Raw genomic sequence first — 41,105 nt, 5'->3', positions numbered from 1 at the left:
CCTGGCTCGAGTACTACAACACTCGACGCCGCCACAGCGCACTCGGAGGGCTCCCACCGGTCAGCCGCCTGGCACCAACCTGATGGCCGGGTACACCTAGAGCCGTAGGCTGCCCGGCATGAACTGCGTCTTCTGCGCGATCGTGGCGCGCACCGCCGAGGCCAGCATCGTCCACGAGGACGAGCACACCATCGCGTTCATGGACATCAGGCCGTTCACGCCGGGGCACCTGCTGGTGGTGCCCCGGCGTCACGCGTCCGGGCTGGCGCAGCTGGACCCCGAGGACGGTCGACGGGTGTTCGCGGTCGGCCAGCGACTGGCAGCCGTGTTGCGCGGCAACGGCACCGACGCCGCCGGCCTGCCAGCCGACGGCCCGCGTGCCGACGGGGTGAACCTCTTCCTCGCCGACGGAGCCGTCGCCGGCCAAGAGGTGTTCCACGTGCACCTGCACGTCATCCCGCGCACGTCCGGCGACGGTTTCGGGCTCCGCGGCCGCCCCACCACGCCGCGTCGACCGGATCTGGACTACCTGGCCGGGGCGATCCGCCGCCGGCTCGCCGAGGGCTAGCTCGGCTTCTTCCGGTCGGTGTGGCCGAGGTCGCGATCGGGCGCCACCACGTCGCGCACCAGCTGCTTGAGCGCCGCGATGTCCGGGAACCCGCCGTCGCGGGCCCGATCCCACAGCAGCTCGTCGCCGACCGTGATCCGGAAGACGCCTCCAGTGCCGGGGATCAGCGCGACCTCGCCGAGGTCGGTTGCGAAGCTGGTGAGCAGCTCCTGCGCCATCCAGGAGGCGCGCAGCAGCCACTGGCATTGGGTGCAGTAGGTGATGGTCACGCGTGGGGACTCCATCCGCCCAGCCTGCCAAATCGGCGCCCGGCACGCGCGCGGGCGGCACCCGATAGGGTTGCGCACGTGCGCCCCTCACTCTCCGACTATGCCCACCTGGCCGGCGGCAAGGTCCGCGACCTCTACACGATCGACGACGAGCACCTGCTGCTGGTCGCGAGCGACCGGATCTCGGCCTATGACCACGTGCTGAGCACCCCGATCCCCGACAAGGGGCGCGTGCTCACCGCGATGAGCGTGTTCTTCTTCGAGGAGCTCGGCGGGGTGAACCACCTGGCCGGCGCGCCCGACGACGAGCGGATCCCGGCCGAGGTGCTCGGCCGCGCCCTGGTGGTGCGCAAGCTGAACATGGTGCCGGTCGAGTGCGTGGCCCGCGGCTACCTCACCGGGTCCGGGCTGGCCGACTACCAGCGCACCGGCGCCGTCTGCGGCGTCGAACTGCCCGACGGCCTGGTCGAGGCCAGCAAGCTGCCCGACCCGATCTTCACCCCGGCCACCAAGGCCGCCCTCGGCGAGCACGACGAGAACGTCGACTTCGCGACCGTGGTGGGGCAGCTCGGTCAGGAGCTGGCGTTCAAGCTCCGCGAGGACACCCTCGACATCTACTTCCGGGCGGCCAGCTTCGCCGCGGACCGGGGCATCATCCTGGCCGACACCAAGTTCGAGTTCGGCCTCGACGCGGACGGCAACCTGGTGCTCGCCGACGAGGTGCTCACCCCGGACTCGTCCCGCTACTGGCCCGTCGACGGCTACGAGCCGGGCCGGGTGCAGCCGAGCTTCGACAAGCAGTTCGTCCGCAACTGGCTCACCGGCCCGGAGTCCGGCTGGGATCGGGCGAGCGACACGCCCCCTCCGCCGCTGCCGCAGGAGATCGTCGACGCCACCCGGTCCCGGTACATCGAGGCGTACGAGCGGATCTCCGGGCTGTCCTTCGACGACTGGGTCTGACCGACCCGGCGCGCCGTCGCGTCGCGCCGTCCACCGCATAGGGTGGGCGGCATGACTTCGTCCGCCACCCCGGTCACCAGCCCGATCGAAGCCCCGGTCGCCAAGAAGGTTCCGCTCGAGCGCACGCACCACGGCGACACCTTCGTCGACAACTACGAGTGGCTGCGCGAGAAGGACGATCCGGAGGTCCGCGCGTACCTGGAGGCGGAGAACGCCTACACCGAGCAGCAGACCGAGCACCTGGCGCCGCTGCGGGAGACGATCTTCCAGGAGATCAAGGCCCGCACCCAGGAGACCGACCTGTCGGTGCCGTCCCGGATGGGTCAGTGGTGGTACTACTCGCGCAGCTTCGAGGGCAAGCAGTACGGCGTGCAGTGCCGGTGCCCGATCTCCGGCCCGGACGACTGGACCCCGCCGGTGCTGTCCGCCGACACCGAGATCGAGGGCGAGCAGGTGCTGCTCGACAGCAACCTGCTCGCCGAGGGGCACGACTTCTTCTCGCTCGGTGCGTTCTCCGTCACCCTCGACGGCGACCTGCTGGCGTACTCCGTGGACACCGCCGGCGACGAGCGGTACGCGATGCGGTTCAAGGACCTGCGCACCGGCGAACTGCTCGCCGACGAGATCCCCGGCACCGCGCCCGGCGCGACCTGGTCCGTGGACAACGAGCACGTCTTCTACATGACGGTGGACGACGCCTGGCGCCCCGACACGGTGTGGCGGCACAAGCTGGGCACCGCGCAGTCCGACGATGTGCAGGTCTTCCACGAGCCGGACGAGCGCTTCTGGGTCGGCTTCGGGTCCACCCGCAGCGAGAAGTACCTGATGATCTGGATCGGGTCGAAGATCACCTCGGAGATCCTCTGCCTCGAATCGGACAACCCCGAGGGCGAGTTCCGGGTGGTGCTGCCGCGCGTGGACGGCGTCGAGTACAGCGTCGAGCACGCGGTCGTCGCGGGCGAGGACCGCTTCCTGATCCTGCACAACGGCGACGTCGACGGGGTCAAGGCCGACAATTTCACCCTGGTCGACGCCCCGGTCGCCGACCCCACCGACCAGCGCACCCTGCTCGCGCCCCGCGACGACGTGCGCATCGAGGACGCCGAGGCGTTCGCCGGCCACCTGGTGCTGAGCTACCGGCGCGAGGCGCTGACCCGGCTCGCGGTGTGGCCGTTGACCGCCGACGGCTACGGCGACCTGCACGAGCTCGAGTTCGACGAGGAGCTGTACTCGGTCGGCGCCGGGTCCAACCCGGAGTGGACGGGGCCGCTGCTGCGGCTGGGTTTCACCTCGTTCATCACCCCGAACCGGGTCTACGACTACGACGTGGCCACCGGCGAGCTGCTGCTGCGCAAGTCGCAGCCGGTGCTCGGCGGCTACGAGCCCGACGACTATGAGCAGCACCGGGATTGGGCCACGGCGGCGGACGGCACCCGCATCCCGATCTCGATCGTGCAGCGCAAGGGGGTGACGGCGCCCGCGCCGCTGCTGCTGTACGGCTACGGCTCCTACGAGTCCAGCATGGACCCGGGCTTCTCGGTGGCGCGGCTCTCGCTGCTCGATCGCGGCGTCGTGTTCGTCGTCGCGCACGTGCGCGGCGGCGGCGAGATGGGCAGGCACTGGTATGACAACGGCAAGATGCTGACGAAGAAGAACACCTTCACCGACTTCGTCGACTGCGCACGGCATCTCGTCGACGCAGGCCGCACCACGTCCGCGCAGCTGGTCGCGGACGGCGGCAGCGCCGGCGGGCTGCTGATGGGCGCGGTCGCGAACCTGGCGCCGGAACTGTTCGCGGGCATCCTGGCGAACGTGCCGTTCGTGGACCCGCTCACCTCGATCCTCGACCCCTCGCTGCCGCTGACGGTGATCGAATGGGACGAGTGGGGAAACCCGTTGGCGGACAAGACCGTCTACGACTACATGCGGTCCTACAGCCCCTACGAGAACGTCGAGGCCAAGGACTACCCGGCGATCCTCGCGATCACCAGCATCAACGACACCCGGGTGCTGTACGTCGAGCCGGCCAAGTGGGTTGCCGCGCTGCGGGCGACGAAGACCGGCGACGCGCCGCTGCTGCTCAAGACCGAGATGAGCGCCGGGCACGGCGGCGTCAGCGGCCGCTATGAGAAGTGGAAAGAGGTCGCGTTCGAGTACGCCTGGGTGCTCAGCACCTCCGGCGCCTGTGAGTGATTTGTACCCCGACCGGGGTTAATTGCGCTCACCGGCGGCGACGCCGCTGACCAGGATGTCCGGCATCCGCTCGGCGAGCGACTCGGCCTCCTCGCCTGCCATCAGCAGCCGCAGCACCATGGCGCCGCCGACGATGAACAGCATGGTGGCCTGCGCGTCCAGTCCCGCGGTGTCGCGCACGCCCGGCGCATCGGCGTCGCCCCGGCGGAGGGTGTCGGCGAGCATGCCGACGCCGGGCCCGCCGAAGTCGGTCCACAGCGTCGTCAGCAGGTCCTCGCGATCACCGAACGCGGCCAGCAGGCCGGGCAGCGCGGCCTTGACCTCGGGTCTGCCGAAGAGCTCGAGGGTGTAGGCGCAGGACCGCCGGATCCATTCCGACGGGTCCGCGGCGTCGGCGACCGGCGTCGCGTCGTCCACCCAGCCGAAGATCGCCTCGAAGACCAGGTGCGTCTTGGACGGCCAGCGGCGGTAGAGGGCGGGCTTGCCCACCCCCGCGCGCTCGGCGATCGCCACCATGGTGGTCTGGTCCCAGCCCGCCTCGGCCAGCAGCTCCCTGGCCGCGGCCAGCGCCGCGTCGTCGATCGCCGGGTTCCGCGGTCGACCGCGCCTGCGCTCGCCGTCCGTCTCCGCGGCCTCTTCGCCAGTTTTCATCGTGAATAGCGTAACGCGGTGTTACGTTGCATAAATCGTAACTCGACGTTACGTAATGGCGTGGATCACACCGGAGGAAGCGGGACATGGCGGAGCTGTTGGAGGGCAAGACGGTCGTGGTCTCGGGGGTTGGCAACGGCCTCGGACGCGAGATCGCGCTGGCCGCGCGTCGCGACGGCGCGAACGTCGTGCTCGGCGCGAGGACCGAGGCGAATCTCAAGTCGGTCGCGGACGAGGTCGACCCCACCGGGGAGCGGGTCGCGTACGCGGTCACCGACATCCTCGAGAAGGACGCCTGCGCGGAGCTGATCCGCACGGCCGCCGACCGGTTCGGCGGGGTGGACGCCCTGGTGAACGTGGCCGCCAAGGAGGACGTCTTCGGCGGGTTGGAGGGCGCCGACCTCGGCGCATGGAAGTCGATGCTCGACGCCAACGTGATCGGCACGCTCACGCTGACCCAGGCCGCGCTGCCGGAGCTGAAGAAGCGGGGCGGGTCGGTGGTGTTGATCGGTTCGCAGGCGATGTTCCACCCGCAGCTCCCGCAGTCCGCGTATGCCACCTCGAAGGGAGCGCTGCACGCGGCGATGTGGTCGCTGGCAAAGGAGCTGGGGCCGTACAAGATTCGGGTGAACACCGTCGTCCCGACCTGGATGTGGGGTCCGCCGGTCGAGCTGTACGTCGGGCTCGCGGCCGCCGAGCGCAAGGTCCCCGAGGAGACCATCATCGGCGAGATCACCAAGAGCATGCCGCTCGGCGAGGTGCCAGCCGACGATGACGTGGCCAACTCGGTGGTGTTCTTCGCCTCCGACCGGGCCCGCATGCTGACCGGCCAGACATTGTTCGTCAACGCGGGAGAGTACTTCCGCTGACAGTCGAAAACTGTTGACGTATATCAATCTTCGAGAGGCAGCAGGACATGAAGCACAAGGTCATCGTCTGGGGCACCGGCGTCGTCGGCAAGCTCGTCATCCGTGAGCTGATCGACCACCCGGCGTTCGAGCTGGTCGGGGTCATCGTGCACGACCCCGCCAAGGACGGCGTCGACGTCGGCACCCTGATCGGTGTCGACCCGGTGGGGCTCGCCGCCACAACGGATTTCGAGGCGGCGCTCGCCGTCGAGGCGGACGCCGTCGCCTACTACGGTCCGACCGCCGAGTATGCGGTGCAGAACATCGACAACATGACGGCGGCGCTGCGGTCCGGCAAGCACGTGGTGTCCACCTCGATGACACCGCTGGTGTACCCCAAGATCTGTCCGCAGGAGATGCTCACCGCACTGGAGCAGGCCTGCCAGGAGAGTGGGAAGTCCTGCTTCACCACCGGCATCGACCCCGGCTTCGCCAACGACCTGTTCCCGATGACGCTGATGGGGGTCTGCGGCCGGGTCGACAGCGTGCGGGTGCAGGAGCTGCTGGACTACGCCACCTACGCCGGCGACTACGGCCCGACCATGGGCATCGGCGCGCCGATCGAACAGGCCGCGGTGCTGGAGATCCCGGAGGTGCTGGTCTTCGCCTGGGGCCACACCATCCCGTTGATCGCGGACGCCGTCGGGGTGACGCTCGATCGGATCGACACCGTCTACGAGAAGTGGGCGGCCACCGAACCCATCGAGTACAAGTACGGCGTCATCGAACCGGGCCACTGCGCCGCGGTGCGATTCGAGATCCGGGGCTGGGTCGGCGACGAGGCGAAGATCGTCATCGAGCACGTCAACAGGATCACCAACGACGCCGCCACCCACTGGCCGCGCGCCACCTCGGTGGACAACGACGTGTATCGGGTGATCATCAAGGGCAGCCCGAACATCACCCAGGAGACCGTGTTCCGCGGCGAGCTCGACGACGACCCGATCACCGGCGGCTGCCTGGCCACCGGGATGCGTGCCATCAACGCCATCCCCTTCCTCAGCGACGCCAAGCCCGGGTTGCTGTCCGCGCTCGACCTGCCGTTGATCGCGGGCCGGGGCACCATCCGGTCATGAAGCTGCTGCTGACCGGCGCGTTCGGCAACATCGGCTCGCACGTGCTTGCCGAGTTGCGGGGCCGTGGCCATCAGGTGCGGTGCCTCGCCCTCGGCACCCCCGAGGACCGGCGCCGGGCGCGCGGGTTCGCGGGGGTAGGCGCGGTGTGGGGCGACATCCGGGACGCCGACGTCGTCGCGGCCGCCGTCGACGGCGTCGAGGCGGTGCTGCACCTGGCGGCGATGATCCCGCCCGGCAGCGACGCCGATCCGGAACTGGCCAGGCAGGTCAACGTCGACGGCACGCGCAACGTCGTCGATGCCTGCCTGGCACAGTCGCGGCCGCCGAAGCTGTTGTCCGCCTCCACCTTCGACGTGCACGGGCACACCCTGGATCGGGACCCGCCGCGGCGGGTGGACGACCCGAGGGTCGCCACCGACCCGTACACCGCGCACAAGATCGAGGGCGAGGACATGGTCCGGGAATCCGGCCTGGACTGGTTCATCCCGCGGTTCGCCGACGTGCCGATCCTCGGTCTTCGCAAGGCGGACCCGATTATGTTCGAGATCGGTCTGGACAACCGGATCGAGGTGCTGCACCCCGCCGACGCGGCGGTCGCCGTCGCGAACGCGCTCGACACCCCGCACGTGTGGGGCCGGGTGCTGTTCCTCGGCGGGGGAGCGGGCTGTCAGGTCACCTATCGGGAGTTCCTGACCGAGATGCTGGGCGCGATGGGCCTGGACATGCTGCCCGACGAGGCGTTCAGCGGCAGGGTGTACGCCACCGACTGGGTGGACACGATGGCCAGCCAGCGACTACTGGATTACCAGCGCCGCGTCTTCGACGACATCGTCTCGGACATCGCGGCGACCCTCGGGTGGCGGCGGCACCTGATGCCGCTCGCCCGCCCGTTCGCGCGGCGATCGATGCTGCGGCTGAGCCCCTACGTCGGCCGCGCCCGGGTGCCTGCCGCGCCGGGCTGACGTCGTCGTCCCACCCGGTGGCAGCGAGAAGGCCAGCGCTGCATGCGGTCCCGTACCGTTGGCCTCATGACGAACCCCATGAACATCGAGATCAACACCCTCGGCGGGGCCCCCACCTCGCTCGGCGCCTACGACGGCAACGCGATCCTGCTGGTCAACGTCGCATCGAAGTGTGGACTCACGCCGCAGTACACGGCGCTCGAACAGCTGGCCAAGGACTACGCGGACCGCGGCCTCACCGTGGTCGGCGTGCCGTGCAACCAGTTCATGGGCCAGGAGCCCGGCACCGCCGAGGAGATCGAGACCTTCTGCTCGACCACCTACGGCGTCTCCTTCCCGCTGCTGGAGAAGATCGAGGTCAACGGCGAGGGCAGGCACCCGCTGTACGCCGAGGTCACCCAGGCCGCCGATGCCGAGGGCGCCGCAGGCGACATCCAGTGGAACTTCGAGAAGTTCCTCATCGCCCCGGACGGCACTGTGGCGAACCGCTTCCGTCCGACGACCGTGCCGGACGCGCCCGAGGTGGTCGCGGCCATCGAGGCCGTCTTGCCGAAGTAGCACCGCAGCCGACGAAGGCGGTCACGCACCTCGTGCGTGGCCGCCTTCTCGCGTTCATCCGAACAGTTCGGCCAGCTCGGTGAGGCGCGCGGCCTCGTTGTCCTGGTCGAGGCGCTCCCCGCGGGTGAGCACGCACATTCCGTGCAAGGCGCTCCAGAAGACCTCGGCCCTGGTCCCGGCGTCGCCGGTCGATCCGCCTCCGAGCGCCGACGCCAGCACCTCGAATCCCGCCCGCAGTTCCGGCGGAGTCGATTCGTGTGCGAACCGAACCCCCAGCCGCATCGAGAACATGGCCTCGTACGTCGCGGGATTGTCCGACGCAAATGTCAGGTAGGCGCGGATGAATGCCGTCAGCCGTTCCGCATCGTCGACGCCCTCGAGCGCTCGGCCCATGGCCTCGGTGAAGTCCCGGAATCCCGTCAGCGCGACCGCGCTGACGATGCTGTCCCTGCCCTCCGGGAAGTGCCCGTAGAGCACCGGAGGGCTGTACTCGATCTCATCGGCCAGGCGCCGGGTGGTCACGGCCGGCCACCCCTCGTTCTCGGCGATGCTCCGAGCGCATTCGACGATCTTGCGCTCGCGATCCTGCCGCTCCCTCTCCTTGCGTTCCCGGACTCCCATGCCAAAACTCTATCACCGATAGACTTCCATTCATCAGTAAGCTAACGTCGGTAGAAATTCTACAAACGAAAGGCTCTGCAATGTTGACCTGGATCGGACTCGTCATCAGCTGGATCGGTGCGCTCGGAATCATTGCGATCGGTGTGGCCTATCTCGGCAAGAACGCGAAGAACGCGGCGGGCTTCGGGCTGCCCACCAGCCCGGCGCCGGAGGCGCGCGGCTGGTGGCAGGTCAAGGGCGTCCGCGACATCGCCTCGGGCCTGCTGGTGATTGTTTTCTCCTTCGTCGCGCGTGACCAGCTGGCACTCCTGATGCTGCTGCTCGCCGTCGTCCCGCTCGGCGACATGTGGGTTGTGCTGTCGAACCGCGGCGACCGCAAGACTGCGTACGGAATCCACGGGGTCACCGCGGTCGCGATGATCGCCGCCGCCGCGTTGCTGGCCGTATGAGCGGCCAAGGACGGGCGGTCTCGCCAGATGCTCACGTCGACGTCAGTGGCCGTACACCTTCGGGTGCAATCCTGGGCACATGGCCGGACAGCTGATCGTGTCGCTCTCGGGGATCCGGGCCGAGACCCGGGATCTCGCCGCCGACCTCGCGCGGGAACTGGACGGGCGCGGGGTGCCGCTCTCGCTGCTCGTCGCGCCGCGCCTGAAGGACAAGTATCGGCTGGTTCGCGACGAGGGCACCCAGGAATGGCTGCGCGAGCGGCAGGCGGGCGGTGACGCCGTCGTGCTGCACGGCTACGACCAGGCCGCCACGAAGAAGCGTCGCGCCGAGTTCGCTGCACTGCCCGAACACGAGGCAACGCTGCGGCTGCTCGCGGCCGACCGGGTGATGGAGCAGACGGGGCTGCGCACGCGCGCGTTCGCCGCGCCGCGGTGGCTGGCCTCGCCCGGTGCCGTGGCCGCGCTGCCCCGCACCGGGTTCCGGCTGCTCGCCGGGATCGCGGGCGTGCACGACCTCGACACGGGCGCGGTGGCGCGGTCCAGGGTCCTCGGCATCGGCGAGGGTTTCCGCGCCGAACCGTGGTGGTGCCGTGCGCTGGTGCTCGGCGCCGGGCGCACCGCCCGTCGCGGCGGGGTGGTGCGGCTCGCGATCTCCGCCAAGCAATTCGCGTCGCCCGGCCCTCGGCAGGCGCTCCTCGACGCCGTCGACCTGTCGCTGCATCACGGTGCGCGGCCCGACGCCTACCGCTGGCAGCCGGGGGCGCCGGGGGTTCGGGTCGCCTGACCGGTCAGCTGGTCAGGCCGTCGAGGTGGTCGGCGACCAGTCGCCGCGCCGAGTCCGGGGTGTCCGTCTCGCCGAGCAGAGCATGCATCGCCGCCCCGTCGATGATCGCGTGCAGGCGGATAGCCTCGGCCTCGACGTCGCGGGACGGCGCCAGCAGGCCCGCTCGCAGTAGGCCGGTCAGTACGGCCAGGCATCCGGCGCGCAGGTCGCGCTGGGCGGCGAGGGCGATCTCCCGCAGTCGCGGATGCGCGGGCGCCTCCGCGACGAGCGCGAGGCTGACCTCCATCTCGCAGCGCCGTTGGTCGTCGAGGGGGAGGAACTCGTCCAGCATTGCCAGCGCCCGCTCGCGTGGGTCCTCGACGGCGGCGTGCGCGAGGACGCGGGCCCGGGCCCGGTCGTGCACCAACCGCATTGAGTAGGCGAGCAGGTCGGCCTTGCTGGCGAACACGTGCCGAAGGGACCCGCTCGACAGGCCCGCTTCCGCGGCCACGTCGCGTACCGAGACGGCGCTGACGCCGTCGCGCAGGATCACCCGCCACACTGCCTCGGCGATGTCCTGCTGGCGCCGGTCGTGGTCGATGAGCTTGGGCACGCTCGCATGTTAGCGCAGCCGTGTTAGCATAATTTTGCCAACACGGTTGTGCTAACAAAACTCGAGGGGAGGGCCGGCATGGCCACCACGGTGACCCGATTCGCGGCGCTCGACGTGATGCGCGGCGTGGCCATCCTGGGCACGCTCGCCACTAACATCTGGATCTTCACCAACGTCGAGGGTCTGGTCGGCTACATCAACGGCACCGGCGGCGCCACCGGCGGGTGGGCGCCGGTGCAGGCCGTGCTGCAGCAGCTCGCGCAGGGCAAGTTCCTCGGCCTGCTGACGATCATGTTCGGCATCGGACTCGCGATCCAGCAGCGGTCCGCCCAGCGCCGGGGCCTGCCGTGGCCCGGGAAGTACCCGTGGCGAGCCGGACTGCTCATGGTCGACGGCCTGCTGCACTTCTTCCTCTTCACCGAGTTCGACGTCCTCACCGGGTACGCGGTCACCGGGTTGATCGTGGCGTTCGTCCTCGCCACCGGCATCCGGGCCCAGCGCATCTGGATCGGCTGCGCGGTCGCCGTTCACGCTGCGATGCTCGCGATGATCGTGGTGGCCTTGTGGTCCGCGCCCGCGCCGACGGGCCGGGGGCTCTCGCCGAATCCCTATGCGGATGGCACCTTCTGGGATCTGGTCATGTTCCGCCTCGACAACGTGCTGCTGTTCCGGCTCGAGGTGGTGTTCATCCTGCCGCTGTCGATTGCGCTGTTCCTGGTCGGCGCGCAGCTGTTCGGGGCGCGGATCCTCGACCCCGATCGCGACGCGCTGCGACGGAAGCTGATGGTCGCGGGCCTCGGCGTCGCACTGCCGCTGGACTTCGCCCTCGGGCTGTTCGGCGGCGAGGCGGGACTCGTCCTGGGCCGGTACGGGACCGCGCCGGTGGTTGCGCTCGGCCTGCTCGCCGCGATCGCGCACCACTACGCCGACGGCCGCGAGCCCGGCGCCGCAGGCCGGGCCCTCGCCCCGATCGGCCGGATGGCGCTGAGCTGCTACGTGCTGCAGAACGTCCTGTGCTCGATCGTCTGCTACGGCTGGGGGCTCGGTCTCGCCGCACGACTGACAGGCGCGACCGTCGTCCCTGCGACTGTCGCGCTGTTCGTGGCGGTGTCGGCGACGATGGCTGTGGTCGCCCGGCTGTGGTTGCGCCGGTTCGACCGCGGCCCGCTGGAGGCGCTCACCCACGCCGCCTACCGCGGGCTGGCCCGGGAGACCCGGGTGCCCGTGCCGGCCTGACCGCGCGAACTGTGCGTGATCGATACCCCGGTCGGGGTGAAACTCGCGCACGGGCGCCGAAGGCGCGCCTACACCTCGGCGGCGTCCTCCGCAGGCAGCACCCGGAACTCGGTGCCATCGGGGCCCATCTCGCGGAGCCTGCCGTAGTAGATCCCGGTCGCGGGGTCGTTGATGGTGCCCTGGTGGATCGGTACCGCGACCCGAGGCGCCACCGCCCGCAGGTAGTCGACGGTCTCGGAGATCTTCATCCACGGCGCGACCGCGGGGATCGCCAACACGTCGACCCGCTGCTCGGGCACGAACAGCGAGTCGCCGGGGTGCAGCAGCCGGGCGGGCGCTTCCGCGTCGCCGAGGAGATATCCGGTGTTGTCGATCACCGGGATCTCCGGGTGGATCACCGCGTGCTGACCGCCGACCCCGGTGACCTGAACCTCGCCGACGGCGAACGAGTCGCCCGCGTGCACGGCCTTCCAGGAGCTGCCGAGCAGCGCCGCGGTCTGCGGGTCCGCGTACAGGGCGGCGCCGGGATTCTGATCGATCAGCGCGCCCAATCGCGTCGGGTCAGCGTGGTCGGGATGCTGGTGGGTGATGAGGATGGCGTCCAGACCGGCGATGCCCTCGAAACCGTGCGAGAAGGTGCCGGGGTCGAACAGGATGGTTGCGCCGTCGATCTCGGCGAGCACGCAGGAGTGGCCGAAGTGGGTCAGTCGCATGGGTTCGAGTATGCGCCGGTAAACTGCCTGTTGCCCGGCGGATCATTCCCGGGCGGTACCCGGAGCACCTAGCGAGGAGCAGCACGTGGCCCGTGTCGTTGTCGATGTCATGCCCAAGGCCGAGATTCTCGATCCGCAAGGGCAGGCCATTGTCGGCGCCCTGCCCCGACTCGGGTTCACCGGAGTGTCGGATGTTCGCCAGGGCAAGCGTTTCGAGCTCGAGGTCGACGACAGCGTCGACGACGCCGAGTTGGAGAAGATCGCCGAGTCGCTGCTGTGCAACACGGTGATCGAGGACTGGAAGGTCACCCGAGTCCAGTGAGCGCCCGCATCGGAGTCATCACTTTCCCCGGCACCCTCGACGATGTCGACGCCGCCCGCGCCGTGAACCTGGCAGGCGGCGAGGCGGTCAGCCTCTGGCACGGCGACGCCGACCTCAAGGGTGTCGACGCGGTTGTCGTCCCCGGCGGCTTCTCGTACGGCGACTACCTGCGCTGCGGCGCCATCGCCCGGTTCGCACCGGTGATGGGAGAGGTCGTCAAGGCCGCGGCGGGCGGCATGCCGGTCCTGGGTATCTGCAACGGGTTCCAGGTGCTCTGCGAGGCCGGGCTGCTCCCCGGCGCACTGACGCGCAACGAGGGCTTGCACTTCATCTGCCGTGACCAGTGGCTGAAGGTGGAGTCCACCTCGACCGCGTGGTCGTCGCGCTACGAGTCCGGCGCCGAGATCCTGATCCCGCTCAAGTCCGGCGAGGGTCGCTACCAGGCATCCGAGAAGGTGCTCGACGAGCTCGAGGGCGAGGGCCGCGTGGTGTTCCGCTACTCCGGCGACAACCCGAACGGCTCGCAGCGCTCGATCGCCGGCATCGCCTCGGCCAACGGCCGGATCGTCGGACTGATGCCGCACCCCGAGCACGCCACCGAGTCGCTCACCGGACCGAGCGACGACGGGCTCGGCCTGTTCTACTCGGCGCTCGACGCGGTCCTCACCGCCTGAACGCCACCCGAGCTCTCAGCCGAAAGGGCGGACCGGATCAGCCGGTCCGCCCTTTTGCTACGGTCCGCCCATGATCTCGACGATCGTGTGGGGCAGTGGCGGTATCGCGCGTGACGCGATCCGCGCCGTCGACGCGGATCCGGCGCTCGAACTGACCGCGGTCCTCGCATCCGACCCGGACCAGGTCGGCCGCGACGCCGGAGACTTCGCCGGTCTCGACCGCCCCCTCGGGGTCACCGTCACCGCCGACTCCGGGGCGGTCCTCGCCTGCCGCCCGCGGGCCGTCGTCTACGCCGGGTCGGGGACCACCAGGTCCGTCGATGCGCGTGCCGACGTCCTCGCCGCCCTGCACACCGGGGCGGTCGTGGTCACGCCGCCCATCGCCCCGCTGTACGACCACCGCGGCTCCCGGCCCGAGGTCGGCGCACCCCTTCGGGCCGCGGTCGCGGCCGGTGGCGGTTCCCTGGTCGTGTGCGACGTCGACCCGGACTGGGCGGACCACGTGTTGCCTCTGGTACTCGGCGGCCTGGACGCCGGCGCCACGACGATCCGCTGCCGGGAGATCGTCGACTACTCCGGCTACGACCTGCCCGGATCGGTGCGCTATCTGATGGGGATGGGCGAGCCGCTGAGCTACCTGCCGCCGATGCTCGCGCCGTGCATGCCGACGATGGTCTGGGGAGATCGGGTCCGGTTGCTGGCGCGCGCACTCGGTGTCGAGCTCGACGAGATCCGCGAAACGATGGAACGGGTGCCGCTCGAGGTCACCGTCGAGACCGACCTGATGGGCAAGTTCGAGTCCGGGGGCCAGGGCGCCGTGCGTTTCGAGGTGCAGGGCGTCGTGGACGGCTCGCCGCGCATCGTGATCGAGCACGTGGGCCGCGTGCATCCCGACTGTGCACCCGACTGGCCGACCGCCCCTGCCCCGGAACCGGGACGGCCGGGTGGATCGGCGCACTGGATACTCGTCGAGGGTGCGGCGCGCGTCGAGGCGACCGTCGAACCGGGAACCGAGGACGGCGCGTCGAGCGCGGTCACACGACTGGTCGGTGCCATCGCATGGGTGGCGGGGCAGGAGTCCGGGCTCTACGACGCCCTCGACCTGGCGCGGCGGAGCCGAGTCGGGCCCAACGACTAGGTGCCCGGCCGGTCCGGATCACCCCGATCCTGCGGCGGTGCCGTGTCGAGCGATCGGAGGACATTTTCTGCAGCCCAGTGTGGCCGATCGGCCACGAGAACGTGTTCTATTTCGGTAGCGTCCGGGCCATGATATCCACCGTCGTCTGGGGTACCGGCAACGTGGGCCGTGCCTCCATCCGTGCCGTCGATGCGCATCCGGCACTGAAACTTTCCGCTGTACTCGTGAACAACCCCGACAAGGTCGGCAAGGACGCGGGCGTCCTGTGCGACCTGGACTGCGAACTGGGGGTCGAGGCGACGGGCGACATCGACGCCGTGCTGGCCACCAGCCCCGGCGCCGTCGTGTACGCGGCTTCCGGGGACATCCGGCCCGAGGAAGCCCTCGCCGACATCTGCAAGGCGATCCGCTCCGGCGCGGTCGTCGTCAGCCCCGCGCTGTATCCGCTCTACGACTACCGCAGCGCCCCGCCGGAACTGCGGGACCCGATTCTCGCGGCGATCGCGGAGGGCGGCGGATCGTTCTTCGCGTCCGGCATCGACCCCGGCTGGGGCAACGACGTCCTGCCGATCCTGCTCAGCGGGCTGGCCACCCGGATCGACGCGATCCGCTGCCAGGAGATCTTCGACTACTCCACCTACGACCAGCCCGACTCCGTCCGCTACCTGGTCGGCATGGGCCAGCCGATGGACTACCTGCCGCCGATGATCGCGCCGTCCATCCCGACCATGGTGTGGGGCGGCCAGGTGCGGATGATCGCGCGGGCGCTGGGCGTCGAACTCGACGAGATCCGCGAAACCCTCGACCGGCGAGCCCTCGACACCACCGTCACCACCGCGTCGATGGGCGACTTCGAGGCGGGCACCCAGGGCGCGGTGCGATTCGAGGTGCAGGGCATCGTCGACGGCGAGCCGCTGATCATCATCGAACACGTCACCCGCATCCACCCGACGTGCGCCACGGACTGGCCGATGCCGCCGGACGGCGACGGGGCGCACCGGGTGATCATCGAGGGACGCCCGCACATCGAGGTGTCCGTCGAGGCCACTGACGAGGGTGGCAGCCGATCCGCGGGCGGCAACGCCACCGCGGTCGGACGACTCGTCAGCGCGATCGACTGGCTCGTGGCGGCGGAACCCGGACTCTACGACGCGCTCGACATCCCGCTGCGACCCGCAGTCGGCAAACTCGGAAGGAAATAGATGATCATCGACATTCCGGAGGACAAGGACCCGATCGGATACGTGTGGGGCGAGATGGTCCCCGGCATCGGCATCGCGGCCTCGGCGTTCTCGCTTTCCGTCTACGAGCACTCCACCATCGACCTGCGCGCGTTCGAGGCGGCCCGGCTGCGGATCGCCCAGATCAACGGGTGCATCTTCTGCCAGGACTTCCGGACCGAGCGCGACGGCGAGAAGGTCGAACTCGGCTTCGACGACTCGGTCGTGGAGTGGCGCACCACCGACGCCTTCGACGATCGCACCCGACTGGCCGCCGAGTACGCCGAGCGGTACGCCGTCGACCATCACAACCTCGACGACGAGTTCTGGGCGCGGATGTTCGAGCACTACACCCAGACCGAGGTGGTGGAACTGTCCATGAGCATCGGGGCGTGGCTGGCGTTCGGCCGCCTCAACCACGTGATCGGTCTCGACAGCGTCTGCGTGCTGCCCGGGCACTGACCCGGACCGACTTCGGCAGGATCAGCCCCGGAAAGCGGGGCTGATCCTGCCGAATTCGTCGATGGTGGTTCAGCTCAGCGACTTGACCAGCTTGCTGACGGTCACGGCATCGTTGGTGTCGACCGTGCGATCCGCGTCCAGCAGTGTGAACGTGACGAAACCGGCGTCCAGTTCGGCGAAGTCGGTTCCGGCCTCCGGCGGCGCTGCAGCCCGGGCGGGCTTGATCTCGTAGGTGGTGTCGTCGATCCGGGAGTACCGGATGTCCGCAGCCGACGCCGACGACATCGGCGTGTACTTCATGCCCTTCGGGGCGGTGGCGCCGCCCTCGAGGAGCGGGTAGTTGATGTTGAGGACGGTGCCGGGGCCGGTGCGCGGGATCCCCATGCTGAGGATCTTCACGAGCAGATCCGCGGTCTGCGCGTAGGCGGGCACCACCTCCGGCTTGCGGCTGGTGGCCGTGCTGATCGCGATCGCCGGGATGCCGAAGCTGCCGCTCGCCATCACGGCCGCACCGACAGTGCCCGAGTAGTTGGTGTCGAAGCCGACGTTGGAGCCGACGTTGGTGCCGGACACCACCAGGTCGGGCTTGGCGTCCTTGAACACCTCGTTGATGCCGAACATCGCCGATCCGGCCGGGGTGGATGTCACCGAGTAGACCTTCGGGTCGCCGTTCGGATGGGTGACGGTCAGCTTGCCCTGGAAGTCGATCGCCGCGGACTTACCGCTCTGGTTCACCGCGGGGGCGACCAGCGTCACGTCGTGTCCGGCTGCGGTCAGGGCCTTATAGGTGGCGGTGATGCCCGGGGCTTCCCAGCCGTCGTCGTTGGTCAGCAGGATTCGCAGCGGTGCGCCTGCGGAATCGGCGGGCGGTGCCGTGTGGAGGCTTTCGATCGCGCCGGCACCGGCGGCGACGGCGAGTGCGGTCGTCGTCGCGACGGCGGCGACGATCAGCGGACGGGTGAATCGCACAGGGATGGTTCCCTTCTCGATGACAGTGGGACGCGTGAAGCTATCCGCCAGTGGCCTGCGGCACGTGATCCATGTCACTGAGTGGGATCGGAGGCCAGGGGCTGGACCCTGGCGTCAGCCCGCGGCAGGAGCCGCAGGCAGGTCGTCGAAGAAGTCGGCGCTCGGGGTGAAGAACGCCGATCCGGTCACCGCGGTCGAGAAGTCGAGCAGCCGATCGTAATTGCCGCGCGGGTCGCCGAGAAACATGTTCTCGAGCATTCGTTCGGTGATCGCGGGCGTGCGGCAGTAGCCGATGAAATAGGTGCCCATCTCGCCGTCGCCGACGCGGCCGAACGGCATGTTCGCTCGCAGGATCTCCAGCGACTGGCCGTTCTCGTCCTTGATCGCGTTGAGCGCGACATGCGAGTTCGCGGGCTTGACGTCGTCGGCCATCTCGATGTCCTCGAGCTTGGTCCGACCGATCACGTTCTCCTGCTCGGGAACCGGCAGCGCCTCCCAGTCGGCCATGCTGTGCAGGTACTTCTGCACGTGCACATAGGAGCCGCCCGCGAAGTCCTCGTCCTCGGCTCCGACGGTGACCGCGGCGACGGCCTTCCTGCCGGACGGGTTCTCGGTGCCGTCGACGAAGCCGATCAGGTCGCGGTTCTCGAAGTACTGGAAGCCGTGCACCTCGTCGACGACGGTGGCAGCCCCCGCGAGCCGCTTGGCGATCTGGTGTGCGAGTTCGAAGCAGGCATCCAGGCTCATCGCGCGGATGTGGAAGAGCAGGTCTCCCGGCGTGGACGGCGCCTGGTGCTTGCCGCCGCGCATCGCCGGGAACGGGTGCAGCTGCGCGGGCCGCGGCCCGGTGAACAGCCGGTCCCAGGCGGCCGAGCCGATGCTGACGATCAGCTCGAGTCCCGAGCCGGGAACCCGCAGCCCGACCGCGCGTCGCAGTCCGGCCGCGTCCGCGAGCAGCGCGCGGGTGGCCTGCTCGCCGCCCGCATCAACGGTGGCGACGAGGAAGATCGCGGCGGGGGTCAGCGGGCTCGCGACCGTCTGCGATTCGGGAGCCGTTGTGGGGCGCGGTGATTGGGTCATCGAGGGCTCCGGTCTGCGTCGGTCCTGGCTGTCGATCCTGTGCGCCAAACGGTAGTCGACGGCCCCGAACGTGCGAGTCAGCGCCGGATGTCGGCACCCGGCGGTAGCGTGCGGTCATGACTCTGACGCTGGGCATGATCACCTTCGACAGTGCCGATCCGAGCCCGCTCGCCGCGTGGTGGGCGGAGCAGACCGGTGGCCGGATCGAGCAGGAGAATGACGGCTGGTTCTACGTGGTCGCAGTGCCGGGCGGCGGGCCCAAACTGGCGTTCCAGAAGGTCCCGGACCCGACGCCGGGCAAGAACCGTGTGCACCTGGACCTGGGCGCGCCGGACCTCGACGCGGAGGTCACGCGGCTGGTCGCCGCGGGCGCACGCGAGTACGAGCGGCACGACATGGACGGTTTCCGGTGGGTGACCCTGACCGATCCGGACGGTAATCGTTTCTGCGTCACCGGAGGTGGGCACTGAGCGGGTCACGAGGGTCGGCCATGTCCGGTGTCAGTCATAGGATCGCTGCATGCCTTCGCTGACCGACGCCACCGCATCCGGGCTCTGCTCGTTCGTCGATTCCTCGCCGTCTCCGTTCCACGTGTGCGCCTCGGTCGCCGCGGAGCTGACCGCGGCCGGGTTCGTGGAGCTGCGCGAGACCGACGGCTGGCCCGCCGCGCCCGGCCGGTACTTCCTGGTGCGGGGCGGTTCCCTGGTGGCCTGGAGCACCGAGGCGTCGGGACGGGAGGCCGCGCCGTTCCGGATCGTCGGCGGACACACCGACAGCCCGAACCTGCGGGTCAAGCAGCACCCCGACCTCGAGTCCGCGGGCTGGCAGCTGGTCGGGCTGGAGCCGTACGGCGGCGCCTGGCTGAACTCCTGGCTCGACCGCGACCTCGGTGTCTCCGGCCGGCTCAGCGTTCGCGACGGAAACACCCTGCGCGACACGCTGATCCGGGTGGATCGGCCGATCCTGCGGGTGCCGCAGCTGGCGATTCACCTGTCCGAGGACCGCAAGGGCGTGCAACTCGACCCGCAGCGGCACGTGAACGCGATCTGGGGTGTCGGATCGTCGCCGCGGCGGTTCCTCGACTTCCTCGCCGAGGAGGCTGGCGTCGACCCGGACGCGGTGCTCGGCTGGGAGCTGATGACCCACGACCTGGCTCCGAGCGCCGTGGTGGGGCTGCACGACGAGCTGGTCAGCGCGCCGCGGCTGGACAACCAGGGCACCTGCTACGCGGGCAGCCGGGCGCTGATCGCGGCGGTGGAGGACCCGGCCGAGGCGATTCCGGTGCTGGCCCTGTTCGACCACGAGGAGGTCGGCAGCATGTCCGACCGCGGCGCCTTCTCGGACCTGTTGAACTCGGTGCTCGAGCGGATCGTGCTGGCCCGCGGCGGCGGCCGGGAGGACTTCCTGCGCGCGATGGCCGGCTCCGTGTGCGCGTCCGGGGACATGGCGCACGCCACCCACCCGAACTACCCGGACCGGCACGAGCCCGCGCACCGGATCCAGATCAACGGCGGCCCGGTGCTCAAGGTCAACCAGAACCTGCGTTACGCCACCGACGCGGCCGGTGCGGGAGCCTTCGCGCTGGCCTGCGACCAGGCCGGGGTGCCCTTGCAGCGCTACGTGCACCGCGCGGACCTGCCGTGCGGTTCCACCATCGGCCCGATCACCGCGTCGCGGACGGGGCTGTCCACCGTCGACGTCGGCGCCGCGCAGCTGGGGATGCACTCGGCGCGGGAGCTGATGGGCGCGGCCGACGTGACCTCGTACGCAGACGCGCTGGCCGCCTTCCTGACGCCGGTCGCCTAGGGCATGTCTCCCAATCCCCATTTCGGCGCCCCTGACGTCCAATCGCCGCCCTGCGGCGTTGTCGTCGTCACCGATACAACAGCGGTATCGGCTCCTCCTCCGCGCAAGAGCGGAGCCCGCGGAGCGACTCCTAGGCTTGCCGGACGACGATTGTCTCGTCAGGTGCATCCGAGAGGGATTAGGAGACATGCCCTAGGACTGCTCGGCGAGGGCGTTTGTTGACGATTGATAACAATTGTCACTTCAGGCACTGCAGTAACAGCTCTCTCGTGTTTGGCTGGGCCTCACGCCCGCTGAGCTCCCGTGTGAATCCGAGAGGACCTGTCTGTGCACCCTGTGAATCGGTCTTGGCCTGCGGCGTTGTCCGCTACGGTGGTCGCGATCGCCCTCTCGGCGTCGGCGGTCGCGCCTGCCTCGGCGGCGGGCGGGCCATGCGGGCAGGGTGGATCAGGCAGTTCCGGCAGCGCCACCGGCTCACTCGGCAGCGTCACGGGCTCGATCGGCCAGGCCCTGCCGTGGCTCGTCGGCCCGCCGGACGGCGCCCTGCCGCAGCTGACCGGTCGCACCAAGGCGATCGAGATGGTGACCGGGCCCGGTAGCCCGAATGACACCATCGACCGTTTCAGCGTCTCCGGCACCGACCTCGGCATCATGTGGGACAACGGACTGCCCGGCGCACAGCACAACACGCTGATCGCGTTCGGCGACACGGTGGGCAAGTGCGGCGTCGACGAAGACGACTGGCGCAGCAATGTGCTGTTCCGCAGTTCCGACACCTCACTCGCCAACGGCATGCGGATCGACAGCTCGCCCCTCGACCGGCCGAACCACTCCAAGGAGATCATCGAGGGTTTCAAGATCCCTGGCGAGTACACCACCATCCCCACCGGAGCGGTGTCCTTCGGCGGCACCCAATACGTCCGCTACATGTCGGTGCGATCCTGGGACACCCCGGGCAACTGGACCACCAACTACTCGGCCATCGCCACCTCGACCGACAACGGCGAGACCTGGGTCAACCAGGCCGGCACGGTGCGGGCCAACACCGGGCTCGGCATTCCCGGTATCCCCGCCGTCGCGCCCACCAACAAGGACTGGCAGCAGAGCGCCTACCTGACGGGGCGGGGCGACGGCTACATCTACGAGTACGGGACGCCGTCCGGTCGGTTCGGGGACGCGCTGTTGGCCCGGGTCCGCGGCGAGAAGCTGCTCGACCCGACGGCCTACGAGTACTGGAACGGCACCGGCTGGGTGCCGGATCAGGCGGCGGCCAAGGCCGTCATGCCTGCGCCGGTCAGCGAGCTGTCGGTGCAGTGGAACGACTTCCTCGGCAAGTACGTCGCCATGTACACCGACCTGAGCGGTCTGGTCATCCGGCAGGCCGACAACCCGCAAGGCCCCTGGAGCGGCACTCAGACCATCATCAGCGACGTGCTGCTGCCCTCCGTGTACGGCGGCTTCATGCACCCGTGGGCGAGCGGGCGCTACCTGGAGTCCGTGGTCACCACCTGGGACCGGTACAACGTCATCTACATGCGCACCGACCTGAACGGATTGCAGATGGCGGCCACCGACCAGGTCGACCGGCCGGACCCGGCGACCACGGGAGAGGCGCAGCGGATCGGTACCGAGTTCCCCGAGGATGCTCCGGCGGAGGCACCTGCGGATACACCCGCGGAGAAGTGACGTACCGACAGAGCTGACATGACGCGGCCCGCTCCCGTTTCGACGGGGCGGGCCGCGCTCGTCTCTGCCAGTGCGGCCGGTCCCGGTGCACCCGGTTAGACTTTGCCCAGGCAGCGCGCCGCCAGCGGTGCCGATTCGATTCCTCCAGGGAAGGGACCCGACTCCCCGTGTCTTCAGAGACGAGCACCGTGCAGGTCGACACCGTCACCAAGGCCGCAGCGACCCCGGACGTCGCCCAGCCCTTCAAGGAACTGGGACTCAAGGAAGACGAGTACGCCCGGATCAAGGAGATCCTCGGGCGGCGCCCGACCGACGCCGAGCTCGCGATGTACTCGGTGATGTGGAGCGAGCACTGCTCCTACAAGTCCTCCAAGGTGCACCTGAAGTACTTCGGTGAGACCACCACCGACGAGATGCGCTCCTCGATGCTCGCGGGCATCGGCGAGAACGCGGGCGTCGTCGACATCGGCGACGGCTGGGCGGTCACCTTCAAGGTGGAGTCGCACAACCACCCCTCCTACATCGAGCCCTACCAGGGCGCAGCGACCGGTGTCGGCGGCATCGTCCGCGACATCATGGCGATGGGCGCGCGCCCGATCGCGGTGATGGATCAGCTCCGCTTCGGTGCCGCGGACGCGCCCGACACCCGCCGGGTCGTCGACGGCGTGGTGCGCGGCGTCGGCGGGTACGGCAACTCGCTCGGCCTCCCGAACGTCGGCGGCGAGACCGTCTTCGACGCGTCCTACGCGGGCAACCCGCTGGTGAACGCGCTCTGCGCGGGTGTGATGCGGGTCGAGGACCTGCACCTGGCCTTCGCCTCCGGCGCGGGCAACAAGATCATCCTGTTCGGCGCGCGCACCGGCCTCGACGGCATCGGCGGCGTGTCCGTGCTCGCCTCGGAGACCTTCGACGAGTCCTCCGGCGGCCGCCCCAAGAAGCTGCCCGCCGTGCAGGTCGGCGACCCGTTCACCGAGAAGGTGCTCATCGAGTGCTGCCTCGACCTGTACGCGGCGAAGCTGGTCGTCGGCATCCAGGACCTCGGCGGCGCCGGGCTGTCCTGCGCCACGTCCGAGCTCGCGGCGGCAGGCGACGGCGGCATGCACATCGACCTGGACAAGGTGCCGACCCGCGCGACCGGCATGACCGCCGCGGAGATCCTCTCCAGCGAGTCGCAGGAGCGAATGTGCGCCGTGGTCACCCCCGAGAACGTGGACGCGTTCATGGAGGTCTGCCGCAAGTGGGACGTGCTCGCCACCGTCATCGGTGAGGTCACCGACGGCGACCGCCTGACCATCGACTGGCACGGCGAGAACGTGGTCGACGTGCCGCCGCGCACCGTCGCGCACGAGGGCCCGGTCTACGAGCGTCCCGTGCAGCGGCCCGCCAGCCAGGACGCGCTCGTGGCCGACACCACCGCCGCCCTCAAGCGCCCGACCACTCCGGACGAGCTGAAGACGACGCTGCTGAACATGGTCGCGTCACCGCAGCTGTGCAGCCGCAAGTGGATCACCGAGCAGTACGACCGCTACGTGCGCGGCAACACCGTGCTCGCCGAGCAGGCCGACGCGGGCGTCCTCCGGATCGACGAGCAGACCGGCCGCGGCATCGCGCTGGCCACCGACGCCTCCGGCCGCTACACCGCGCTCGACCCGTACACCGGCGCCCAGCTCGCGCTGGCCGAGGCGTTCCGCAACGTCGCGGTCACCGGCGCCACCCCGAAGGCCGTCAGCAACTGCCTCAACTTCGGTTCGCCGGAGGACCCGGGCGTGATGTGGCAGTTCCAGCAGGCCGTGCGCGGCCTCGCGGACGGCTGCGCCACCCTCGGCATCCCGGTCACCGGCGGCAACGTCAGCTTCTACAACCAGACCGGCGCGACGGCGATCCTGCCCACCCCGGTGGTCGCCGTGCTCGGCGTGATCGACGACGTGCACCGCCGCATCCCGACCGGCCTCGGTCTGGAGCCGGGCGAGACCCTGATCCTGCTCGGCGAGACCCACGACGAGCTGGACGGCTCGATCTGGGCCCAGGTCGAGCACGATCACCTCGGCGGCGTGCCCCCGAAGGTCGACCTGGCACGCGAGCAGCTGCTCGCCGACATCCTGCTGGCAGGCTCGCGCGACGGACTGATCAGCGCCGCGCACGACCTGTCCGAGGGCGGCCTCGCGCAGGCGGTCGTCGAGGCCGCGCTGGCAGGCGAGACCGGCTGCCGGATCCTGCTCCCCGAGGGCGCGGACCCGTTCGTCACGCTCTTCTCCGAGTCGGCCGGACGCGTGCTGGTCGCGGTCCCGCGCACCGAGGAGACCCGTTTCACCGGCATGTGCACCGCGCGCGGGCTGCCGTGGGTGCGGATCGGCGTCGTCGACGAGGGCTCGGATTCGCTCGAGGTCCAGGGCCAGTTCTCGGTGACCATGGCCGAGCTGCGCGAACTGTCGGAGGCGACGCTCCCCGAACTCTTCGGCTGAGTCATTGACCGGGGGGGAGGTCGGGACGACGCAGTCCGGGGCGGAGGTCGGGACGACGCAGTCCGGGGCCGAGGCCGGGACGAAGCAGACCGGGGGAGCGGTCGACGCGACGCACGTGCAGTCGAGCTGGGTCGAGGTTCTGGCCTCTCCGGAGGCGCTGCGGGAACGGCACCCGTTCGTCGGGTGGGCCTGGGGCCTGCTGCGGCTGGACTACACCGGCATCGCGTTCGCGGCACTGTTCTTCTGCTGGTCGCTGACGCCGTCGTTGCTTCCCCGTGACTGGCTCTTCCAGGGCCTGATCGGCGGCATCACCGCGGCCATCGGCTACGGCGTCGGAACCGCCGTCGGGTGGGCGGTCAACCGGTTCCTGCTGTCGAAGCAGGGCTGGTGGCCGCCGCCGGCCAGGGTCCAGTTGGCGGTCAAGATCGCGGTGCCGACCCTCTCGCTCCTGGTGTCGGTCGGCATGCTGATCGCCGCGGCGGCCTGGCAGCGGGAACTCGCCGCGCTGACCGACGCGGAGGGCACGACCACCACCGGCTATCTCCGGACGCTGCTGCTGAGCATGCTGATCGCGGCACTGACGATCTCGCTGTGGCGGGTGCTGCGGGATCTGGTCAGGCTGATCGCCCGCTACCTGAACCGGTGGCTGAAGGTGCCGCGGTCCGCGGCCGCGCCGATCGGGGTGGTCCTGGTCGCGTTCCTGGCCTACACGATGGTGACCGATGTGCTGTTCAATGCGGCATATGCGGTCATGAACTCGGCGTTCAGCCTGCAGAACGACACCACCCGCGACGGAGCCGTGGAACCCACCGGCGCCGAACGGTCCGGCAGCCCCGACTCGTACGCGAGCTGGGAATCGCTCGGCTTCGAGGGCCGCAACTTCGTCTCCCGCGGCATGCACGCCGACGAGCTGGCCGCGGCGAACGGAAGGCCGGCGCTCGAACCGATCCGGGTGTACGCCGGGCTGGCGACCGCGGAGGACACCGACGCCCGGTTGGACGTCATCATCTCCGAACTCGAGCGCACCGGCGCCTTCGAGCGCAGCGTGCTGGTCGTCATCCCGACCACCGGCACCGGCTGGGTCAATCCGACCGCGGCCGAGGCGATCGAGCTCGTGCATGGCGGTGACAGCGCGCTGGTGGCCAGTCAGTACTCCTACCTGCCCAGCTGGATCTCGTTCCTCGCGGACCGGGACAAGGCCGCCGAGGCCGGTCGTGCGCTGATCGGCCGCGTGCACGAGCGCTGGCTGCGCGAACCCGTGGAGACCCGACCCAAGCTGCTGGTCTACGGCGAGAGCCTGGGAACGCAGGCCGGTGAGGCGGCCTTCGAGGGTCTCGGCGACATCCGGGAGACCGTCGACGGGGTGCTGTGGGTGGGGCCGCCGAACTCGAACACCCTGTGGAGTCAGCTCGTCGCGCGGCGGGACCCGGGGAGCCCGCAGGTCGAACCGGTGTACTCCGACGGCCTGGTGGTGCGCTTCGCAAACGATGCCGCCTCGATCGGGAATCCGCCCTCGCCGTGGATGGATCCCCGGGTGCTCTACATCCAGCACCCCTCCGATCCGGTGGTGTGGTGGAGCCCCGACCTGATCTTCAACCGCCCCGACTGGCTGTCGGAAGCGCCCGGCTCGGACCGCCTGCCGAGCATGCGCTGGTTCCCGTTCGTGACGTTCTGGCAGGTCGCGGCCGACCTCGCCAACGCCGCGGGCGTGCCAGACGGTCACGGCCACAACTACGGCACCACCGTGCTCGACGGCTGGGTCGCGGTGGCGCACCCCGACGGCTGGACCGTCGACGACACCGAGCGGGCGCGCGCCGCGATCGAGGCGAAGGCGAAGGCCGGGACCGAGGGGCCGGAGAAGTGACCGCGCGCAAGAAGATCGACCCCGCCGAGCTGCGGGCGGCGCTGCTCGCGGTCCGGGACTGGCTGGCCGACGCGGACGCCCCCGCGCCCAGCAGGACCGAACTGGCGGCCGCCGTCCGGCTGAGCGCGCGGACCCTCGAGAACACCGCGCCGGGGTCCTCGGTGGAGGTGCGGGTGCCGCCGTTCGTGGCGGTGCAGTGCATCGCCGGTCCGCGGCACACCCGCGGCACCCCACCGAACGTCGTCGAGACCGACCCGCGGAGCTGGCTGCTGCTGGTGACCGGGGGACTGACCTTCGACGCTGCGTCGGCGGCGGGCACGCTGACGGCGTCGGGCACCAGGGCGGGCGAGATCGGGCACTGGCTGCCGCTGCTCCGCTTCTGAGAGCGCGCCCCCGGGCGCCCGGATTGTGACCCGCGCGACAACTTGCGGGGCCGCGGCACCTGTGGTTAAGGCACTCGCGCCGAACCCGTAGAATGGCCTTGCCCCCCATCCCACCCCCTAGGGAGCATCCCCGGTGACTCAAGCCGAATTGTCGGTCAACAGCCCGAATCTCTTCGCACCCGCAGACCTGTCGGATCAGGACGAGCAGCCTCCCCGCGAGGAGTGTGGCGTCTTCGGCGTCTGGGCTCCGGGCGAGGATGTGGCGAAGCTCACCTATTACGGCCTCTACGCACTGCAGCATCGCGGTCAGGAGGCGGCAGGCATCGCCGTCGCCGACGGCTCACAGGTGCTGGTGTTCAAGGATCTCGGCCTGGTCAGTCAGGTCTTCGACGAGCAGACCCTCGGCGCGATGCCGGGGCACGTCGCCGTCGGGCACTGTCGATACTCGACCACCGGATCCACCACCTGGGAGAACGCCCAGCCGATCTTCCGTACCACCGCCGCGGGCACCGGCATCGCGCTCGGCCACAACGGCAACCTGGTCAACACCGCTGAGCTGGCGACCAGGGCACGCGAGGCCGGCCTGATCAACGACAAGCGTCCCGGCGGCGCCACCTCGGACTCCGACATCGTCGGCGCCCTGCTCGCGCACGCGGCGGCCGACCGCACCATCGAGCAGGCCGCGATGGAACTGCTGCCGACCCTGCGTGGCGCGTTCTGCCTGACCTTCATGGACGAGCACACCCTGTACGCGGCCCGCGACCCGCACGGCGTCCGCCCGCTGTGCCTCGGCCGGCTCGACCGCGGCTGGGTCGTCGCCAGCGAGACCGCCGCGCTCGACATCGTCGGCGCCTCGTTCGTCCGCGAGATCGAGCCGGGCGAGCTGCTCGCCATCGACGCGGACGGCGTCCGCTCCTCGCGCTTCGCCGCACCCACGCCCAAGGGCTGCGTGTTCGAGTTCGTCTACCTGGCTCGCCCGGACAGCACCATCAGCGGCCGGTCGGTGCACGCCACCCGCGTCGAGATCGGTCGCCGGTTGGCGAAGGAACACCCGATCGACGGCGACCTGGTGATCCCCGTTCCCGAGTCAGGCACCCCCGCCGCGGTCGGTTACGCGCAGGGTTCCGGCATCCCCTACGGCCAGGGCCTGATGAAGAACGCCTATGTCGGCCGCACCTTCATCCAGCCGTCGCAGACCATTCGTCAGCTCGGCATCCGGCTCAAGCTCAACCCACTCAAAGAGGTCATCCGCGGCAAGCGCCTGATCGTCGTGGACGACTCCATCGTCCGCGGCAACACCCAGCGTGCGCTGATCCGGATGCTCCGCGAGGCGGGCGCGTTGGAGATCCACGTGCGGATCGCCTCCCCGCCGGTCAAGTGGCCGTGCTTCTACGGCATCGACTTCGCCTCTCCCGCGGAGCTGATCGCCAACGGGGCGGGGGCCAGCGAGGCCGACGGCGTGACCGGGCACAGCATGGACGAGATGCTCGAGGGCGTCCGCCGCTCGATCGGCGCCGACACCCTCGGCTACGTCTCGATCGAGGGCATGATCGCGGCCACCGAGCAGCCCGCGTCGCGACTGTGCTCGGCCTGCTTCGACGGCAATTACCCGATTGCCCTGCCCACCGAGACCTCGATGGGTAAGAACGTGCTCGAGGGAATGTTGGAGAGCACCGCGGGAGCCGCGGCCAAGCAGGACAACGACAACGCCAGCGCGCTGAGTCGACCGTAGGCGCGTTGCGTCGCACGTAGATCACAATGCGGTGCCCCAAGGTGCCGCCGAGAAGATGGCTGGAGCAGCGAATCCGATGACCGACGACAACGACCGCCCCACCGGCGCCTCCTATGCGGCGGCGGGGGTGGACATCGAGGCAGGCGACAGGGCCGTCGAGCTGTTCGCGCCGCTCGCCAAGAAGGCGAGCCGCCCCGAGGTGATCGGCGGCCTGGGCGGGTTCGCCGGGCTGTTCGCGCTCAAGGGCGGATACAAGGAGCCGCTGCTCGCGGCGTCCACCGACGGCGTCGGCACGAAGATCGCCGTCGCGCAGGCCATGGACAAGCACGACACCCTCGGCCTCGACCTGGTCGCGATGGTCGTCGACGACCTCGTGGTGTGCGGCGCCGAGCCGCTGTTCCTGCAGGACTACATCGCCGTCGGGCGGGTCGTGCCGGAGCGGGTCGCGGAACTGGTCAAGGGCATCGCCGACGGCTGCATCATCGCCGGCTGCGCGCTGCTCGGCGGCGAGACCGCTGAGCACCCCGGACTGATGGCGGACGGCGACTACGACCTCTCCGCAACCGGCGTCGGCGTCGTCGAGGCGGATGCCGTGCTCGGCCCGCAGCGGGTGCGCCCGGGCGACGTGGTGATCGGTATGGGTTCGTCGGGTCTGCACTCGAACGGTTACTCGCTGGCCCGCAAGGTGCTGCTCGAGATCGACCGGATGTCGCTGGGCGGCCACGTCGAGGAGTTCGGCCGGACCCTCGGCGAGGAGCTGCTCGAGCCGACCAAGATCTACGCCAAGGACTGCCTGGCCCTGATCGCCGAGACCGATGTGCGCACCTTCTGCCACGTCACCGGCGGCGGACTGGCGAACAACCTCGCCCGCGTCATGCCGAAGGGACTCGTCGCCGAGCTCGATCGCGGCACCTGGAGCCCGGCGCCGGTGTTCGCGATGATCGCTCAGCGCGGCCGGGTGGAGCGCGCCGAGATGGAGCAGACGTTCAACATGGGCGTCGGCATGGTCGCCATCGTGGCGCCCGAGGACGTCGACCGCGCGCTCGCGGTGCTGACCGCCCGCCACATCGACTGCTGGACGCTCGGCACCGTCGCCAAGGCGTCGGACAAGCAGGACGGATCCGACCTGGTTCGCCTGGTCGGGGATCACCCGCGCTTCTGAGCCCACGGCGGCTCGACAGACACACCGAACGGACCGTTCAGACCCTCAGGGGCTGAACGGTCCGTTCGCTTTTGTGTGGATTAGCTCCGGTGCCGCACATGCGGAAATGAGGGGGAGCCCGGTGGGCTCCCCCTCATTTCGCAGCGTTCAGTCAGCGGCGCCAGTCGTCGGAGTCGTCGTCATCCCATCGGGAGACGCCGTCCTGGTCGGAACGCGGTTCGGAGAGCACCCCGTTCCTGGGAGAGCTGTCCGACAGTTCCTTTTGCAGGCTGTCGAAATTGGTGGACGGCGAGCTGTACTTGAGCTCGCGTGCAACCTTGGTCTGCTTTGCCTTAGCCCGGCCGCGGCCCATGGCCAACCCCCTCGCGCTTCCGCGGGGCGGCCTGGGAATTTTTGGCGGCCCCGTTTGAGTGTGTATTTCTTCCTGACACACACTCTAGCCTGAGAACTCGGCGGGCGCTCCCACCCCTGGCCGCGTTCGGTGTCTGATTTATCTCAAAACGCCCGGAATGGCCCGAATGGTGCCGACCCGGACACCCCCACCCAGTACCGGTGGCGAGGCGAGTTCCGCAAGATCCTCGGTCCAGACGACCCCGAGCCGGTGCAGCAGGGCCGCCGTGAGCGGCAGGCGGGCGCGCTCGCCACCGTCGTCGATCTTGAGTGCGAAAGAGGTGCCGTCGGGCAGCGCGCCTGCGTGCACCCCGTCGGCGCCCACCTTGCAGACCAGCCCCGGCACGGCACTCATCAGCAGGAGGTCGTCGTGCCCGGTGCCCGACATCAGCCACGGATGCTCCCGGACGGCGTCGGCCACCGCGCGCTCCTGGCTGCCGACGTCGGCGGTGACCAGCGCGGCGAATCCGCGCGCGAGGGCGGTCAGGGAGAGCGGCACGATCGGCAACCCGCAGCTGTCGATGCCCAGCTCCAAGTCGGTTTCGCCCGCCAGCTCGGCGATGGTGTCGACGACGGCGAGTTGCACGGGGTGCGCGGGTTCGAGGTAGCTCTCCAGCGGCCAGTCCCTGCTCGCGCAGGCCGCGAGCATCGCCGCGTGCTTGCCGGAGCAGTTCATGAAGATCCGCCGCGGCAGCGCGCCGGAGGCGAGGACCCTGGCCCTTGCGGTCTCGTTCGACGGCAGGTCGGGCGGGCAGCGCAGCTGGTTCTCCGCGAACCCGTTGCGGGTGAGCAGCCGGTGCACCACCGCGACGTGCTCGGGTTCGCCCTCGTGCGACGCGGCGGCGATGGCGAGTTCGCGGCTGTCGGCCGGGGTGAATCCGCTGCGGAGCAGGGCCACGGCCTGCATGAGTTTGTTCGACGAACGGGGGTAGATCGGGGTGTGTACCTCGCCGAGGGCCAGGATCACCTCACCGTCGGGGTCCAGCACGACCACCGAGCCGCGGTGCACGCACTCGCGGAAACCGGAGCGATCCACTTCGACCAGTTCGACGCTCAATACTCCACCTGCACCTTCCGTCCGGCGATCCGTCGGCGTGCCTTGTCTGCGACAGTAGGCGACAGGTCGGGCTGCTGTTCGAGCAACGCGACCAGACTTTCCGGGTCCCGCCCGGTGAACAGGTCGCGGACCGTCACGCCGTGTTCGGGGATGTGCACGCGGTGGATGGCGTCGCCAGCGGCGACCAGGCCACCGCGCACCACCCGCAGGTAGGCGCCGGTGTCGGCGCGTTCGGCGAACCGTTTGACCCAGTGCGGCTCCTGCGACCACACGCCGAAGGTGCCGCACGGGGTCCGCGGGCCGGTCACCTCCAGTTCGGCGGCGAGGTCCCCGTCGCCCAGGCGCCAGCGCTCGCCGATCACCGCGTCGCTCGCGGAGATCCCGCTGACCCGCAGGTTCTCGCCGAACCAGCCGGCGGGCAGCGGGCGCCCCAGCTCCGACTCCCAGCGCTGCGCCTCGTCCTGCTGATACGCGTACACCGCCTTGAACGGGCCGCCGTGGAACTCGGTGTCGCACACGCGGTCGCCGTCGAGGCCTGCCGGTCCGATCCGCACAGGTCCGCCGCATGGGCGCTTGTCGATCGCGGTGCGCGGCACCCGCTTGGTGCCGCTGTCGCGGTCGGCGTGCACCACACAGACGGCCTCCACCCTGCCGGTGGCGGCGCGCTCGGTGCCGCTCACCGGCCGCGCAACCGGTCGACGGCGGCGCGGCCCGCCTGCACGGCGTCGTAGCTGGGCACCGAGTCGGCGTCGATCGACGCGGCCACCGAGCCGGCGAGCAGCGCGGTGTCCGTCGGCACGGTCCGCTTGACCAGGGCCAGCGCGATCGGGCCGAGCTCGTGGTGGTCGACGACGGTTCCCAGGTGCCCGACGGTCCTGCCGTCCGCGGTGACCGGGTCGCCGGGCTCCGGGCGGGTGTCCGCGGAACCGTCGAGGTGCAGCAGCACCAGGTGTCGCGGCGGCTTGCCGAGGTTGTGCACCCGGGCGACGGTCTCCTGGCCGCGGTAACAGCCCTTGTCGAGGTGCACGGCCCCGTGTTCGGCGATGCCACCGATCCAGCGGGCCTCGTGCGGGATGGTGCGCTCGTCGGTGTCCACCCCGATCCGGGGTCGCACCGCGGCCACCCGCAGGGCCTCGAAGGCCCAGCTGCCCGCGGGCGCGGCGCCTGCGGCGGTGAGCGCTTCCCACCAGCGGGCGAGCTGGTCGCGGGGCACGACCAGGTCGAAGGCGTGCTCGCCGGGCCATGGCATCGAGCGGAGGAAGCCGCCGCCCGGCAGCGCGACCGCGCCGTAGACCGGGGGGAGCGAGGCGATCCCGAGCGCCGCAAGGAGTTTCGGCCGCCGCACGTCGGGTCCGAGCAGGCTCAGGACGGCCATGTCGGGCGCAGCGGCCGGCTCGGCCTTCGCCCAGAACACCATCTTCTGCAGGAACGCCAGCAGGCCGGCGCCGTAGGCGGGTTCGGTGTCGATCCAGGTGACCCCGTCCAGATCGGTCAGCACGAAGTGCTGCTCGACGCGGCCGTTCACGTCGAGGCTCAGGTTCTCGGCGGAACCGCCGTCGGGCAGCTGCGCGATGTGCTGGCTGGAGATGGTGTGCAGCCAGGTCAGGCGTTCGGGGCCGCCGATCGAGAGCACGAATCGGTTCGAGCGGTCCACCACGGCTGCGCCGCTCTCGGCGCTGCGCTGCTCGCGCAGCGGGTCGCCGTAGTGCCAGGCCACGCCGGCGTCGAGGGAATCGTCCGGCCCCGCGATGGCACCGGGGGAGGACAGCAGCGGACTGGGAGTGATGCGCAGCGACTCGGACACAGTCCCATAGTAGGAGCGTTCGGCCTCGGCCGGTCGTTCGTCCTAGGGTGGTGCCATGGCCCCGCGCGTACTGGTGACCCTCGACGGCAAGGTGCATGATCCCGACGAGCCGCTGCTCTACGCAGACGACCTGGCGGCCGTGCGCGGTGACGGGGTGTTCGAGACCGTGCTGGTGCGGGGCGGTTCCCCGTGCACCATCGAACTGCACCTGGAACGGCTGAACTCGTCCGCCGCCGCGATGGACCTGCCCGAGCAGGATCTGGACCGCTGGCGCGCCGCGGTGGGCACCGCGCTGGCGGAGTGGGACGCCGATGGGGAGGGGCTGATGCGGCTGGTGCTCAGCCGCGGCCGCGAGATCGGGGGCGGGCCAACCGGTTATCTCACGATCGGCCAGGTCGACGAGCGGGTCTCGGCCGCCCGGCGCGACGGCATCGCGGTGGTCACCCTGCCCCGCGGGTTCTCGGTGGATCTCGCTGCGCTCGCGCCCTGGCAGCTGCTGGGCGCGAAGACGCTGTCCTACGCGACCAACATGGCGGCGCTGCGCCACGCGAACACGCTGGGCGCCGACGACGTGATCTTCACCAGCAGCGAGGGTCTCGTGCTCGAGGGTCCCCGTTCGACCGTCGTCATCGCCCGCGGGCGCACGCTGATCACGCCACCGGTGGACCAGGGGATCCTGCCAGGGACCACCCAGCGGGCGCTGTTCGCGGTCGCGGGGGAGCACGGGTTCCGCACCGAGGTGGCGTCGTTGCGGCCTGCGGATCTCATTCTGGCGGACGGTGTCTGGCTGCTCTCGAGTGTGACTCTCGCCGCACGGGTGCGGATGTTGAACGGTCGGGTGACGGCGGTGCCGGAGATCGCCGCGGAGCTGTCCGCGCTGGTGGACCTGTCCGCGGAGACGGTCGGGGCGTCGCCGGACGCCGCCTGACGGCGGACCGCGTCGGGCGCGGACAACTTGACTCCACTACTACTGTCGGTAGTAGATAAAGGCCTGCGGCAACGGGTCGCAGGCCGTACCTTTTGAAGCGGGACTGAGGCGTCAGCCCACGACTCGGCCCCGGTCAAGCCTGTCCGACGGGCACTGCATGGGAGAAGCCATGGACGCACTGGACGTATCTCGGTGGCAATTCGGAATCACCACCGTCTACCACTTCATTCTCGTCCCGCTGACGATCGGGCTCGCCCCGCTCATCGCGATCATGCAGACGATGTGGGTGATCACCAAGAAGGACCACTGGTACCGGCTCACCAAGTTCTTCGGCAAGTTCTTCCTCATCAACTTCGCGCTCGGCGTCGCCACCGGCATCGTGCAGGAGTTCCAGTTCGGGATGAACTGGAGCGAGTACTCCCGCTTCGTCGGCGACGTGTTCGGCGCACCGCTGGCGCTCGAGGGGCTGGTCGCCTTCTTCCTCGAGTCCACGTTCCTCGGCCTGTGGATCTTCGGCTGGGGTCGGCTGCCGAAACTCGTTCACCTGGCGACGATCTGGCTGGTCGCGATCGGTGTGAACGCGTCCGCCTTCTTCATCATCGCCGCGAACTCCTTCATGCAGCACCCGGTCGGCGCGCGCTACAACGAGGAACGCGGTCGCGCGGAGCTCACCAGCATCTGGGAGTTGCTCACCAACAACACCGCGCTGGCCGCCTTCCCACACGTGGTGGCGGGCGCTCTCCTCACCGCGGGCACCTTCGTCGCGGGCATCGGCGGCTGGTGGATGGTGCGCAGCATGCGCAAGGCCAAGGAGGCCACGGACCCCGCGGTCGCGGCCGCGCACAAGGACACCGGCCGGACGATGTTCCGCCCGGTCACGATCCTCGCGCTCTGGGTGATGGTGGCCTCCGGCGTCGGCCTCGTGATCACCGGTGACATCCAGGCCAAGCTGATGTTCGAGCAGCAGCCGATGAAGATGGCCTCCGCGGAATCGTTGTGCCACACCGAGACCGGCGCCGACTTCTCTGTCCTGACCGTCGGCACCCAGAACAACTGCGAGAACATCACCCAGCTCATCAGCATCCCCGGCCTGACCTCGTTTCTGGCCGACGGCGACTTCAACTCCACCATCATGGGCGTCACCGAACTGCAGGAGCAGTACGAGCAGCAGTTCGGGCCGGGCAACTACAAGCCGAACCTGTTCGTCACCTACTGGACCTTCCGCGCGATGATCGGCTGGGCGGCGGGCTCGGCCCTGCTCGCGGTGGTCGGGCTCTGGATGACCCGCGGCGGACGGGTCCCGGACCAGAAGTGGTTCGGCTGGCTGTCCATCCTGGCCATCCCCACCCCCTTCCTCGGTAACAGCGCCGGGTGGGTGTTCACTGAAATGGGCCGCCAGCCCTGGGTGGTGCACCCGAATCCGACCGGGGTGGACCAGATCCGGTTGACCGTCGACCAGGGCGTGTCCGATCACCCGACCGGCCTGGTGGTCTTCTCGCTGATCGTCTTCACCCTGGTCTACGCCGCACTCGGCGTCGTGTGGTTCATGTTGATCCGGCGGTACGCGATCGCGGGACCGTCGGCGCACGACATGCATCCGCCGGGCGACGAGCAGGAGCCCGAGGAACCGGGCGAGCCCAAACAACTGTCGTTCGCGTACTGAGGCGGGAGGAAGACCATGGGACTTCAGGAATTCTGGTTCGTTCTCATCGCGGTACTCTTCGTCGGCTACTTCGTGCTGGAGGGCTTCGACTTCGGCGTCGGCATGCTGTTCCCGGTGCTCGGGCGAACCGACACCCGGCGACGGGTGATGCTCAACACCATCGGCCCGGTCTGGGACGGGAACGAAGTCTGGCTGATCACCGGCGGCGGCGCGTTGTTCGCGGCCTTCCCGGAGTGGTACGCCACCCTGTTCTCGGGCTTCTACCTCCCGCTGCTGTTGATCCTCGTCGCGTTGATCCTGCGGGTCTGTGCGATCGAATGGCGCGGAAAGATCGATGACCCGACGTGGCGGGCGCGCTGCGACCTCGGCATCATGATCGGATCGTGGGTCCCGGCGGTGCTGTGGGGCGTCGCCTTCGCGAACATCGTGCGGGGCGTCGCGATCGACGAGAACAAGCAGGTGACCTCCGGCTTCTTCGCGCTGCTCAACCCGTACGCACTGCTCGGCGGGGCGACCACCGCGCTGGTGTTCGCGCTGCACGGTGCGGTCTTTCTCGCGCTCAAGACCGCCGACGAGGTTCGTGAGGACTCGGTGAAACTCGCTGCACGACTGTCTGTCCCGACGGTCGTGGTCGCCGGCGCCTTCGTCCTGTGGACCCAGTTGGCCCACGGCAAGGGATGGACCTGGATCCTGGTCGCCGTCGCGGCGGCCGCCCTGCTCGGCGTGGTCGCGCTGACCGCGGTCGAGCGTGAGGGGTGGGCGTTCGTGCTGACCTCCGTCGCCGTGATCGCCACCGTGGCACTGCTGTTCGGCTCCCTGTTCCCGAACGTCATGCCCTCGACGATCTCCGAGGCCTACAACCTCACCATCGACAACGCGTCGTCGAGCCACTACACGCTCAAGGTGATGACGTGGGCAGCGGTGATCATGACGCCGGTGGTGCTGATCTACCAGGGCTGGACGTATTGGGTATTCCGCCAGCGGATCTCGACCAAGCACATCCCGCCCTCGATCGGGCTACCCCTGAAGTCGCGCTAGATGTCGATCGACGCACCGGCCGCGCCCACGGAGCAACCCCGCACGCGCGGCCCGGTGGATCCCAGGCTGTGGCGCTACTCGAGGTCGGCCCGCGGTTACCTGGTGCTCACGGTGGCACTGTCCCTGGTCACCGCGGCGACGGTGATCGCGTCGGCGCTGATGATCGGGACGGTGCTGGCAGGCGTGATCACCGACCCGGCGGCTCGGTCGATTGGCGCCTGGCGAACCGAGCTGGCGGTGCTGGCCGCGGCCATCGCGGTGCGGACCGTATCCACGTGGGCGCATGCACGATTCGCGCATCGTTCGGCGTCGAGGGTGATCGGGGAGCTCCGGGGTGAGGTGCTCGCCGCGGCCGCAGAGCTGCCGCCGCGCGAGCTGGATCCACGTCGCGACGAGCTGGCCACCGTCCTCACCCGCGGGATCGAGGGCCTGCGCGCGTATCTCACCGGCTACCTGCCCGCCCTGCTGCTCGCGGTCACGGTCACCCCGCTCACGCTGCTGGTGATCCTGTTCGCCGACCGCACCTCCGCGGTGATCATCGCGCTGACGCTGCCGCTGGTGCCGATCTTCATGATCCTGATCGGCCTGCTGACCAAGGGCAAGGCGGCCGCCTCGTTGGCGACGATGACCACGCTGTCCGCGCAGCTGCTCGACCTGCTCGCGGGACTGCCAACGCTGCGGGCGCTCGGCCGTGAACGCGGTCCGGCGGCCCGGGTCCGTGACCTCGGCGACGCACACCGGCACACCACCATGTCGGCGCTGCGGATCGCGTTCCTGTCCGCGATGGTGCTCGAACTGCTGGCCACCCTCTGCGTGGCGCTGGTCGCGGTCAGCATCGGCCTGCGGCTGGTGTTCGGGGACATGGAACTGCGCGGGGGCGTGATCGCGCTGATCCTCGCGGCCGAGGTGTACCTGCCGCTGCGGATGGTCGGCGCGCAGTTCCATGCCGCGGAGGACGGAATGGCGGCCGCCGAGAAGGCCTTCGGGGTGCTGGACGGCAGGGAACCGGTGGTGGCGGGGGAGGGTGCGCGCGCCGTGCCCCGCGGCCCGATCGTGTTGCGCGGGGTGGGGATGCGGGCCCGTGGGCACTGGGCGCCCCGCGGACTCGACGCGACGCTGGAGCCCGGCCGGGTCACCGTGCTCACCGGAGCCAACGGATCCGGCAAGTCCACGGCGCTGCACCTGATCCTCGGCCTCGCCGACCCCGACGCGGGTGAGGTGTCGGTCGGCGGGACCCCCGTTCGAGCACTCGATGCCGAGCAGTGGTGGCGTGAGGTGGCGTGGCTTCCGCAGCACCCGGTGCTGATACCAGGCACGCTCCGCGAAAACCTCGAACTCACCGGTCCGGTGAATGCCGATGCGGAGGAGCTCGACAGGGCGTGCACGGCAACGGGATTCGACCTGGTGCTGGCCGAGCTTCCGGACCGCTGGGAGACCCGGGTCGGGGTGGGTGGCCTGGGTCTGTCCCTTGGGCAGCGCCAGCGTCTCGCGCTGACCCGGGTGCTGCTCTCCGAGGCCCGGGTGGTGCTGCTCGACGAGCCGACCGCGCACCTCGACCCCGCGACCGAGGCGACGGTGCTCCGGTCGGTGTGCGGGCTGGCCGCTCGCGGTCGCACCGTGGTGATGGTCGGGCACCGGGACGCGGTGCTGCGGGCGGGCGACGAGGTGGTGCTGGTCGAGGGTGCAGGCGGCGCGGTGGATACCGATGGTGCGGACCGGGACTCGGGGGTGTCGGCATGAGTCGCGATCCGCTGCTGCGCGCCCTCCGGCTGCTGGACCTGCGGCCGGGCCGGATACTGTCCGCCGTCGCGGCGGGCGTGGCGACCCTCGGTAGTGCCCTCGCGCTGGCCGCGATCTCCGCCTGGCTGATCACAAGGGCCTGGCAGATGCCGCCGGTGCTCGATCTCACGGTCGCCGTCGTTTCGGTTCGGGCCCTTGGTATCTCGCGCGGGGTGTTCCGGTACATCGAACGGCTCGCCACCCACGACGCCGCGCTGCGCGGCACCACCGCTGCCCGCGAACGGATCTACCGCAGGCTCTCAACCGGGGACCCGGCCGCGCCTGCCGGGCTGCGCCGCGGCGACCTGCTCGCGCGCACAGGGGCGGACGTCGACACGCTCGGCGACGTGGTGGTCCGGGCGCTCATCCCGATGGCCGTGGCCGCGGTGCTGGCGGTCGCCGCGACCGTCGGGCTCGCGCTGATCTCACCCGCCGCGGCGCTGGTCCTGGCCGTCGCGCTCGCGGTCTCGGGGGTACTCGCCCCGGTGCTGTCCGCCAGGGCCGCGCGGATGGCGGAGGCGGACGGGGCGGTCGCGTCGGCGCGATACAGCGAGACCGCGGTGCTGGCGCTCGACCACGCGGCCGAGCTCCGCGTCGCGGGCCGACTCGAGGAGACGGTCCTGGCGGCGGACGGCTGGGAGTCCGGCGCGATCCGGGCCACCGACCGGGCCGCGGTGCCGTCCGCCTTCGCCGCGGCCGCGACCCCGCTCGCCATCGGGGCGAGTGTGCTGGGATCGCTGCTGATCGGCATCGCGCTGTACGGCCCTGGCGGCGGGACCGCGGGCGGCATGACCCCGATGGCGCTGGCGATCCTGGTGCTGGTCCCGCTTGCCGCGTTCGAGGGCACGGCCGCGCTGCCCGCGGCGGCGGTCGCGCTGACCAGGGCGCGACTGGCGTCGGCGCGCATCATGGACCTGCTCGACCGGGCCGGGGAACCCGCGCCTGCCGGGGGTGTACCCGTCGAGGGGCCGGTGCACCTGCGCACCGAGGGCCTGCGCTGCGGGTGGCCAGGTGGATCGGTGACCGAGCCGTTGGATCTGCACCTGGCGCCGGGCGCGCGGGTGGTGATCGTCGGGCCCAGCGGCGCGGGGAAGACCACGATGCTGATGACCCTGGCCGGTCTGCTCGCACCCGCGGCCGGATCCCTGACGGTGAACGGAAGCCCGATCGCGGCGGTGGACTCCGACTCGCTGCGCCGCGCGGTGGGGTTCTTCGCCGAGGACGCCCACCTGTTCGACACCTCGCTGCTCGAGAACCTGCGGGTCGCCGACGGCGCCCTCGACGAGGCCGGGGCGCGGGCGGTCCTGGAGAAGGTCGGGCTCGCGTCCTGGGTGGCCGGGCTTCGCGGCGGCGTGCACACCTCGCTGGCGTCGGGCGGCCGGTCGGTGTCCGGTGGCCAGCGCAGGCGGCTGCTGCTGGCCAGGGCCATCGCGTCGCCCGCACGGGTGCTGCTGCTGGACGAGCCGACCGAGCACCTCGACGCGGAGGCGGGCGCGGCGCTGCTGCGGGGCCTGCTCGACCGCGGCGCCGGGGTGGTGGATCCCGGACGGACTGTTGTCGTGGTGACCCACCAGTTGCCCGCCGACACGGGAGCCGACCTGCTGATCGCGGTCGGGAGCGAGTCGGCATCCGCGCAGGAAGAGGCGGCGATTTAATCGATTGCGAGGCCCTCGTGGCGGGCGTACCTTCGTCCGTACACGAGGAAGGAGGTGGTCTGAAGTTGAAGAACTACAGGACGCGTGAGGTGGCTGTCAGCTAGCCGCTACCGCTGACGGTGGGGTTCCATCAACCGCGCATGCGGCCGGCGAATCCCAGGCAGCTACCCGGCCCCCGAGCCCCCGGTCGAGTCCGACCGGGACCCGTGCGAGACAAGCGTCCGCGCACGGGTACGGCCCGGGGGCCGCTTTCCGGCGCCAGCCGCTAGCCGATGTAGCGGGCGAGGCGGGCCGAGAGGTGCGGCTTCAGGGGGCCGTCGGCGAGGATGCGTTCCTCGACGTAGGCGAGATCGCCGCCCTCCACGATGCCGTACAGGCGCTTGGCGCCGCCGACCAGTGCGCCCTGCTTGCTGCGGATGACCACATCGGTCGCGAGTTCCCAGCTGGACTGGGTGAGGGCCTGACCGTAGTAGAGCTCGACGACGCCGGAGCTGTGCGTGAGCAGCAGCTCGACGACCTCCTCGTCGACGCTCCCGGGGATGCCGTCACCCGCGACCCGCCAGTACCCGCTCTCGCGCAGGTCCGGTCGGACGTACTCGCCGTCGGTGTCGAGAACCCAGGACTGCGATTCCCAGTGCAGGTAGTTCCCGCCGTCGTGCGACACCACGATCTGCTGGCCGAAGCGGTACTCGCCGTCCTCGGGGTTGTTGGCCTCGCCCTCGCCGCGCCAGACGCCGACCAGCGGGAGCAGTGCGAGCATGCCCGGGTTCAGGTCGGGGCCGAGGCGGAGGTTGGCGGTGTCCTCGGGGATGGGGAGTCCGGGCAGCACCGGCAGGTTGCGCGCACTGGTTTCCTTGGCGCGCTCCTCGGCTGCGGCTACGGCCCTGTCGCCGCTGCCCCGCTGCACGGATGCGACATCAGACGGCGCGTCCTCGCCCGCGTGGGGCGGCACACCGTCGTCCGGGCCGGACGTCTGGCTCACGACTCGTCGGTCACCAGGCGGTACACGACATACAGCGAGAACCAAGCAATCAGCACGCAGGCGAAGGCGAGTAGAACCTCGAAGAAGATGACCACGGCAACAGTGTAAACCGATGCGTCGCAGGCGCATGCCGTGGGTGCCGACTACGTCGGGAGGGCGGGTACGACGGGGCGTGAAACGTAAAGCGGCGCCCCGCCCCGGGGGGGGGGCGGGGGCGCGGCGGCCCACAATGGGGGGTGGGCCCCCCGGGGGGGGGTAAAAAACGCCCCGGCGCCCGGGGGGGGAAAATGTGGGGGGGGTTTGGAACGG

Annotated in this window: 41 protein-coding genes; 29 read left to right on the top strand and 12 right to left on the bottom strand. The window is 70.1% G+C overall.

Annotated elements, in window-relative coordinates; all coding sequences use genetic code 11:
- Together ACFXMV_RS19760 and ACFXMV_RS19755 are read left to right on the top strand one after the other, a co-directional pair.
- Nucleotides 1–83 (top strand): integrase core domain-containing protein (locus ACFXMV_RS19760; protein WP_378500521.1); only part of this gene is annotated, 83 nt, incomplete at its 5' end.
- A 35-nt stretch (nt 84–118) separates the two neighbouring features.
- Nucleotides 119–568, top strand: coding sequence for an HIT family protein (locus ACFXMV_RS19755; protein ID WP_378501397.1), 450 nt, complete (start codon nt 119–121; stop codon nt 566–568).
- Here ACFXMV_RS19755 and ACFXMV_RS19750 read toward each other — a convergent pair.
- Complete coding sequence (locus tag ACFXMV_RS19750; RefSeq protein WP_378501396.1) at nt 565–852, bottom strand: SelT/SelW/SelH family protein; 288 nt, start codon at nt 850–852, stop codon at nt 565–567. The genes ACFXMV_RS19755 and ACFXMV_RS19750 overlap by 4 nt on opposite strands.
- A gap of 63 nt (nt 853–915) precedes the next feature.
- On the opposite strand from ACFXMV_RS19750, the gene ACFXMV_RS19745 reads away from it, so the two are divergent.
- Complete coding sequence (locus ACFXMV_RS19745) at nt 916–1,797, top strand: phosphoribosylaminoimidazolesuccinocarboxamide synthase (RefSeq protein WP_378501395.1); 882 nt, start codon at nt 916–918, stop codon at nt 1,795–1,797.
- A gap of 51 nt (nt 1,798–1,848) precedes the next feature.
- Nucleotides 1,849–3,990 carry a S9 family peptidase gene (locus ACFXMV_RS19740; protein ID WP_378501394.1) on the top strand — a complete coding sequence of 714 codons (2,142 nt, stop codon included), beginning with the start codon at nt 1,849–1,851 and terminating at the stop codon, nt 3,988–3,990.
- A gap of 18 nt (nt 3,991–4,008) precedes the next feature.
- On the opposite strand, the gene ACFXMV_RS19735 is transcribed toward ACFXMV_RS19740, so the two are convergent.
- Nucleotides 4,009–4,641, bottom strand: a complete 633-nt coding sequence (locus ACFXMV_RS19735) for a helix-turn-helix domain-containing protein (RefSeq protein ID WP_378503418.1) — start codon at nt 4,639–4,641, stop codon at nt 4,009–4,011.
- 86 nt (nt 4,642–4,727) lie between these two features.
- Here ACFXMV_RS19735 and ACFXMV_RS19730 point away from each other — a divergent pair, with 86 nt between their 5' ends.
- The 4 genes from ACFXMV_RS19730 (at nt 4,728) to ACFXMV_RS19715 (ending at nt 8,145) form a co-directional block, all read left to right on the top strand.
- Nucleotides 4,728–5,510: an SDR family oxidoreductase gene (locus tag ACFXMV_RS19730; RefSeq protein ID WP_378501720.1), complete on the top strand. Its 783-nt coding sequence runs from the start codon at nt 4,728–4,730 to the stop codon at nt 5,508–5,510.
- 47 nt (nt 5,511–5,557) lie between these two features.
- On the top strand, nt 5,558–6,625 hold the full coding sequence (locus tag ACFXMV_RS19725; protein WP_378501721.1) for a dihydrodipicolinate reductase: 1,068 nt from the start codon (nt 5,558–5,560) through the stop codon (nt 6,623–6,625).
- On the top strand, nt 6,622–7,587 hold the full coding sequence (locus ACFXMV_RS19720; protein WP_378501722.1) for an NAD-dependent epimerase/dehydratase family protein: 966 nt from the start codon (nt 6,622–6,624) through the stop codon (nt 7,585–7,587). Before ACFXMV_RS19725 ends, ACFXMV_RS19720 begins: the two co-directional genes overlap by 4 nt.
- Nucleotides 7,588–7,653: 66 nt before the next feature.
- Nucleotides 7,654–8,145, top strand: coding sequence for a glutathione peroxidase (locus ACFXMV_RS19715; protein WP_378501723.1), 492 nt, complete (start codon nt 7,654–7,656; stop codon nt 8,143–8,145).
- 54 nt (nt 8,146–8,199) lie between these two features.
- Here the strand turns inward: ACFXMV_RS19715 and ACFXMV_RS19710 are convergent, their stop codons facing one another.
- On the bottom strand, nt 8,200–8,766 hold the full coding sequence (locus ACFXMV_RS19710) for a TetR/AcrR family transcriptional regulator (protein ID WP_378503419.1): 567 nt from the start codon (nt 8,764–8,766) through the stop codon (nt 8,200–8,202).
- 80 nt (nt 8,767–8,846) lie between these two features.
- Here ACFXMV_RS19710 and ACFXMV_RS19705 point away from each other — a divergent pair, with 80 nt between their 5' ends.
- Both ACFXMV_RS19705 and ACFXMV_RS19700 read left to right on the top strand, forming a co-directional pair.
- The gene (locus ACFXMV_RS19705) at nt 8,847–9,215 is read left to right on the top strand and encodes a DUF4267 domain-containing protein (protein WP_378499498.1); all 369 of its coding nucleotides are present in this window, start codon (nt 8,847–8,849) and stop codon (nt 9,213–9,215) included.
- A gap of 79 nt (nt 9,216–9,294) precedes the next feature.
- Nucleotides 9,295–9,999, top strand: coding sequence for a DUF2334 domain-containing protein (locus ACFXMV_RS19700; RefSeq protein ID WP_378499497.1), 705 nt, complete (start codon nt 9,295–9,297; stop codon nt 9,997–9,999).
- A 4-nt stretch (nt 10,000–10,003) separates the two neighbouring features.
- Here the strand turns inward: ACFXMV_RS19700 and ACFXMV_RS19695 are convergent, their stop codons facing one another.
- The gene (locus ACFXMV_RS19695) at nt 10,004–10,591 is read right to left on the bottom strand and encodes a TetR/AcrR family transcriptional regulator (RefSeq protein ID WP_378499496.1); all 588 of its coding nucleotides are present in this window, start codon (nt 10,589–10,591) and stop codon (nt 10,004–10,006) included.
- 78 nt (nt 10,592–10,669) lie between these two features.
- On the opposite strand from ACFXMV_RS19695, the gene ACFXMV_RS19690 reads away from it, so the two are divergent.
- Nucleotides 10,670–11,827, top strand: coding sequence for a DUF418 domain-containing protein (locus tag ACFXMV_RS19690; RefSeq protein ID WP_378499495.1), 1,158 nt, complete (start codon nt 10,670–10,672; stop codon nt 11,825–11,827).
- Nucleotides 11,828–11,895: 68 nt separating this feature from the next.
- Here the strand turns inward: ACFXMV_RS19690 and ACFXMV_RS19685 are convergent, their stop codons facing one another.
- Nucleotides 11,896–12,540 carry an MBL fold metallo-hydrolase gene (locus ACFXMV_RS19685; RefSeq protein ID WP_378499494.1) on the bottom strand — a complete coding sequence of 215 codons (645 nt, stop codon included), beginning with the start codon at nt 12,538–12,540 and terminating at the stop codon, nt 11,896–11,898.
- Nucleotides 12,541–12,625: 85 nt separating this feature from the next.
- Here ACFXMV_RS19685 and purS point away from each other — a divergent pair, with 85 nt between their 5' ends.
- The 5 genes from purS to ACFXMV_RS19660 all read left to right on the top strand — a co-directional run bounded on the left by purS (nt 12,626) and on the right by ACFXMV_RS19660 (nt 16,356).
- The gene (gene purS, locus ACFXMV_RS19680) at nt 12,626–12,862 is read left to right on the top strand and encodes a phosphoribosylformylglycinamidine synthase subunit PurS (RefSeq protein ID WP_378499493.1); all 237 of its coding nucleotides are present in this window, start codon (nt 12,626–12,628) and stop codon (nt 12,860–12,862) included.
- The gene (gene purQ, locus ACFXMV_RS19675; RefSeq protein WP_378499492.1) at nt 12,859–13,536 is read left to right on the top strand and encodes a phosphoribosylformylglycinamidine synthase subunit PurQ; all 678 of its coding nucleotides are present in this window, start codon (nt 12,859–12,861) and stop codon (nt 13,534–13,536) included. Before purS ends, purQ begins: the two co-directional genes overlap by 4 nt.
- Before the next feature lie 70 nt (nt 13,537–13,606).
- Nucleotides 13,607–14,674: a dihydrodipicolinate reductase gene (locus tag ACFXMV_RS19670; protein WP_378499491.1), complete on the top strand. Its 1,068-nt coding sequence runs from the start codon at nt 13,607–13,609 to the stop codon at nt 14,672–14,674.
- 128 nt (nt 14,675–14,802) lie between these two features.
- Complete coding sequence (locus ACFXMV_RS19665; RefSeq protein WP_378499490.1) at nt 14,803–15,876, top strand: dihydrodipicolinate reductase; 1,074 nt, start codon at nt 14,803–14,805, stop codon at nt 15,874–15,876.
- Nucleotides 15,877–16,356: a carboxymuconolactone decarboxylase family protein gene (locus ACFXMV_RS19660; protein ID WP_378499489.1), complete on the top strand. Its 480-nt coding sequence runs from the start codon at nt 15,877–15,879 to the stop codon at nt 16,354–16,356. It abuts the gene before it with no gap.
- Between the two features lie 69 nt (nt 16,357–16,425).
- Here the strand turns inward: ACFXMV_RS19660 and surE are convergent, their stop codons facing one another.
- Nucleotides 16,426–17,325, bottom strand: a complete 900-nt coding sequence (surE, locus tag ACFXMV_RS19655) for a 5'/3'-nucleotidase SurE (RefSeq protein ID WP_378499488.1) — start codon at nt 17,323–17,325, stop codon at nt 16,426–16,428.
- Nucleotides 17,326–17,439: 114 nt separating this feature from the next.
- Entirely contained in the window at nt 17,440–18,405 is a 966-nt protein-coding gene (locus ACFXMV_RS19650) for a Dyp-type peroxidase (RefSeq protein ID WP_378499487.1), read from the bottom strand.
- 116 nt (nt 18,406–18,521) lie between these two features.
- On the opposite strand from ACFXMV_RS19650, the gene ACFXMV_RS19645 reads away from it, so the two are divergent.
- The 8 genes from ACFXMV_RS19645 (at nt 18,522) to purM (ending at nt 29,500) form a co-directional block, all read left to right on the top strand.
- The gene (locus ACFXMV_RS19645) at nt 18,522–18,875 is read left to right on the top strand and encodes a VOC family protein (RefSeq protein ID WP_378499486.1); all 354 of its coding nucleotides are present in this window, start codon (nt 18,522–18,524) and stop codon (nt 18,873–18,875) included.
- Nucleotides 18,876–18,924: 49 nt separating this feature from the next.
- Nucleotides 18,925–20,211, top strand: coding sequence for a M18 family aminopeptidase (locus tag ACFXMV_RS19640; protein ID WP_378499485.1), 1,287 nt, complete (start codon nt 18,925–18,927; stop codon nt 20,209–20,211).
- Nucleotides 20,212–20,571: 360 nt separating this feature from the next.
- A complete protein-coding gene (locus ACFXMV_RS19635) occupies nt 20,572–21,897 on the top strand; it encodes a DUF4185 domain-containing protein (RefSeq protein WP_378501359.1) in 1,326 nt (441 codons plus the stop codon).
- A 188-nt stretch (nt 21,898–22,085) separates the two neighbouring features.
- Nucleotides 22,086–24,359 (top strand): phosphoribosylformylglycinamidine synthase subunit PurL, encoded by a 2,274-nt coding sequence (gene purL, locus ACFXMV_RS19630; RefSeq protein ID WP_378501361.1) that lies wholly within the window; start codon nt 22,086–22,088, stop codon nt 24,357–24,359.
- A gap of 115 nt (nt 24,360–24,474) precedes the next feature.
- A complete protein-coding gene (locus ACFXMV_RS19625) occupies nt 24,475–26,223 on the top strand; it encodes an alpha/beta hydrolase (protein WP_378503437.1) in 1,749 nt (582 codons plus the stop codon).
- Nucleotides 26,220–26,606, top strand: a complete 387-nt coding sequence (locus ACFXMV_RS19620) for a sterol carrier family protein (protein ID WP_378501446.1) — start codon at nt 26,220–26,222, stop codon at nt 26,604–26,606. The genes ACFXMV_RS19625 and ACFXMV_RS19620 overlap by 4 nt, the downstream gene beginning before the upstream one ends.
- A gap of 133 nt (nt 26,607–26,739) precedes the next feature.
- Nucleotides 26,740–28,338 (top strand): amidophosphoribosyltransferase, encoded by a 1,599-nt coding sequence (gene purF, locus ACFXMV_RS19615; protein ID WP_378501447.1) that lies wholly within the window; start codon nt 26,740–26,742, stop codon nt 28,336–28,338.
- Nucleotides 28,339–28,414: 76 nt separating this feature from the next.
- The gene (gene purM / locus ACFXMV_RS19610; protein WP_378403306.1) at nt 28,415–29,500 is read left to right on the top strand and encodes a phosphoribosylformylglycinamidine cyclo-ligase; all 1,086 of its coding nucleotides are present in this window, start codon (nt 28,415–28,417) and stop codon (nt 29,498–29,500) included.
- A 151-nt stretch (nt 29,501–29,651) separates the two neighbouring features.
- Here purM and ACFXMV_RS19605 read toward each other — a convergent pair whose 3' ends face one another.
- The 4 genes from ACFXMV_RS19605 to ACFXMV_RS19590 form a co-directional block, all read right to left on the bottom strand.
- A complete protein-coding gene (locus ACFXMV_RS19605; protein ID WP_378503420.1) occupies nt 29,652–29,852 on the bottom strand; it encodes a DUF3073 domain-containing protein in 201 nt (66 codons plus the stop codon).
- 138 nt (nt 29,853–29,990) lie between these two features.
- Nucleotides 29,991–30,947: an asparaginase gene (locus ACFXMV_RS19600; protein ID WP_378499686.1), complete on the bottom strand. Its 957-nt coding sequence runs from the start codon at nt 30,945–30,947 to the stop codon at nt 29,991–29,993.
- Nucleotides 30,944–31,627, bottom strand: coding sequence for an MOSC domain-containing protein (locus tag ACFXMV_RS19595; protein WP_378499685.1), 684 nt, complete (start codon nt 31,625–31,627; stop codon nt 30,944–30,946). The genes ACFXMV_RS19600 and ACFXMV_RS19595 overlap by 4 nt, the downstream gene beginning before the upstream one ends.
- A complete protein-coding gene (locus ACFXMV_RS19590; RefSeq protein ID WP_378499684.1) occupies nt 31,624–32,751 on the bottom strand; it encodes a YgfZ/GcvT domain-containing protein in 1,128 nt (375 codons plus the stop codon). The genes ACFXMV_RS19595 and ACFXMV_RS19590 overlap by 4 nt, the downstream gene beginning before the upstream one ends.
- 55 nt (nt 32,752–32,806) lie before the next feature.
- Here ACFXMV_RS19590 and ACFXMV_RS19585 point away from each other — a divergent pair, with 55 nt between their 5' ends.
- From ACFXMV_RS19585 to cydC, 5 genes are all read left to right on the top strand, one after another.
- Nucleotides 32,807–33,679, top strand: a complete 873-nt coding sequence (locus tag ACFXMV_RS19585) for an aminodeoxychorismate lyase (protein ID WP_378499683.1) — start codon at nt 32,807–32,809, stop codon at nt 33,677–33,679.
- Nucleotides 33,680–33,848: 169 nt separating this feature from the next.
- Nucleotides 33,849–35,342, top strand: coding sequence for a cytochrome ubiquinol oxidase subunit I (locus ACFXMV_RS19580; protein WP_378499682.1), 1,494 nt, complete (start codon nt 33,849–33,851; stop codon nt 35,340–35,342).
- A gap of 15 nt (nt 35,343–35,357) precedes the next feature.
- Nucleotides 35,358–36,380 carry a cytochrome d ubiquinol oxidase subunit II gene (gene cydB / locus ACFXMV_RS19575; RefSeq protein ID WP_378499681.1) on the top strand — a complete coding sequence of 341 codons (1,023 nt, stop codon included), beginning with the start codon at nt 35,358–35,360 and terminating at the stop codon, nt 36,378–36,380.
- Nucleotides 36,381–38,120 (top strand): thiol reductant ABC exporter subunit CydD, encoded by a 1,740-nt coding sequence (cydD, locus tag ACFXMV_RS19570; protein ID WP_378499680.1) that lies wholly within the window; start codon nt 36,381–36,383, stop codon nt 38,118–38,120.
- Complete coding sequence (gene cydC / locus ACFXMV_RS19565) at nt 38,117–39,814, top strand: thiol reductant ABC exporter subunit CydC (protein WP_378499679.1); 1,698 nt, start codon at nt 38,117–38,119, stop codon at nt 39,812–39,814. Before cydD ends, cydC begins: the two co-directional genes overlap by 4 nt.
- Nucleotides 39,815–40,079: 265 nt before the next feature.
- On the opposite strand, the gene ACFXMV_RS19560 is transcribed toward cydC, so the two are convergent.
- Nucleotides 40,080–40,721 (bottom strand): FABP family protein, encoded by a 642-nt coding sequence (locus tag ACFXMV_RS19560; protein WP_378499687.1) that lies wholly within the window; start codon nt 40,719–40,721, stop codon nt 40,080–40,082.
- Between the last annotated feature and the right edge of the window lie 384 nt (nt 40,722–41,105).

It is taken from the genome of Rhodococcus sp. NPDC059179 (assembly GCF_042754885.1).
In the GTDB taxonomy this organism is placed as follows: domain Bacteria; phylum Actinomycetota; class Actinomycetes; order Mycobacteriales; family Mycobacteriaceae; genus Rhodococcus_G.
Note: the sequence above shows the minus strand (reverse complement) of the source record. Positions and strands in the feature narration are given on the sequence as shown.

Coding starts and splice junctions, on each gene's coding strand:
- ACFXMV_RS19755 (WP_378501397.1), top strand. CDS start 119: ATGAACTGCGTCTTCTGCGCGATCGTGGCGCGCACCGCCGAGGCCAGC.
- ACFXMV_RS19750 (WP_378501396.1), bottom strand. CDS start 852: ATGGAGTCCCCACGCGTGACCATCACCTACTGCACCCAATGCCAGTGG.
- ACFXMV_RS19740 (WP_378501394.1), top strand. CDS start 1,849: ATGACTTCGTCCGCCACCCCGGTCACCAGCCCGATCGAAGCCCCGGTC.
- ACFXMV_RS19735 (WP_378503418.1), bottom strand. CDS start 4,641: ATGAAAACTGGCGAAGAGGCCGCGGAGACGGACGGCGAGCGCAGGCGC.
- ACFXMV_RS19730 (WP_378501720.1), top strand. CDS start 4,728: ATGGCGGAGCTGTTGGAGGGCAAGACGGTCGTGGTCTCGGGGGTTGGC.
- ACFXMV_RS19725 (WP_378501721.1), top strand. CDS start 5,558: ATGAAGCACAAGGTCATCGTCTGGGGCACCGGCGTCGTCGGCAAGCTC.
- ACFXMV_RS19720 (WP_378501722.1), top strand. CDS start 6,622: ATGAAGCTGCTGCTGACCGGCGCGTTCGGCAACATCGGCTCGCACGTG.
- ACFXMV_RS19715 (WP_378501723.1), top strand. CDS start 7,654: ATGACGAACCCCATGAACATCGAGATCAACACCCTCGGCGGGGCCCCC.
- ACFXMV_RS19710 (WP_378503419.1), bottom strand. CDS start 8,766: ATGGGAGTCCGGGAACGCAAGGAGAGGGAGCGGCAGGATCGCGAGCGC.
- ACFXMV_RS19705 (WP_378499498.1), top strand. CDS start 8,847: ATGTTGACCTGGATCGGACTCGTCATCAGCTGGATCGGTGCGCTCGGA.
- ACFXMV_RS19700 (WP_378499497.1), top strand. CDS start 9,295: ATGGCCGGACAGCTGATCGTGTCGCTCTCGGGGATCCGGGCCGAGACC.
- ACFXMV_RS19690 (WP_378499495.1), top strand. CDS start 10,670: ATGGCCACCACGGTGACCCGATTCGCGGCGCTCGACGTGATGCGCGGC.
- ACFXMV_RS19685 (WP_378499494.1), bottom strand. CDS start 12,540: ATGCGACTGACCCACTTCGGCCACTCCTGCGTGCTCGCCGAGATCGAC.
- ACFXMV_RS19670 (WP_378499491.1), top strand. CDS start 13,607: ATGATCTCGACGATCGTGTGGGGCAGTGGCGGTATCGCGCGTGACGCG.
- ACFXMV_RS19665 (WP_378499490.1), top strand. CDS start 14,803: ATGATATCCACCGTCGTCTGGGGTACCGGCAACGTGGGCCGTGCCTCC.
- ACFXMV_RS19660 (WP_378499489.1), top strand. CDS start 15,877: ATGATCATCGACATTCCGGAGGACAAGGACCCGATCGGATACGTGTGG.
- ACFXMV_RS19650 (WP_378499487.1), bottom strand. CDS start 18,405: ATGACCCAATCACCGCGCCCCACAACGGCTCCCGAATCGCAGACGGTC.
- ACFXMV_RS19645 (WP_378499486.1), top strand. CDS start 18,522: ATGACTCTGACGCTGGGCATGATCACCTTCGACAGTGCCGATCCGAGC.
- ACFXMV_RS19640 (WP_378499485.1), top strand. CDS start 18,925: ATGCCTTCGCTGACCGACGCCACCGCATCCGGGCTCTGCTCGTTCGTC.
- purM (WP_378403306.1), top strand. CDS start 28,415: ATGACCGACGACAACGACCGCCCCACCGGCGCCTCCTATGCGGCGGCG.
- ACFXMV_RS19605 (WP_378503420.1), bottom strand. CDS start 29,852: ATGGGCCGCGGCCGGGCTAAGGCAAAGCAGACCAAGGTTGCACGCGAG.
- ACFXMV_RS19585 (WP_378499683.1), top strand. CDS start 32,807: ATGGCCCCGCGCGTACTGGTGACCCTCGACGGCAAGGTGCATGATCCC.
- ACFXMV_RS19580 (WP_378499682.1), top strand. CDS start 33,849: ATGGACGCACTGGACGTATCTCGGTGGCAATTCGGAATCACCACCGTC.
- cydB (WP_378499681.1), top strand. CDS start 35,358: ATGGGACTTCAGGAATTCTGGTTCGTTCTCATCGCGGTACTCTTCGTC.
- cydD (WP_378499680.1), top strand. CDS start 36,381: ATGTCGATCGACGCACCGGCCGCGCCCACGGAGCAACCCCGCACGCGC.
- cydC (WP_378499679.1), top strand. CDS start 38,117: ATGAGTCGCGATCCGCTGCTGCGCGCCCTCCGGCTGCTGGACCTGCGG.